We start from the raw sequence: 54,229 nt of genomic DNA, 5'->3' as shown, positions 1-54,229 counted from the left end.
AGCGGCCCACCGGCTGCTCGGGGCCACCTCAGATCGGTGGTTTCTCGGCGATCACGTCCACCGGTTCGATGCTGGGCTGGGCGAACAGGGTGCCGGTGTTGTCGTCGAGGGCTTGCGCGACCTGGCCCGAGAGGTGGACCTGGCGACCGGAGTCGTCGGGAAAGGCGTCGTAGATGCCGAACGACGAGGGCCCGAAGCGGAGGGCGAACCACCGCACCGTGCCCGGCTCCTGCTCCACGATGCCGAGCCCCTGCTGCAGGAAGTTCTCGACGTCGCTTTCTCGGCCCGGTAGCGCCTCGATCCGGACGAGGAGCCCGACGGTCACCGGTTCAGCCATTTTCTGGCCTCCTACTCAAACGGGTGCTGTTTTAGAGGCGCGGCTCTCCACGCCTGGGCCCCTTGCCCCGCCGGCGACGAGAGCCGCGCGAGGGATACGTCAGGCGGCCTGGGCGGGGTTGAGCACGACCTTGGTCCAGCCGTCTTCGCGGGCGTCGAAGTGCTTGTAGGCGTCTGGGGCTTTCTCCAGCGGCAGGTTGTGGGACACGATCCAGGAGGGGGTGGCCTTGTCGGCGGCGATGAGGTCGCGCAGGTGGCGGTTGTAGCGCTTGACTGGGGCCTGCCCGCAGCCCATCTGCTGGCCCTTGAACCAGAAGTTGCCGAAGTCGAAGCGGGCCTTGCCCTGCTGGGACAGCTCATCCGGGCCACCGGGGTCCTGCGGGATGAACACCCCGACGGTGCCGATCCCGCCGGTGAACCGCACGGAGGCGACCAGCTTGTTCAGGGTGTCGGCGTTGTCCTCGTTGCCTTGCGGGTCGTGGGCCTGATAACCGACGCATTCGGCGCCGCGGTCGGCGCCGACCCCCTTGGTGTGCTCGGTGACCTGCTCGACCGGGTCGACCTTCGAGTCGTCGATCGCGATCGCCCCGATCTGCTCGGCCAGGCGCAGCCGGTCGGGGTGGCGGTCGACGATCATCACCTTCGCGGCGCCCTTGACGCTCGCGGAGAGGGCGGCCATCAGCCCGACCGGGCCGCCGCCGTAGATCACGATGGTCTCGCCCGGCTTCAGCCCCGACATCTCCACGGCGTGCCAGCCGGTCGGGAAGATGTCCGAGAGCATCACGTAGTCGTTCTGCTTCTCGGCCGCATCCTCGGGCAGGCGCAGACACTGGAAGTCACCCCACGGGATGCGCAGCAGCTCAGCCTGGCCGCCTACCCAGCCGCCCATGTCGGCGAACCCGTAGGCCCCGCCGGCCATGCCCGCCACGTTGGCGGCCAGGCAGTAGTTGGTCAGCCCGTGCTCACAGTTCTGGCAGTGCCCGCAGGAGACGTTGAACGGCGCCGAGACCATGTCCCCGACCGCGACCTTGTCGACCCCGTCACCGACCTCGACGACCTTGCCGACGTTTTCGTGACCGAAGACGCGGCCCTGCTCGAAGTCGGTGCGCCCTTCGTACATGTGCAGGTCCGACCCGCAGATGTTCGTCGCCGTGATCCGCACCAGGACGTCGTTGGGCCGCTCGATACGCGCGTCGGGAACGTCGGAGACGGAGACGTCGTGGGGTCCGTTATAGACCAGTGCCTTCATGTTCTTCTCCTCTGGCGGATGGGTTCGATTCAGGCCTGGGTGGGGGCCCGGTGGCGGCCTTCGGCGAACTCCTCGACGATCTTGGAGCAGAACGCGGGCAGGTCGTTGGGGTCGCGGCTGGTGACCAGACCCTGGTCGGTGACGACTTCCTGGTCGACGACGTTCCCGCCGGCGTTGCGAATGTCGGTGCGGATACTGGGAAACGACGTCAACGTGCGGCCCCGGACCACGCCGGCCTCGACCAACGTCCACGGCCCGTGACACAGCGACCCGACCGGCTTACCGGCGCCCACGAACTCCCGCACGAAACCCACCGCGTCGGAGTTGACCCGCAGCCCGTCAGGGTTGACCGTGCCGCCGGGCAGGATCAGGGCGTCGAAGTCGTCGCCGGAAACGTCGGAGACCAACCGGTCGACGGTGAAGGTGTCGCCCTTGTCGATGTCGGCGTTCATCGACTGAATCTGCCCGGTATGGATCGACAGCAGCGTCACCTGCGCCCCAGCCTGCTCCACCGCCTGGCGGGGTTGTTCGTACTCGACCTGCTCGACACCGTCGGTGGCCAGGATCGCGACCCGCCGACCGCGCAGCTCATCTGCCATGGGAATCACGCCTCCTCATAGTGTGGCGAGAACCACAGGATTGCCCCGGGTCAGGCCGGGTCAAACCAGCCGCCGAGCGGCGGTCAGCGCGGATCGGCGGGCGGTGCCGGCGGTGGCCGCACCGGGCCACGGTGCTCACCCGGCAGCGCCGAGCAACTCGTCGACCACCCCGCGACCACCCGGCAGTCTCCGCGGGCCGGCGGGACCGCGGTCACGGACCCAGGCCACGAACGCGGCGGCGACCTCGGCGAGCTTGGTGTTGGGTGTGCTGCCGCATGGCGCTGGAATCCGTACACGGGTTCGGTCGATGCCCCTCTCCGCACTGCCCTGGCCCGCACAGTGCACGGAGCCCACGCCGCCGCCTGCCTGCCCCGCGCCGGTGGGCAGATCCACGCGGGCGTGTAACTACCACCAGGCCGACTGGCCCAGCCTGATCCGCCTGCTGGACGAGACCTTGGCCGCGGCCCTGGCCCGGTTCTTCCCGCCGGTCTGGCGCGCCCGGCTGATCGAGGCCAATCCTCCTCGCCGCCGGAGGCACCGCGTACGCATACCGATGGTTTGCGGAGATGGTGCGGGCTCGAGCTACGTGGGTCGTTGGATAGGGCTGTGGTGGGTAGTCGTGGGGCGTCACCGACGGTGGGGAGTGCTGCGATGACGATGCCGGAAGATGCGAGGAACGGTTCGATCGAGACGGTGACTGTGGGGGTGGTGGCTGATCCGGTGGCCGCGCCTGCGCAGATTGCTGAGCAGCTCGCCCATGATTTGCCGGGGCTGCTGTCCGAGCAGCTGGAGGACAACTGCGTGTGGCGCGTGGATGTGCACCGCGAGCGGTTACCGCCCAGTGACGACCGCCATACCGAGATGATGGACGTCGCTGGCGAGCGGATGCGGCAGCACGGGTGGGATCTTGCTGCGTGCATCACGGATCTTCCGCTGCGTAGTGGCCGGCAGCCAATCGTGGCCGATATGAGCAACGAGCGCAGGGTTCTGGTGGTGTCGCTACCGGCATTCGGAGGCATGGCGTTGCGCCGCCGGGTGCGAGGTGTGGTGACCCAGCTCGTCGTCGACATGCGCAGCCGGGGTACTCCCTCGGAGGGGACCGAGGGGCACCGGCGTCGCCGACTGCCCTGGCTGGCCAACCGCTTCCAGTGGGTCACCCCGGAGCAACGCGACGTCGACGTGCGCGTGCTGGCCTCGCGAGGCATGGTGCGGCTGTTGATCGGCATGGTTCGGGACAACCGTCCGTGGCGGCTGGTGTTCGGGTTGACCGGGCCGCTGGTGGGGGCGTTCGCGTTCAGCGCGTTCTACTTGATCAGTACGTCGGTCTGGCGACTGGCCAGCACGATGGGGCCACTGCGCCTGTTGGCCGCGGTGCTCGGGTCGGTGGTTGTCATGGTCGCTTGGCTCATCGCCTATCACCGGCTGTGGGAGCAGACCAGGGGCCGGCCCGTGCACGAACGCGAGCAGGCGGTGTTGTTCAACGCTTCCACGGTGCTGACCCTGGTCATCGGAGTGGGGTGCATGTACGGGGCGCTCTACGTCGTCAACCTGATCGCGGCCGGTGTTGTCCTCACTCCTGAGGTGTTCGGCCAGTACATCGGGCCCGGACTCGGATTCGGTGACTATGCCGTCGTCATGCTGCTGGTCACCGCGGCGGCCACTGTTGCCGGCGCCGTCGGTTCCGGCTTCGAAAGTGAAAACTCGATCCGCGAAGCCGCCTTCAGCTACCGCGAACGCGAACGCCGCCAGGTCCTGCACGACACACAGACCCGACGTGAACAGCAAGAAGGCCGTGGCGGTTCCGCAGAAACATAACCGGTTACTCCACCGATGGTTCCCTCCAGCAGCAAGCGTCCGCTTATGGTAATGGGGCCGTAGTGCTCGCCGAAACCCGGGCGGATATGCCTGCGGGGGAATTCCTGCCTTACTGGTTTGCAAGGGGATCCGCTTGCGTACGGGTGTCTTGGCGGTCTGGCGCTTAGAAGAGGGTGTCGCCGATGCGCAGTGGCCGGTAGCCGGTGGGGCCGAGCTGGGCGAGTTCGCCGTCGATGTCGCCGTCGATGTCGACGTCGATGGAGCCGAAGAAGTTGATGTTCTCGCTGTGCGCTGGGGAGATGTGGGCCAGGACCTCGTCGTCGATGCGGCGTCCGGAGCGGCGCATCGATGCCACGGCCAGGCCGTAGTACTCGGTCGTCCAGGTCACCACCGCGTTGGTCACCAACGTCAGACACCACGCCTGCTCGGTCTGGGCTTCCAGGTGCCGGGCGCGGATGGTGCCCTCGTGGGCGTAGAGCAGGTCGCGCTTCAAGGCGTGCAGCGACTCGCCCTTGTTGAGCTGCCGGGAGATCTTGCGCCGGTACGCCGGGTCCGACAGGTAACGGGCGGTGTAGATCGTTCTGCGCAGTGCTCCGTACTCCTTGAGCGCTGCGGCCAGCGAGTTTTGCCGGCTCGACGCCGAGAGCTTGCCGACCAGCAGCGAAGCGGTAGCGTGCCCGAACTTCAGCGACCCGGCAAGCCGCAGCAGATCATCCCAGTGCGCGGCGATGAGATCGAGGTTGGCCCGCCGCGTCAACAGCGGCCCCGCGTGCGAGAACGCCGAAGTCATCTGTGATTTCGGCCCGGTCCGGTGCAGCGTGATCTTGCCGAGGTCGCGGATGCGCGGTGACAGTTGCAAACCCAGCAGGTCGAACAGCCCGAAGTTGACCAAGGTGACCCCGTGGGTGTCGGTGGCATGCTCGGTGATGGGGATGTCGGTGGCGTTGCCGAGGATGTCGTCGAGCACGTAGTGGGCTTCGCGCTTGGTCGCCACGATGACCTTCGTACCGTAGGTGGTGTGCTGGTCGGTCACGTGCGTGTAGGTCGACAGGCCCTCGTTCGCGAAGTACCTGCTCAGCGCCCTGGCGGTGACCGATTTGCCGCGGGTGGGGAACCGCTGCCCGTCACTGGAGGACAGGGTGCCGGAGCCGAAGATCGCCGTCAGCGGCAGCTGCTGGTGATAGCCGATCAGCGCCAGGTTCGCCGCGCGCAGGGTCTCTTCCCGTACGTACCACTCGGCGGTGAAGGCCAGGATGTCGTAGGAGATGCCGCAGGCATCGGCCATGCGTGTAAGTCCGAGGTTGGTCGAGTGGGCGAGCAGCACCGCGATGAGGTTGCGCTTGAGCTCCGGGCTGCGGGTCTGCTTGCCGCCGGCGTGGGTGAAGCAGTCCAGGAACCCGGTGCGCTGGTCCATCTCGATGAGCAGGGACACGATCGGCGCGAACGGCAGCATCTCGGTCAGCTCGGCCTTCAACGCCGTAGCCTCGGCCGGGATGTCTTCGGCCGACAGCGGAGAGATCACCAGCTCGCCGTCGTCGTCCAGGCGCGCCGGGCCGTCGCCGTCGGCGAGCGTGGTTTCCAGGTCGCCCAGCGCCGTGTGCAGCTCATCTTCGACCTCGGCCAGCGCCTTGGAGGCATCCGCGGGTTTGCCGACCAGAGAGCAGAACTGGCCCCGCTGCGCCGCCCACGTGTCCGGCGTGAGCAGGTAGGCGGCCGGATCGGAGTAGCGACGCGAGCCGGGCACGAATACATCCCCGGTGCGCAGCCCGTCCCGCAGGGCCAGCAACGTGGCAAGCTCCCAATAGTGCCGGTAGGCGGTGCTGCTGCCCGTCTTGGCGGCCTCGTCGAGGTAACCACGCCAGCGGGTCGGGACGAACCCCGTCGGCGCGTGCGCCGGGACCTTGCGGGCGCCGGTCGCATTGAGCTCGGCCAGGATCTCCACCGCCCGCAGTAGCTCGGCCGCGGCGGTGCCGCCGGAAAACCCGACGGCCTCCAGCACCTGCGGGGTGAACTGCCGCAGATAGCTGTACGAGCCGTCCAGCGCGGCCAGATGCCCGTGATCCCGCGGCAGCGGAGGCAACGCAGTCGACTGGGCGTCGCGTAGCCGTTGCCACCCGATCCGTTCGCCTCGGATCAACCCGCCGACCTGGTCATCACTGATCCCCACATCGAAGATGACCTCGAGTAGGTCGTCCAACAGCTCTTGGCGGTCTTCCCCGGAGCGGGCGCGCTCGGCCAGCGCGTCCCGCATGGTGTGTCCGGCCTTGCTCTCCCGCGCCGACAGCGCCTGGTCGAACAGTTGCACCACCTCGTCGAGCACCTCCGTGGCCGACTGCGCCAACACCGTGGCCAGGACCGGATACCGACGCTCCGGCTCGCGACGTTGTAATGCCTGGGCAGTCAGTCGACGGCCCATCGTGGCCAGGAACCGCCGCCGTTCCGCCGGCAGCACCGACAGATCCAGGGTTTCCGCGCCCATGGCGCGTAGGAACTCCAGTTTGGAGATCTCGGTCTTCACCGCCGCGGGCGAGGCCTCCACCGGCCCGGTGCACAGCCACCGCAGCCGCGTCATCCCGATCGTCGAGTCCACCACCAGCAGACCGTCCAGCGCGGCACGGCGCTCGTCGGTGAACTCGCGGGCCAGCCGGTCGAACGTCTCCTGCCGCGCCACCTCGCGGGCGTGCGCGACTCGCTCCACCACCGTCACCGGGCCCGGGCGGATCACCCGCGCCGAGCTCAGGTACTCGCAGGACAGCCGGAACAGCAACGTCGGCGAATCGTGCTCCATCGCCCGCGCCAGCAGGAACTCATCCAACTCTTTGAGCTCCAGCGCACCCGCCGGCCGCCACCCCAGATACCGCGCCGCCTGCCGCAGATGCTCCGTCCGGGTCTTCGCCCGCCGCCCGTACGAGCGGATCGCATCCGGATCCACGCCCAGCTGCTCCGCCAGCCGTGCCACCGCCGCCCGAGGCGCCGAGCCCACGTCATCCGGCACGAACCCGAGCCAGGGCAACGAGCACAGGGCCACGGCAAGACCCAACCGATCCGTCGGCCCCCGGCCTCGCCCGGGATCGACGAACGCCACGTCCGCCGGGGTCAACGTGAAGAATCGGAACAGCTCCTCCCGGCCGATCTCCGGGAACCTCCGCAGGGCCTCCAGGTCCGCATCGGTGAACACCTGCGTGGCCAACCAGCACCTCCCGCCAGAACCCGACAATCACCAGCTCAGCAGCCTAGCGAGGCATATCCGCCCGAATTTCGGCGAGTACTACGGCGACCCCTGCTTGGCGTCGAGCCGCACCTCGCGTGATGTGTGGGGTTCGGTCATGACCCCCACCGATAGAACCGCAAAGACACTTTGCAAAGACTCTTTGGGGTGCGTGGGCGGCTGCCCACGCACCCCAGGTGGTCAGTTGAGGGTGAGGACTACTTTGCCGAGGTTGGTTCTGGTTTCGAGGGTGGTGTGGGCTCGGGCCGCTTCGGTCAGGGGGATCTGGTCGTGGACGCGGGTGCGCAGGTGGCCTTGGCGGTGGCGGTCCCAGAGCTCGTCGCGCCAGTAGGCGTGCAGCAACGGTTTCGGGGGTGCGCCCATGCGGAAGCCGGTGGCCGAGGCGCCGCGCAGCATCAGCTCGCGGGAGCAGATCGGGCCCGGCAGGCCGGCGAAGGTCACCAGCCTGCCGCCCGGGCCCAGAGTGCGGACGGCGCGGGCAAGGAGGTCGCCGCCGACGGCGTCGAGGACCACCTCCACCGGTGCGCCCCGGTCGAGGGCGTCGTAGTCGAGGACGCGGTCGGCGCCCAGGTTGGTGAGGTAGCGGCGCTTGTCGGTGGTGTTGCCGACCGCGGCGATCACCCGGGCGCCGTGGGCGCGGGCGAGCTGGACGGCCATCGTGCCCACCGCGCCGGCCGCGGCGGTGATCAGCACCGTTTCGCCCTGGCCGAGCATGCCCGTGGTGCAGGCCTGGCGGGCCACCAGGCCGCTGCGCACCAGGGCCACGGCGGTGACCGCGTCGGCGTGGTCGGGGATGGGGGAGGCCAGGGGTTCGGCCAGCAGGGCCAGTTCGGCGTAGGCGTGCTCGAAGCACAGGCCGGTGACCCGGTCGCCGAGCTGGAAGTCGCGCACGCCGGGGCCGATGGCCTGCACGGTGCCGGCGATCTCGCCCGCCAGCGGGGCGGGTTCGGGGCCTTCGCGGACCCGGCGCACGGTGGGCAGGGTGACGCCGATGGCTTCGCAGGCCACCAGCAGCTGGCCCGGGCCGGGCTCGGGGACGGGGACGTTCTCGACGAACAGGACCTCGGGTCCGCCGGGGATGACGTGGTTGACGCGGCGCATGACGCTCACTCCTCGAATTCGATGGGTTGACCAACGAATTCGAGGTTAGAAGCACGACCGTTGGGTCGTCCAACGATTTTTCGCTAGGGTGCTCGCGTGACCGACCACGCGCTGCAGCACATCCACTCCCTGCCCAGCTGGCTGACCGGACGCGTCGCCGCCCGCGGCCGCGAACTGCTCGCCCGCTCCCTGGCCGCCGAAGGCCTGCGGCTGAGCCAGTACGCGGTGCTGGCCGCCGTCGCCGAACACGGCCCCGCCGCCCAAGCCGACCTCGTGCGACGCCTGCACATCGACCGCAAGGACGTCGTCGGCCTGCTCAACGACCTCGAACGCGACGACCTCGTGCGACGCAGACCCGACCCCGCCGACGGCCGCAAGAACGCCGTGTCGGTCACCGACCGCGGCAAGGACACCCTGCGGCGCTGCGCCGCGTTGGCCGAGCAGGCCAACCAGCAACTGCTGGAACCCCTGAGCGCCACCGAACGCGAGCTGCTGATCACCCTGCTGGCCCGGCTCCAGAACGCCCACACCACCGGCGAGCCGGCCGAGGGGGATCAGTCCCAGTAGGTGTGCAGCCGCTGCGGGGTGAACGCGCCCTCGTCGGTGACCACCGTGGTCACCAGGTGCGGATCGGTGACGTCGAAGGCCGGGTACAGGCCGGTGACCTTGTCGCTGGCGCTGCGCCGCCCCAGGGTGTGCAGCACCTCGTCGCCGTCGCGGAACTCGATGGGCACCTGCGCGCCGGTCGCGGTCTGCGGGTCGGGGGCGTGGCACAGGGCGTGGAAGGGCACGCCGAAGGCCTGCGCGGCCACCGCCAGGCCCAGCGTGCCCACCTTGTTGATCACCGAGCCGTCAAGGGCCACCCGGTCCGAGGCCGTCACCAGCGCGTCCACCCGGCCCTCGCGCATCAGCGACGCCGGCATGCCGTCGGTGACCAGCGTGACCGGCACCCCCATCTCGGCCAGCGATTCGGCGGTCAGCCGCGCGCCCTGCAGGTAGGGGCGGGTCTCGGTGCAGACGAACTCCGGGCGCTTGCCCTGCTCCAGCAGCGCCTCCACCAGCCCCAGCAGGTACAGATCACCCCAGCAGTGGGTGAGCACCCGCGCGCCCTCGCCGATCAGCTCGGCTCCCGCCCGGCCCATCCGCCGGCACCGGTCCCGGTAGTCGCGCTCACCGGCGCGCGCTCCCTCCACGGCCGCGGCCGCCACGTCGTCGCGACCGTCGACGGCGGCGAGCACGAACGCGGCGGCCTTGCTCGGCTGATCATTGGTCGGGCGGGTGGCGATCAATCGGCGCGCCGCGGCCGCCACCCGCTCCCGCGCCACCACCGGATCCAGCTCCCCGGTGTCGCGGGCGGCCAGCGCCAGGCCCCACAGCACCGCGAAGTACGGGCCCGAGGACTGGGTCACCATCTCCTCGATCGCCCGCGCCACCTCCTCGACGGTGCGCGCGTGCACCCAGCGGTGCTCGAACGGGAACACCCGGCGATCCAGGATGTGCACGCCGTCGTCATCGAAGCGGACGCTGTCGGCGAGAACGGGGGTGACTGGAGACGACATCGCATCCTTCATCGAGCGCGAACCGGCACGGGCGCCCGCGAGCCTAACCAGCCGACTCGCGCACCCCGGACCCCACCAACTGGTTTGCTAGGCTCACGACACCGCGCTGATCGCCGCACACGCAGGCTTGATCACCCGAGGTCCCGCGACACCCGCGCCCCTCACCCAGGCACCACCCGGCGCACCCGAAGGACACCGCAGTTGAACCACCCCCGCCCCGCCGACACCGGACCCGTGCTGCGCGCCACCGACGTCGACGTCGTCCGCGACGGCACCCACCTGCTCGACTCGGTGTCGATCGAAGTCCACCCCGGCCAGCACTGGGCGCTGCTCGGCGCCAACGGCGCGGGCAAATCCACCCTGCTCAACCTCCTCGGCGCGCACGGCCACCCCACCCGAGGCAGCGTGGAAGTCCTCGGACACCGCCTCGGTGCGGTCGACATGCGCGCCCTGCGCAGCCTCGTCGGCCACATCAACCCCCGCCACCCGCTGCAAAGCCCCCTGACCGTGCGTCAGGTCGTGCTCACCGGGCTGACCAACACCACCGAACTCGTCCCGCGCTGGCAGCCCGGCGACGACGACCTCGCCCGCGCCGAAGCGCTCATCAGCGTGCTGGGCATCGCCGAACGCGCCCAGGCCCGCTGGAACACCCTGTCCCAAGGTGAACGCGGCCGGGCCCTCATCGCCCGCGCCCTCATGCCCCGGCCCCGGCTGCTGCTGCTCGACGAACCCGCCACCGGCCTGGACCTGGCCGCCCGCGAACAACTGCTCACCAGCCTCGACGAACTCCGCCGCGAACACCCCGACCTGGCCACCGTGCTGGTGACCCACCACCTCGAAGAACTGCCCACCGGCACCACCCACGCCCTGCTGCTGCGCGAAGGACAGCCCCTCGCACAAGGCCCGGTCGAGGAGGTGCTCACCAGCGACCACATCAGCAAGTGCTTCAACCACCCCGTGCACCTGGCCCGCGACCACGGCCGCTGGCACGTCCGCGCCCGCACCTGAGCACGAAAAAACGGTGGTCCTGGCACGGGCGCAGGATGCAGGTCTGCGCCCGTGCCAGGACCACCGCCGAACCGGGGTGAAGAAGGGCTCTAGCGGCGCTTCTTCGGCGGGTCCTTGCGCAGCAGGTCCGGGCCGATGATCCGGCGCACCACGCGCCGCATCAGGCTGCGCTTGCGCGGCGGCGTGGCCGCCGGCTTGCCGCCGACCGCGGGCTGCGGGCCGGTCAGCGCCGCCGGCGAGGCCGCCGCCCCCTCGGGGTTGAGGCGCTTGGCGAACTCCGGCTGCTCATCGCGGATCGCGGGAATGTAGGGCTGGGTGACCTCGACGTGCTCGGGCACCGGCGGCGGAGCCATCGGCGGTCCCGCCACCTCCGGGCCCGCGCCCATCGGGGGCTGCGCCGGCATCTGCGGCGCCGCGGACGGCAACGGGGGGATCGAGGGCATCGACACCGGTTCGTCGGCGTAGAAGGCCTGGAAGGCCGTGTCGCCGGCGATCGCCTCCTGACCCGCCTCGGGGGAGCGGGCCGGGTGGGAACCCGGGTCCAGGGCTTCGGCGAAGGTCGTGCCCTGCGACATCGCCGTGCTCGGGCGGGGCGGCAACGACCCCTGCGACGGCTGATCGAAGGGCGGCTGCGGTGCTGCGGTGCGGAACTCACCCGGCTGCGGCGCGGCCGGGTGCTCCTGCGCGGGGGCCACCTGACCCACCGGGGTCACGGGGTTGACGGGCTCGGCGGCGGGAGCGGGCTGCTGCGCGGCCGGGTCGAACCGGTCCGCGGCGCCGTGCTCGTCCGCCGGGTCCACGGGCAGCTGGCCCATGATGCGTGTCGTCGGGGATCCCGGGTCCGGTTGCTGCTGTTGCGCTTCCGAGGGGACCACGGGCTGGAACCACGGTCGAGCAAGATCGTCTTGAATAGTCATCCGTATCGACTCTGCGTCAGCAAACGGCCAATGTCACCGGATCGGGGACTTCCCTTCCGGCGGAGCAGACCCTACCGGTCACGGACCGGTAAAGGACACCCCCGTGTTTCCTAACCCACGACCACTCACCCGCACCGGCATTCGTCATCGGCCATGACCGCCTGCCTGAGCTGCCCGAACTCCGCCGCCAGCGTCGCGGCCGACCAGTGCGCGTTCAGGCCGCTGGGATTGGGCAACACCCACACCCCGGCCTCACCGATCGTCCGATCCTGCTTACCGAACGTGGCGCGCTTGGCGCCGAAGGCCGCCCGGTAGGCGGTGATGCCCACGACCGCCACCCACTGCGGCCGGTACCGCGCCACCTTCTGCGCCAGCACCTCGGCGCCGGCGGCGAGCTCGTCGTCGGAGAGCTCGGCGGCCTTCGCGCTGGCCCGCGACACCAGGTTCGTGATGCCCAGCCCCAGTCCCAGCAGCTCCGACTGCTCCGAGGGGGCCAGCTCGCGCGGGGTGAAACCGCTGGCGTGCAGCACCGGCCAGAACCGGTTGCCCGGACGCGCGAAGTGAAAACCCGTGGCACCCGACCACAAACCCGGGTTGATCCCGCAGAACAGCACCTTCAGATCCGGTGCCAGCACATCACCGATCGTGGCCCCGCTGGCGGCTTCCAGTTCCTGCGCACTCGGCCGGTCACCCGACAACTGACCTACCTCCCCGTCCCCGGTTGTTCCACGGACCCTAACCACACCGCCCCGGCGTCCCGAACGCAGCGCCCCCGCCCGCACCCGCACCGGGCACCAATGCGATCATGGCCGCCCGCGCGGAGCGACCCGCACGAACGGCCATGACACGACATCCCTGGTCAGTCGGTGCCCGACTCCATCGCCGCGCGGTCCAGCGCCTGCGACTCGGACTCCTCGGCACCCACCGAGGCGATCGCCTCCGCGCCACCGGCCTGCAGCGAGCCCACCAGCTCGGTCTGGGCCTTGCCGACCAGACCCAGCTGCGCGTAGCCCTCCAGCTTCGCCCGCGAGTCGGCGATGTCGAGGTTGCGCATCGTCAGCTGGCCGATGCGGTCGGTCGGGCCGAACGCGGCGTCCTCGGTGCGCTCCATCGACAGCTTGTCCGGGTGGTAGGAGAACGCCGGGCCGCGGGTGTCGAGGATCGAGTAGTCCTCACCCCGGCGCAGCCGCAACGTCACCTCACCGGTGATCGCCGAGCCCACCCAGCGCTGCAACGACTCCCGCAGCATCAGCGCCTGCGGGTCGAACCACCGGCCCTCGTACATCAACCGGCCCAGCTTGCGGCCCTCGTTGTGGTAGGAGGCCACGGTGTCCTCGTTGTGGATGGCGTTGACCAGCCGCTCGTAGGCGGTGAACAGCAGCGCCATGCCCGGGGCCTCGTAGATGCCGCGGCTCTTGGCCTCGATGATGCGGTTCTCGATCTGGTCGCTCATGCCCAGACCGTGCCGGCCGCCGATCGTGTTGGCCTCGTGCACCAGGTCGACCGGCGAGGAGAACTCCTTGCCGTTGATGGCCACCGGGCGGCCCTGCACGAACGAGATCGTCACGTCCTCGGGCGCGATGGCCACCGACTCGTCCCAGAACCGCACACCCATGATCGGGTCCACGATCTCGATGCCGGTGTCGAGGTGCTCCAGCGACTTCGCCTCGTGCGTGGCACCCCAGATGTTGGCGTCGGTGGAGTAGGCCTTCTCCGCGGAGTCCCGGTAGGGCAGGCCGTGCTCGACCAGCCACTCCGACATCTCCTGCCGGCCGCCCAGCTCCTGGACGAAGTCCTCGTCCAGCCACGGCTTGTAGATCCGCAGCCGCGGGTTGGCCATCAGCCCGTAGCGGTAGAACCGCTCGATGTCGTTGCCCTTGAACGTCGACCCGTCGCCCCAGATCTGCACGTCGTCGGCCAGCATCGCCCGCACCAGCAGGGTCGCGGTCACCGCCCGGCCCAGGGGAGTGGTGTTGAAGTAGGTGCGCCCGCCCGAGCGGATGTGGAAGGCACCGCAGGCCAGCGCGGTGAAGCCCTCCTCGACCAGCGGCTCGCGGCAGTCGACCATGCGCGCGATCTCGGCGCCGTAGTCCTTGGCCCGGCCCGGGATCGAGGCGATGTCGGACTCGTCGTATTGCCCGATGTCGGCGGTGTAGGCGCACGGCACCGCGCCCTTGTCGCGCATCCAGGCCACGGCGACGGAGGTGTCGAGACCCCCGGAGAAGGCGATGCCGACCCGCTGGCCGACCGGCAGAGACGTCAGAACCTTGGACATGCGAGAAAGTTTATGCGATGGACTGTATGGTTATCCACCCGGGGTGGCCGAGCGTGCCCCGACTCACTGCCCGCACCCCCACCAACCGGCCGATCACGGCGCCGGGCGGCGCGTGCGCACCCGGGATCCGACACCACCGGTGGCCGAACTCACCGGCCCCTGACCTGCCACGGGAATGCCGGTTGGGCAGAATCGCCGGTGAGGGATCCGGACGAGGCGCACCGTACCTGGACGTGCAAAGACGGTGCAGGCGCGGAGGAGCGCGCGATGTCATGGCATGGATCGTCCTGATCGTCTCCGGCATGTTCGAAGCCGTGTGGGCCGTGGCCCTGAGCAAGTCCGAAGGCTTCACCCGCCTGATGCCCTCGCTGATCTTCGTCGCCGGTCTGGCGGTGAGCATGGGCGGACTGGCCCTGGCGATGCGCACCCTGCCCGCCGGCACCTCCTACGCGGTGTGGGTCGCCATCGGCGCGGTGCTCACGATCGGCTACTCGATGGCCACCGGCGACGAATCCATCTCACCGCTCAAGATCGCCCTGCTGCTCGGGTTGATCACCTGCGTCGTCGGCCTCAAACTCGCCCACTGAACCATCCCGGGGCGTGCCGTGCCAGCGCCATCGGTCCAGCCGCGCACGCCCCGGCACGTCGGCGCGGCCGGTGCACCACAACAACCCCGTCCACGGATCGGTGTCGGTGGGGGCATCGGGGAAGAGCCGGTCGAGCACCTTCGCGCACAGCCCGGCGGGAGGATCCCACGCCAGGCCGAGTCCGTCGGTGACGTCGTGGGTGTGCACGAGGGTTTCCACGACGCCCATCGCCGCGAAACCTTCCGGATCCGAGACGCCGAAGACGTGATACGAGCGCAGGCCGGGCGAGGCGGTGCGCACCATCGCCACCAGCAACGCGCCCGCGGCCTCCAGCGTCAGCAGCAGCCCGTCCGGCCCGGCGTCGGGATCGGCGTGCACCGCGTTGAACGGGCCACCCTCGCGGCGCGGCCACCACAGGAACGGCATCTCGCGGTCCCGTGGCGGGGCGGACGGTCCCAGTTGCACGGCGTAGGAGAACAGGTCATCGCCCAGGTGCTCGACGGTCTCCCACCGATCCCACTGCAACGACCCGGCCCTGTCCCGCCACGCCCCGGCGGGAACCTGCCGCAACACCCCCAGCGACAACCGCACCGCCGCGTCCAGGTCGTCGGCGCTCACCTTGGTTCGAGACATCCCCGGACCCTAGCTCCACCGCCTGAGGCCGAGCCTGCGAATTTTCGCGGTCGTCGTTGTGCCGCGCGGAGTTTTATGGCCTGCGCGGCCTGTCTCTAGCGTCGGGTGCATGTTCCGCTCAGCTGCCGAGTGCCTGTCGGCGATGCGCACCGGTGAGGTGTCCTCGCTGGAGTTGACCGAGGAGTCCATCGCCCGCATCGAAGCGCACGACCGAGAGATCAACGCGCTCTGCGTGCGCGACTTCGACCGCGCCCGCCACGCCGCGCACCAAGCCGACCGCGCCCGCCGCGAAGGCCGGGAGGCGCCGCTGCTGGGTGTTCCGGTCACGGTCAAGGAGTGCTTCGACATCACCGGCCTGCCCACCACCTGGGGTATGCCGCAGCACCGCCACCACTACCCGGCCGCCGATGCCGTGCAGGTGGAGCGGATCAAGGCGGCCGGGGCGGTCGTGCTCGGCAAAACCAACGTGCCGCTCGGATTGCAGGACCTGCAGAGCTTCAACGACATCCACGGCACCACCCGCAACCCCTGGTGCCACGACCGCACGCCGGGCGGGTCCTCGGGTGGGTCGGCGGCGGCCTTGGCGTGCGGATTCGGGGCGCTGTCGCTCGGGTCGGACCTGGCCGGGTCGCTGCGCACTCCCGCGCACTTCTGCGGGATCTACGCCCACAAACCCACCCTCGGCCTGGCCGCCACCCGCGGCATGGTCGCCCCGGGCGAACCGGCGCTGCCCGTGGAGCAGGATCTCGCCGTGGTCGGCCCGATGGCACGCACCGCCGGTGACCTCGCCCTGCTGCTGGAGGTCATGGCCGGGCCCGACCCGCTCACCCACGGCAAGGCGCACCGGCTGCGGCTACCGCCCGCACGTCACCCACGGCTGGAGGACTTCCGGGTTCTGGTGCTCGACGAGCATCCGCTGATCGCGACCAGTGCAGCCGTGCGCGCAGGGGTGGAGCGGGTGGCCGCGGCACTCGGCGACGGCGGCGCCCGGGTCGACCGGGGCAGTGCGTTGCTGCCGGACCTGGCCGAGGCCGCCCGGATCTACACCCAGCTGCTGTTCTCCGGCTCCACCGCGCACTTCCCCCTCGACGCCTACGACGATCTCCGGGACCGCGCCGCGCACTTCGATGCGGGGGACCGGAGCCTGGAAGCCACGCGGTGGCGGGCGATGGTGTGCAGCCACCGCGACTGGATGCACGCGCACCGGCTCCGCGAACTGCACCGCCACCGATGGCGACGCGTGTTCACCGAGTTCGACGTCGTGGCCTGCCCGATCACACCCACCCCCGCCTTCGGGCACGACCACGACCCGGACCTGCTGGGCCGTCGCATCGACGTCGACGGCGTCGGCTACCCGTTCTTCGACCAGCTCGTGTGGGCGGGCCTGGCCACCATGCCCGGCCTGCCGGCCACCGCCATCCCCACCGGACCCGACGAGGACGGGCTGCCGGTCGGGATCCAGCTCATCGGCCCGGCCTTCGAAGACCGCACCCCGCTGCACCTGGCCGCACTGCTCGACCAGCGACTCGGCGGATTCCGCGCTCCGGGTACCTCCTGCGGGCCTCGGGTGCGGTGATCGGCGGCTCGGTGGGGATGCGGCGGGGGCGATCGCGTCGCGCAGCGCGGTTGTGGCGCTTCCCCTCACACCCGGCGCGGAACCGTCACTGACGAATCCACGCGCGGCCCAGAGGGTGGGGAAGGGGAGCTCCTCCGAGGGTCCGCCCGGGGTCCGGTCCTCTCACGCAGGCGTGCGCATCCCGCCGGTCGGCGAACGAACCCCCACCCAGTTCTCGCGTCGTGTCAACACCCCTCCAACCAATTACGTTATTAACGTTATGACACAAACGAAACGGAACACTGACGAGGGAAAACGGACAGAAGGGAGGCGCGCATAATCGCGCTTATGTGCGGTAAGATGGGATCATGGAGATTCAGGCCGCGGGTGGCGGCAGTGCGGTGGGCAACCGGGCGCAAACGGAACTGCTGGCCGCGACCACGCGCACGGGCCACACCCTCACCGCGCTGATCGCCTCCTGGCTGGGCTCGTTCACCGACTCCGCCGACACCCGCGCCGCCTACACCCGGGACCTGCGCGAGTACCTGGACTGGTGCACCCGCCGCGACCTGGACCCGCTGGGCGTGCGGCTGCCCGAGGTGCAGATGTACGCCGCCGAACTGGCCGCCACCCCGAACCCGCGCACCGGCAAGCCCCCGGCGGCCTCCACCCGCGCCCGCAAGATCGCCGCGATCTCCAGCTTCTACACCCACCTCGTGCGCGCCGGAGCGATCGACGCCAACCCGGCGCGCGATGCCTCCCGGCCCCGCTACGACCGCCGGCACTCGCCGACCGCCAGCGTCTCGGCCGAGCAGGCCTCGGTGATGCTCACCGAGAGCCGCACCTACCGGCACCGCACCCTCGGCCCGCAGGCCGCCGCGCTGGTGATGGCGCTGCTGATCGACCTGGGGGTGCGGGTCTCGGAGCTGTGCCAGGCCGATCTCGCCGACCTCGGGCACCGGGAGGGCATGCGGGTGCTCACGGTGCGGATGAAGGGCGGCAAGGTCCGCACCCGGCCCATCCCGCACGGACTGCACGGGGTGCTCGACGCCTACCTGCAGCAACGCCCCGACGCCGACACCGACGCACTGGTGATCACCCGCGACGGGCGGCGCATCAACCGCCACCAGGTCTACCGGCTGGTGCAGGCCATGGCCGCCCAGGCCGGGGTGCCGATGCCGCAGCGCATCACCCCGCACTCGATGCGCCACACCTTCAACACCATCGCCCGCCAGTACGGAGCGGCCCTGGAAGACCGCCGCGACGCGCTCGGGCACTCCTCGGCGGCCATCACCCAGCTCTACGACCACGTGGCCCTGTCGCTGACCCGCGACCCGGCCCACCTGGTCGCCGAAGCGACCCGATCCCAGCCGGATTCGGACGAGCAATCCCCTTGATCATTTAGGTCACGGTGACGAAAAGAATCTTGGGTGTGCGGCGATGAGTTTCGGCCGCCGGGGTAGTCCCCAGTACATGACGACACACACGCCCACTTCCACGACCGTCACCAACATCGGCGTCACCATGTTCACCGTCGCCGACCAGGACACCGCCCTGGACTTCTACACCGGCAAGCTCGGCTGGGAGGTCCGCGGCGACACCCGCTTCGGCCCGAACGACGAGTACCGGTGGCTCGAAGTCGCCCCACCCGGATCGACCGCGCGCCTGGCCCTGAACCCACCCATGGGCGGCGGCCAGCCGGGCGGCAGCGGCATCGGCGTCGAAACCGCCGACGTGCACGGCGAGTACGAGCGGCTGCGCGCCCTCGGCGGGGTCCAGATCGACTCCGAACCCGAATCCGGCCCGGGCTCACCGCTGCTGTTCATGATCAGCGACCCGGACGGCAACCACATCGCCGTCGTCGAAGCCTGACCATCCATTCTCAGGAGGCGCCGAACAGCGAGACCACGCTGTCCGGCGCCTCCTGGCCGAAGAATGTCTCCAGGTTGCGCGCCGAGCGGGCGGCGGCCTCCCGGCTGCGGGAGAAAAGCCGCTTCTCGTAGGCGGCGAGCGCGGCCTCCACAGACGCGTGCCCGGCCAGCTCGTGCGCCAGCTCGGCGCCGTCGAGCAGGGCGAGGTTGGCGCCTTCACCGGCGAACGGCGACATCAGGTGCGCGGCGTCGCCGAGCAGCGTCACCCCGGGCACCCGGCCCCAGCTGAGCCCGACGGGCAGCGCGTGGATCGGCCGCAGCCGCGGCGGCACGTCGCTACCGCTCACGAACGCGGTGAGCGAGGGCGACCAGCCGTCGAACTCCCGGGCCAGGAGGCGCAGACCGGCGGCCGGGTCAGCGAAGTCGACCTGGCGCATCCACTGCTCGGGCCTGGTCAACGCCACGTACCCGCGCACACCGCCCTGCGCGTCGCGGTGGACGATGATGCCCTGGCCCGGCGCGACCGCCATCAACGTGCCGCTGCCGATCCCGGCCACGCTGTCCCGATGCCCTGGGGAGAGGGCGATGTCGACGAAGCAGGTGCCGCTGTAGCGCGGCTCGGCGTCGGTGAGCAGCGGCCGGACCCTCGACCACGCGCCGTCCGCGCCGACGACGACCTCGGCGCGGACCGTGGAGCCGTTGGTGAACGTGAGGTCGGCGCCGCCGGCCGGGTGGGGCCGGAGCGCGGTGAGCCTGTGCCCCCAGCGGATCGTTCCGGGCACGAGTGAGTCGATGAGCAGGCGCCGCAGTTCGCCGCGATCCACCTCGGGCCGGGATGAGCCGGGGTCGGCGGGCCGGTCGAGCAGGATCGTGCCGTGGCGGTCGACGACGCGTTTGGCGTCCTCTCCCGGCCGCACCAGGGCGTGGAACTCGTCGGATAGGCCCGCCGCGTGGATCGCGGCCTGCCCGGATGGTTCGTGGATGTCGAGCAGGGCGCCCTGGGTGCGGGCGGTCGCCGAGTCCTCGGCCTCGTAGATCGTGGCGGTGATGCCGCGGGTGTGCAGGACCCGGGCGAGCATCAGCCCGCCCAGTCCCGCGCCGATGATGGTGACGCTGGTGTGCATGCAGGGTTCCTCGGTTGCGGTCGTCCTGGTGGGGAGCCGCTTCACCGATCGGAACCGTCGGTGTGCGCGCGATGTCCGGCGACCAAGCACAGCGGGACATCGTTTTTCGCGACACCGCGAATCTAGTGCGGCCGGGCGCGGGCGAGCAAATCCCGAACGGCCCGGTTCACCGTGCGGAGTTGAGGCGGGCGGCTTGGCGCAGGAGGTGGTCGCGTTCGGCGAGGCTGCCCGCTGCACGTGCCGCCTCGGCGTACAAGTCCGCGGCCCTGGCCGGGTTTCCGGCGTGTTCGGTCAGGTAGGCGTGGGTGGCGGTGTAGCGGGGCACCGATGGGTCGCAGTCGGCCAGCGCGGCCAGGCCCGCTTGCGGACCGCGGGCTTGGCCCACGGCGACGGCCCGGTTCAACCGCACCACGGGTGAGCCGGTGATCTCCAGCAGTTCGTCGTACCACTCGACGATCTGCGGCCAGTCGGTGTCGGCCGCGCTCGGGGCGTCGGCGTGCAGGGCCGCGATCGCCGCCTGCGCCTGGTACTCGCCCAGCCGGTCGGCGGCCAGCGCGTGCTGCAGGATCGCCACGCCTTCGCTGATCAGGCTGGTGTCCCAGAGGTTTCGGTTCTGCTCGGCCAGCGGCACCAGGCGTCCTCGGGGGTCGGTGCGTGCCGGGCGGCGCGCGTGGTGCAGCAGCATCAGCGCCAGCAGGCCCCGCACCTCCGGGTCGTCGGTGATGCCCGCCAACCGGCGGGTCAGGCGGATGGCCTCGGCGGCCAGGTCCACCTCGCCGGTGTAGCCCTCGTTGAACACCAGGTACAGCACCCGCAGCACCGTGCCCACCTCGCCGGGCCGGGTGAAGCGGGCGCCGGTGACGGTGCGCTTGGCGCGGCTGATGCGCTGGGCCATCGTGGGCTCGGGAACCAGGTAGGCCTGGGCGATCTGGCGGGTGGTGAGCCCACCGACCGCGCGCAGCGTCAACGCCACCGCCGAGGCCGGGCTCAGGCTCGGGTGGGCGCACAGGAAGTACAGCTCGAGCGTGTCGTCGGTGCCCGGGACGGTGTCGGGTTCGGGTTCGGCGGTGGCCTGGGTCTCGCGGCGTCGGCGGGCGGTGTCGCTGCGTACCGCGTCGAGGAACTTGCGCCAGGCGGTGGTGATCAGCCAGCCCTGCGGGTCCGTCGGTGGGGTGTGCGGCCAGGTGCGCACCGCTTCGAGCAGGGCTTCCTGCACGGCGTCCTCCGCCGCGGCGAAGTCGGCTCCGCGGCGGCGCAGGACGCCGATGACCGCCGGGCTCCACGCCCGGATGTCGGTGTCGTCCACCGGTTCACTCGGTGATGGTGGGCGGTGCGGTCAGGAACGGGCGCAGTTCGAGCCACTCGTGGATGGGGTTTCCGCCGGCGCCGGGGGCGGCCGAGAGTTCCCCGGCCAGTTCCAGGGCGCGGTCGTAGGAGTCGACGTCGATGATCATCCACCCGGCGATGAGGTCTTTGGTCTCGGCGAAGGGTCCGTCGGTGACCGGCGGGCGGCCCGGGCCGTCGTGGCGCACCCACGTTCCTTCCGGGGCCAGTGCTTGGGCGTCGACGAACTCGCCGGTGGTCTTGAGGCGGTCGGCGAAGTCGTTCATGTAGCGCATGTGCGCGTCGACCTCCTCGGGCGCCCACTGCTCCATCGGCACGTCGTTGACGGCTTCCGGAGCGCCTCGGTAGTGCTTGAGCAGCAGGTACTTGGCCATGATCATCGTCTCCCTCGGAGGGTGTGCGGCCATTGTGGCCGTCTTTCACCCCGGGGACGGTGCCGAAACCCGATTCTCGACATCGGCTCCGATGTTTTTCCCGGACGTGTGCGGCTCAGGAGGTTCGCAGGTGTTGCTGAGCCCACTGTTCGAAGCTGGTCAGGTCGATGCCCCAGCGCACACTCCGGGCGGGCCGGTTCCCAGGGCGCGGCCCGTGGCGCCGGTGACCAGAACCGGTGTTGCGGCAGTGTTCATGTGCGCCTCTCCTCGGTTTCGCCCGCGCCCGGCGCGAGGCTCGTCGTGGTGTGCGGGGTCAGCGGGCGCGCAGGCAGAAGGGATGTCCCGCGGGGCTGGCGTAGACGCGGCTGCCGGCGCCGGTCTCGCCGGTGGGGTGCAGTCGGGTGGCGCCGGCGTCGGTGGCGGTGCGGTCGGCGGTGGCGAGGTCGTCGACGGCGAAGTCGAGGTGCATCTGCTGCGGGGTCCCGTCGGGCCACTGGGGGCTGGGCTGGTTCGGGGCCGACTGGATGACGATGACGGGGATGCCGGGTGCCTGGATGAAGTGGTGGGTGGGGGTGCGGTGGATCGAGCCGCCGAGCATCCGGTGCCAGAAGGTGCTCTCGCTGTCGATCTCGGCGGCGTCGATGATCACCGAGGTCAGGGTGAAGGCCATGCCGGTGGTCCTGTTCTCGTCGTTGGGGCGCGCGCCCGGGAAGGTGCCGGGCGCGCAGGGGGCTCCTCCGTAAGATGAACCCGACTCCGGAAACGGTACTCCTAAACGGAACCAGACTCACCTTAGGAGGTGGCGTGAGCTCCCCACGGCCGCTGCGCGCCGACGCGCGCCGCAATCGCCAGGCCCTGCTCTCGGCGGCCCGCGAGGCGTTCCTGGAGGCCGACACCGACGTGCACGTCGAGGAGATCGCCCGCCGCGCCGGCGTGGCCGTGGGCACCCTCTACCGCCACTTCGACACCCGCGAGGCGCTGATCGCCGAGGTCTACCGGCAGGAGGTCGACGACCTGTGCGCGCAGGCCGACGACCTCCTGCACCGGCACGCCCCCGAGGAGGCGCTGCGGCGGTTCCTGCTGCTGCTGGTCGACCACGCCGCGATCGGCAAGGGGATGTCGGTCGCGCTGGAGAGCATCATGGCCACCGACTCACCGGTCTTCGACGAAGCCCGCGAGAGCATGGCTCAGGCCCTGTCCCGGCTGATCGAGGCCGCGAGCTCGGCCGGTGCGGTGCGCGAGGACATCACCGGCGCCACCCTGCTGCGGGCGCTGGGCGGCGTGTGCTCGATGCGGGTGCGCGAGGGGTGGCTGCGCGAGGCCCAGCAGATCACCGAGCTCCTCTTCGACGGCCTGCGCCGAGGGGGCTGAACGGTCAGCGTCGGGTGAGGATGGTGGTGGTGTTGGCGGCCACGATGGCGGTGATGGCGGCCCACTGGGTGGTGTCGAGGTGCTGGTCGAGGATGAGCAGGCCGGTGGTGGCCGCCAGGACCGGGTTGAGGCTCATGACGATCGCGAACAGCGGGGCGGTGACGTGGCGCAGGGCCAGCGCGTCGCACAGGAACGGCACCGCTGAGGACAGCACTCCGGCGGTGATCGCGCAGCCGAGCGCGGGCCCGGTCGGTGGGTGGGTGGCCAGCACGCCGATACCGATGGGGACGAACACCAGCCCGGACAGTCCGCAGGCGGTGGCGGTGCCCTGCGCGCCGGGCAGGCTGCGCCCCAGGGCGCGGTTGAGCAGGATGTAGCAGGCCCAGCAGACCGCGGCCAGCAGCGCCAGGCCCATGCCGAGGTAGTCGGTGCTGGGTTGCGGGCGCATCAGCACCGCCACCCCGGCCCCGGCCAGCAGGGCGCAGGCGAGATCGATGCGACGCCGGGATCCGGCCAGGGCCACGGTGAGCGGCCCGAGGAATTCCAGGGTGACGGCCAGGCCCAGGCCGATGCGGTCGACGGCGCTGTAGAGGGCGAGGTTGATGATCGCGAACACCCCCGCCAGGGCGAGGACCAGGCGCCACTGGGCGCGGGTGAACTCCCGCCAGCGCGGGCGGGTGGTGGCCAGCAGGGCCACGGCGGCGATCCACTGGCGGATCGCGACGACACCGGCGGGGGTGAGGGTGTCGAAGGCCAGCGCCCCGATCGCGGCCCCGGTCTGATTGGACAGGGCGCTGCCGCTCATCAGCACCACCCCAGTCCCGCGAGAAGTGGTGGTGGCCGGGGCGGTGGGGGTGTGCGCGGTGGTCATGGTGGCCAGCCTGCCCCGGCGGGTTCGTTGCGCATAATGCATCCGCCACGCCGCCGATACGCTTGAGGTATGGATGTGGAGCTGCGGCAGCTGAGATGCCTGGTCGCGATCGTGGAGGCGGGCAGTTTCACCGATGCCGCCGTCGAACTCGGCCTGTCCCAGGCTCAGGTGTCGCGCACCCTGGCCGGGCTGGAGAACGCACTCGGGGTGCGGTTGCTGCGGCGCACCAGCCGCCGGATCGCCCCGACCGCCGCCGGCACCCGGGTGCTGGCCCGTGCCCGGCGGGTGCTGGCCGAGACCGACGAGCTGGTGCGCGAGGCCACCAGCGGGGAGGCCACCAGCGGGGAGGCCGGGGTGCGGGTGGGGCACGCGTGGTCGGCCCTGGGCCGCCACACCGTGGACTTCCAGCGGCGGTGGGCGCGCACCTTCCCGGAGGTGCGGTTGCAGCTGGTGCGCACCAACTCGGCCACCGCCGGGCTGGCCGAAGGAGCCTGCGACGTGGCGGTGGTGCGCTCCGAACCCGACCGCAAGCGCTTCTCCGACGTCGTGGTGGGGTTGGAACGCCGCTACTGCGCGATGGCCACCGACGACGCCTGGGCGCGGCGGCGTTTCGTGCGGCTGCACGACCTGGCCGAGCGCACCGTGCTGCTCGACCGCCGCGCCGGTTCCACGACGCCGCAGCTGTGGCCGCCGGAACACCGCCCGGCCTTCGAGCACACCTCCGACGTCGACGACTGGCTCACCGCGGTCTCCAGCGGCCGGGTCGTGGGCATCACCTCCGAGGCCACCCTGACCCAGTACCGGCGCAGCGGCGTGGTGTTCCGGCGGGTGCGCGACGCCCCGCCGATCCCGGTGCGCGTGCTGTGGTGGCGCGACGAACGCCACCCGCACACCGGCAAGGTCGTCGACCTGCTCACCGAGCTCTACCGCGGGTGAGGGCCCTTTGTGGTGGGGGTGGGGGAAGTTTTCATGAAAACCGTCACCCACCGGGTGGGTGCGGCCGCACCCCCTGATGGTTCCGGCCGCCGGAATCGGTGCGGTTGCGGACATCGATGAGCGCGACGTTGTGAGAGGCCCACGCGTGCGCGGTCTTCAGGAAGTAGCGGTCGTTTCCCCACTCACTCGGGTTGGCGGGGATGGTGGCCAGCCACGTGTGGTGATCGTGGTGGGGGTCGAGGCCGGGCACGTCGGTGATCTCGAACGGCGGCCGGGCGATGACGAAGAAGGCGTGCCCTTCGCACACGTAACCGCGTTTGACCACGATGCGCGGCTCGCCGTGGATCCAGCGGAAGGTCACGCCGAAGTTGAAGTAGCGGGAAATGGGTTTCTTGGGCATGTTTCGGACCGTAGGACGATCTTGATCTCGCGGTCTCGCGTGCGCGATCGTTTCCCCTCGTCATTCGGCGAGCGGCACGACGACGCCCGTTCGCCGAACCCACCACGGCGTTTCCCGCCCGGCGTGTCCCGGCATCACCGAACGACGACGGCCCGCCCGGGTTTTCAGCCGACGACGGCCCGCCACAGGACTTCCCCGTCGGCCACGACGTCGGTGGGGCGCAGTCCCAGGGCGCGGGCCACGGCCTGGGAGGCGTCGTGGCAGGGGTGGATGTGGGCCCGCAGTTCCACGATCCCCCGAGCCCGCAGCCACGCGACGACGCCGGTGGCGGCTTCGCGGGCGTAGCCGTGGCGCTGGTGGTCGGTGGCGATCACCCAGGCCAGTTCGGCGACGGTCGCCGAAGGGCCGGTCCGGGACAGGGTGGCTTGGACCGTGCCGAGGAGCCGCTGGTCGGATCGGCGTCGCAGCATCCAGTTCAGCCATCCCCGCCGGCCGTCGGGGGAACAGCCCACCGACCGCCTGCGGTAGGTGGCCTCCAGTTCCTCGCGGGTGCGGGGACGACCACCGGTCCAGCGGTGCAGGCGCACGTCGTCGAAGACCGCGGCGGCCTCGCCGGCGTGTGAGACCCGCAGCGGCTCGAGGTACAGCCGCGCGGTGGCCAGGGGCGCGGCCTGCGGCCACGGGCGGGTGGTGGACACGTGATCGAGCCTAGTGCGGGGATGCCGGGTTACCGGGGTGGTCGGTGTCGTTGCGGTTGGGTGAACCGGGGCGGTGCGGGTGGTGCTGGCGCTTACGATCACGCGATTCGCGGCTGTTCGAGATCGCTGGGAGCGCACATGTCCGACGAGGCCAGACCCGACACGCCAACCCGCAGCACCCGACCGGTGGGGGTGCTGGATCGCTACTTCGAGATCACCGCGCGGGGTTCGACGCTGTCGCGGGAGATCCGGGGCGGGTTGGCGACGTTCTTCGCGATGTCCTACATCGTGGTGCTCAACCCGCTGATCGTGGGCACCGCGCCCGATGCGACGGGGGCGACGCTGGGGGTCGGGCCGGTGGCCTCGGCGACGGCGCTGGCCGCCGGGGTGCTGACGATCCTGATGGGCGTGATCGGCCGGTATCCGTTCGCGATCGCGGCCGGGCTGGGCCTCAACGCGTTCCTGGCCTCGGCCGTGGCCACCCGCATGACCTGGGCCGATGCGATGGGTCTCATCGTCATCGAGGGCGTGATCATCACCATCCTGGTGCTGACCGGGCTGCGCACCGCGGTGTTCAACGCCGTGCCCGCGCAGCTCAAGACCGCCATCAGCGTCGGCATCGGGTTGTTCATCGCGCTGATCGGGTTCGTCGACTCCGGTTTCATCCGCCGGATGCCCGACGAGGCCGGCACCACCACACCGGTGCAGCTGGGCATCAACGGAAACCTCGCCGGGTGGCCGGTGTTCGTCTTCGCCGTCGGGCTGCTGATCACCGCCGCGCTGGTGGCCCGCCGCGTCAAGGGCGCGATCCTGCTGGGCATCGTCTCCACCACGGTGCTGGCCGTCATCGTCGAAGCCCTCACCCACACCGGGCCGGCCACCGGCGAGGACGGGTCGAGCAACCCGCGCGGCTGGAGCCTGGTGGTGCCCGCGCTGCCCGACCGGCTCCTCGACACCCCGGATCTCGGGCTTCTGGGGCGGTTCAGCCTGCTCGGATCCGTGCAGAACGTGGGTCTGGTGGCGGTGCTGCTGCTGGTGTTCACGCTGCTGCTGGTCGACTTCTTCGACACCATGGGCACCGTCGTGGGCCTGGGCGCCGAAGGCGATCTGCTCGACCGCGACGGCACGCTGCCGGGCATCGGGCGGGTGTTTCTCATCGACTCGCTGGCCGCCATCGGCGGTGGCGCCGCCTCGACCTCGTCGAACACCACCTACGTCGAATCCGCCGCCGGCATCGGCGAAGGCGCCCGCACCGGCCTGGCCAGCGTGGTCACCGGGGTGCTGTTCCTGCTGGCGATGCTGTTCACCCCGCTGATCTCCACCGTGCCGTTCGAAGCCGCCAGCCCCGCGCTGGTGGTGATCGGGTTCCTGATGCTCACCCAGATCCGGGCGATCGACTTCAGCGACCACGGGCTGGCGATCCCGGCGTTCCTGACGATCGTGGTCATGCCCTTCAGCTACTCCATCTCCGCGGGCATCGGCGTCGGGTTCATCGCCTACGTGGTGATCCGCAGCGTGCAGAAGCGGGCCCGGGAGATCCACCCGCTGATGTGGGTGGTCTCGGCGCTGTTCGTGCTCTACTTCTGCGTCGAACCCCTCACGGAGCTCCTCGGGGCGTGAGGGCCGGTCACGGTGCGAGCAGCATCAGCGCGCCGGCGTGCATCGCGATCACCGGGAACGTGGTGGCCACCGCCGCGGTGAACAGCACCGACTGCACGATCACCCCGACCCCGCGCAGCCGGACCACCGCGGCCGCCAGCAGGGCGAGCGCGCCGAGACCGGCCTGGCCCCACCAGTAACGCGGGTCGCTGGTGGTGGCCAGCACCGTCAGACCGTAGCCGGCCTCGCCCAGCAGCACCCCGGCCAGGATCGAGACCCCCAGGGCCGCGCGGGTTCCCGGCGCGCGCGGCAGCCAGTGCGCACCTACCCCCAGCAGCGGCCCGGCCAGCAGCGCGGCACCGGCCCACAGCACCAGCAGCCCACTCGAGGACGGATAGCCGCGCAGCAGATCGGTGAGCCCGTAGCCGGTGAGCATGCCCGCCAGGGCCCCGGCCCCGGCAACCCCGCCCGAGAGCACCGAGGGGGCGGGCAGGGCCAGCACGAACGCGACCAGGCACCAGGCTCCGCTGGAGGTCGCCAGCGGAGCCAACTCCGAAGGCAACCGGCCCTGCGCCAGCGCCGTGGCGGCACCGACCGCGAGTCCCGCCGCCACGGCCGCACCGGCCACGGCGGTGGCGCTGCGCCTGCGGTGACGTCCGGCGGGCGGGGGCATGTCGTGCAGTCTGGCACCCGGCGGGCCCAGCACCAGGCCGGTTCGGTGCAATCCCGGCGCGGCTGGATGGCGGATCCTCCACCACACCGGGGCGCGGGCAAGGCCGTGCCGGACGAGCAGGTGGCCGTTTCGGTCGACGTCGCCGAGTGGCTGGAGGTCAAAACCCGCGCGGTGCTGGCCCATCGCAGCGAGGCGCGGCGCCCTGCCCGCGCAGTTGAGTGCGCTGGACCCGCACGCGCGGCGCGCACTGTTCGGGACCGATGACTCGCAGCGTGGGTGGTGTTCCTAGGTCCAGTGCGCCGGGCGTTCCATACCGGTTGGCAGCAGGGTGGTTTCGTCGCCTCGGGCGGCCGCGACCTGTGGTGGGGTGAGGAACAGGGCGTCGGTGAGGTCGGCGCCGCGCACGTCGGTGTCGCGCAGATCCGTGCCCAGCAGGTCCGCCCACCGCAGGTCGGCGTGGCGGGCGTCGGCGGCGATGAGCAGCGCGCCCCGCAGGTTCGCCGCGCGCAGATCGGCCCGGCGCAGCCGTGCGCCCATCAGGTCGGCCCCGCGGTGCTCGGGACCCGAGTGGGGGCCGCGCACCAGCTGACTGGCCTCGCCCAGCAGGTCCCCGGTGCGGGCGCGTTCGACGGCCAGGTCGACACGGCGCAGCGTTGCGGCGGGGGAGTCGGTGAGTTCCTCGACCTCGCGGCGGCGTTGCTCCAGCCGCGCGTGCAGCGGCGCGGTCTCCTCCCGGTCCAGGGCATCGCGCAGGTACCACAGGAGTTCGTGCAGGCCGCGCATCACCGGCAGCGCCGCGAACATCGCCCCGGCGGACTCCGGGGCCTCACGCCAGGACACGCCGCCGAAGGTGTGCTGCGAGAGGTGCTGGCCGGCGCCGAAGCAGTCGAAGACCGTGCACCCGGCGAAACCCTCCTCGCGCAGCCGCGAGTGGATGCCGCAGGAGAAGTCGCCGGCCAGGTGGTGGCACGGGGTTCCGGCGGGTTTGTCGACGGCGAAGTCCCGCGAGGCCGAGAACGGCAGCGCCACGCAGCACAACCCGAAGCACCGCGCGCAGTCGGCTTGCAGCTCCACACCCGGGATTGTCCCCTCACCAGCGGTGATCACACGCGGCGGGGCCGTTGGTACGGTCACCCATCGTGAGTGAGCAGCCGCAGCGGGCCGAGGACAACGCCGAGGGGATCTGCCGGTTCCCCGGATGCGACCGGGAGGTGGAGCGCCCCAGCGGGCCGGGGCGCCCGCCGGAGTACTGCGACCTGCCCGAGCACACCCGCTGGCGCGCGTGGAAGCAGCGCCAGCGGCTGCAGGCCGTCGCCGAGCAGACCCCCGCCACGGTGGCGGAGGGTTCCAGCGAGTTCGACGGGGCGCGGATGCGGGCCGAGGAACTGCTGCGCCAGTACCGGCTGCTGTCCGAGCAGCTGGGCCGCAACCTGCGCGCCGGTCTGGACGAGCTGGCCACCCTCGCCGACCCGTCGGCCGCCGAGGCCCAGATCCAGGCCGCCCAGGCCGAGGCCGCGCACCGCATCGCCCAGGCCGAGCAGGCCCTGGCCACCGCCCAGCAGCAGCGCCGCGACGCCGAGCAGGCCCGCCAGGCCGCCGAGGCCGCGGCCGAAGACGCCGTGGCCACCGCCGAGAACGCCACCCGCGACGCCGAAACCGCACGCGCCGAAGCCGAACAGGCCCGCCAGGACGCCGAGCAGGCCCGCAGGCAGGCCGAGCAGGAGGTGGAATCGGCCCGCAACGAGGCCGAGGTCGCCGCGGCCGCGGCCCGCCGGGAAGCCGACGGCCTGGTCGCCCGGGCCCGCGACGACGCCGAGGAGCAGATCGCCGCGGCCCACAGCGATCTCGAAAAGGCCCGCGCCGAGGCCGCGGCGCAGGTGCAGGCGGCTCAGCAGCAGGCGCGCCGCGAGGTCGCCGAGGCCGACTCGCGCCGCTCGGAAGCCGCCGAACGCGCCGCCCGCGCCGAGGCCGCCGCCGAGACCGCCCGCGATCAGCTCACCGAACTGCGCCAGGCGCAGCAGGACTCCCGCGCCGAGATCGAGCGCCAGCGCACCGAACTCGCCCAGCTGCGCGAGCAGCAGGCCACCGAGCTCCAGCGGGTCCGCGACGAGGCGGCCGAGCGCCTGGCGGCCGAACGACGTGCCGCCGCCGACCGGCTCGCGGCCGCCGAGCGCGACCGCGACCAGGCCCAGGCCCGCGCCGAACGCGCCGAAAACCAGATCGACGCCCTCACCGCACGCTTGCGCCCCGACACCGACACCGACTGACCACCCCGCACAACGAAACCGGGGGCGTGATCGTGATGATCACGCCCCCGGTTTCGCGTCGATCAGGTCGATCAGACCAGGCCGAGCTTGCGGACGGTGTCGCGCTCCTCGACCAGCTCGTTGACCGAGGCGTCGATGCGGGCGCGGGAGAACTCGTCGATGTCCAGGCCCTGCACGATCTCGAACTTGCCGTCGCGGGCGGTGACCGGGAACGACGAGATCAGGCCCTCCGGCACGCCGTAGGAGCCGTCGGAGACCACACCGGCCGAGGTCCAGTCACCGGCCGGGGTGCCGTTGACCCAGGTGTGGACGTGGTCGATGGCGGCGTTGGCGGCCGAGGCCGCCGAGGAGGCGCCGCGGGCGTCGATGATGGCCGCACCGCGCTTGGCCACGGTCGGGATGAACTCGTCGGCCAGCCAGGACTGCTCGACCTGCTCGGCGGCGATCTTGCCGCCGACCTCGGTGTGGAACAGGTCCGGGTACTGGGTGGCCGAGTGGTTGCCCCAGATCGTCATCTTCTTGATGTCGGTGACCGACACGCCCAGCTTCTGCGCCAGCTGGGTCAGGGCCCGGTTGTGGTCCAGGCGGGTCATGGCGGTGAAGCGCTCGGCAGGCACGTCCGGGGCGTGGGCCTGGGCGATCAGCGCGTTGGTGTTGGCCGGGTTGCCGACCACCAGCACGCGCACGTCGTCGGCCGCACCGGCGTTGATGGCCTCGCCCTGGGGCTTGAAGATGCCGCCGTTGGCCTCGAGCAGGTCACCGCGCTCCATGCCCTTGGCACGCGGGCGGGCACCGACCAGCAGCGCGACGTTGGTGCCGTCGAAGGCGGTGCGCGCGTCGTCGGTGATGTCGATGCTCTCCAGCAGCGGGAAGGCGCAGTCGTCGAGCTCCATCGCGGTGCCCTCGGCAGCCTTGACCGCCTGCGGGATCTCCAGCAGCCGCAGCTTGATCGGGGTCTCGGCGTCGATGAGCTGACCGGAGGCGATCCGGAACAGCAACGCGTAGCCGATCTGACCGGCGGCACCGGTGACGGTCACGGTGACGGGAGCTTTGGTCATTTGGTCTCGTTCTCCTGCTCGACGGGTGGGTGTTGGATCTGTCCCGGGATGCTATCCCCAGCGCGGCCGGGCAGTGGGACACCGGTCGCGGATCACAGCCCCGGCGCGGCGGGACCGATTCAGCCGCGGGTAACCCGCACCACAACCCGGGGGTACGCGGCGGGTCACGGTGTGCGGCCTCCGCTGGCGCGCAGGGTCTGCCCGGTCAGCCAGCGCGCTTGGTGGGAGGCCAGGAACACCGCGACGTCGGCGATGTCGTCGGGGTGACCGAGCCGGCCCAGCGGGCTGGCGGAGGCCAGCCGCTCGGCGTCGTCGCGGCTGAGCCACCCGGTCCGCACCGGGCCGCAGGCGATGACGTTGACGGTGATGCCCTCGGGCCCGCACTCCCGGGCCGCCGACCGCGACAACGACTCCAGCGCCGCCCCGGCCGCCGCAGCCGGGACCTCCCCGGGCGGGCCGCCCGCGCTGTCGGGGATCAGGGTGATGATGCGGCCCCACTCGCCGCGGCGAGCGCGATGACGCCGGTGGTGCTCGGCCATCAGCAGCGCCGGCGCCCGGGTACCGCGGGCGTGGTGCTCGTCGAGACCCGCGCCGGTCACCACCTCACCACCCCAGGCGCGCGTGCCGGTCCGGGCGTGACCGGTGTTGACCACCAGGATCTCCACCGGTCCCAGCCGCGTCTCGGCGGTGTCGTAGACCAGGCCGGGGGCGTGCGGGTCGGCCAGATCCACCGCCAGCGCCTCGGCGAGGTGACCGTCGGCCCGCAACGCCGGGGTGAGGTGATCCTCGGCCCCGGGTTCGGTGCACAGCAGCAGCCGCACCTGCTGGCGGGCCAGGGCGCGGGCGAGAGCGGCCCCCACACCCAGGGCGGTGTCGCATCCGGTGATGACGGCGACGCGGTCGCGCAGTCGCGGATCGATCATGACGATGATCATCCCGCGCCGCCGCCACCGCCGGGGCGCGGGTCGCTGTCGGCCGGTGGCGGCAGGGCTCTAGGCTCTGCGGGCATGGCGCACGGTGAGGACGGGGTCGACCGCATCCAGGCGGCCTGGCGGCGGGAACGCCCGGGCATGCCGGTGGCCTCGATCGGGATCATCACCCGGATCTGGCGCATCGCGAAACTCCTCGAGGACGAACGCCGCCGCACCGACGCGCGCATCGGCCTGGACGCCGCCACCCGCGACCTGCTGTCCACGCTGCGCCGCGCCGGACCCCCGTACCGGCTCGGCGCCGGGGAGATCGCACGCCAATCGCTGGTCAGCGCCGGGGCCATCTCGCAGCGCGTGGCGCGCGCCGAGCAGCGGGGCCTGGTGCGGCGCCGCCGCGACGACGCCGATGGCCGCAGCGTGCAGGTCGAGCTCACCGAGGCCGGTCACCGGCTCATCGAGGACCGCGTCGACGACCTGCTGCGCCACGAGGAAACCCTGCTGGAATCCCTCGACGCCGACCAGCGCGAGCAGCTCACCGCACTGCTGCGGGACCTGCTGGGTGATCTCACCGACCGCTTCGGCGCCGAAGACCGCCCCTGACAGCACCCTCCCGCGGCGGAAAAACCGGTTGTGCCGGGCATTCCCGAGGTGTAGAGGTCGATGAATGCTGCACGAGAGCGGGACCGGTGAGGTCGTGGCGCTGCGCGGCAAGACGGCGACCGCCCGCTGCGCGCCGCTGGCCGGTGTCCCGCGCATGGCACGACTGCTCAGCGCCGAGGCCACCTCCGACCGGGATCTGTGGGCGTTGCTGCGGGCACGGCTGCCGGGCTGGAACGTGGTCTGCGACCTCGATGCGGCACAGCGGCTGATCCGCGCGGGCGCCCGGCCCCGCCGCCACGCCCACACCCTGCACCGCGACCTGCGCGCCGACCCGCCACCACCGCAGTGGGCCGGCCTGGCGCCGCGGGAACCGCTGCGGATCGGCCCGTGCGATCGGGCCGCCGAGGCGCTGGTGCCGGCGTGGCGGGCCGCCTACCCGCCGGGACATCCCGATCACGTCACCGCCGACGACGAGGCCGTGCGCACCTCACTGCTGCAGCCGCTGCTGTCGGGCCGGGTGCTGGGCCCGCTGCTGCCGCACAGCGCCGTGATCACCGACGCCGGGAACGCGGTGGTGGCCGGGCTGATCGTCAACGACCGCGCCGGCACCGCCTGGGTCAGCGACCTGTTCCGCCGCCCCGGCCCCGACACCACCGGTCTGGGTGGGCTGCTGCTGCGGCGTGCCCTGGCGGGGCTGGCCGGTGAGTTCGAGCGGGTGGGGCTGGCGGTGACGGTGGGCAACCCGGCCGAGCGGCTCTACCGGCGGTCGGGGTTCGCGCTGACCGAGACCACCATGACCTTCACCATCACCTGAGGCCCCCGGGCGCGCCGGGAGGTTATGCTGCGGGGGTGATCCGTAGCAGTCGTCTGTCCTGGTGGCGCTCCAGCTAAGGAGCGGCCACCCCACTGCGGTACTTCCCCTCATTCCCAGGGCCGTTCGATCAACGGCCCTTCCTCTCGTGGTGCGCCCGGTCGCGGGCGCGGGTCGTGGATCGGCGCCCCGAGCCACGAAAGGAACTCCTGCGATGACCAGCACCCTCGAGGTCTCTCCCGCGGCGCGGCGCAGCGCCGAACTCGACGCCGAGATCACCGCCGATGCCTCCCGGTTCCGGATCCTCACCGGCGACCGCCCGACCGGCCCGCTGCACCTGGGCCACTACTTCGGCACCCTGCACAACCGCGTCCGGCTGCAGCGGCGCGGCGTGGAGCTGGGCCTGGTGATCGCCGACTACCAGGTGCTCACCGACCGCGACGTGGCCGACGACCTCGATGCCCATGTGCTGGGTCTGGTCGCCGACTACCTGGCCGCCGGCATCGACCCGCAGGAGGCGATGATCTTCACCCACAGCGCGGTGGCGGCCCTCAACCAGCTGATGCTGCCGTTCCTGAGCCTGGTCACCGTCGCCGAGCTGCAGCGCAACCCCACCGTCAAGGACGAGATCGCCCACTCCCGCCAGGCCGGTGTGTCGGGGCTGATGTTCACCTATCCCGCGCACCAGGCCGCCGACATCCTGTTCTGCAAGGCCAACCTGGTGCCGGTGGGCGCCGACCAGCTGCCGCACCTGGAGGTGACCCGCACGATCGCGCGCCGCTTCAATGACCGCTACGGGCCGGTGTTCCCGGAACCGGAGGCGTTGCTGAGCCGGGCGCCGCTGCTGCTGGGCACCGACGGCACGAAGATGAGCAAGTCCCGCGGCAACGCGATCACCCTGGGTGCCACCGCCGCCGACACCGCGCGGTTGATCCGCTCGGCCAAGACCGACGCGCAGCGCCACATCACCTACGAGCCCGGCACCCGCCCGGAGGTGGCGAGCCTGGTGCTGCTGGCCGCGCTGTGCGAGGACCGCGAACCGGGGGAGGTCGCCGCCGAGATCGGTGGGGGTGGTGCGGCGGCGCTCAAGGCGCGGGTGACCGAGGCGGTCAACGCGCGCATGGCGCCGATGCGGGCGTTGCGGGCGGAGCTGGCCGCCGATCCGGGGTATCTGCGGTCGGTGGTGCGGGAGGGCAACGCGCGTGCCACCGAGCGGGCGGAGGTGACCTTGGGGCAGGTGCGCGAGGCGATGGGCACCCGCTACTGATCGGCCGGTCGCCGCAGGTAGGCGCGGGCGAGCCCGGTCAGCCGGGCCACTCCGTCGGTGAGGGTCACCAGGCCTTCTTCGCGCAGCCGCCACAGGTCGGTCTTGACGCGCGCCACGGGCCGGGCCTGGGCGGTGGCGATCTCGGCCGGGCCGGCGGGCTGGTGGGCGAGGGCCTCGAGCAGCGCGCGGGTCCAGGGCCCGCGCGGGGTGCCGGCGTCGAGCCGGGCCAGGCGGGTCTGGATCCGCGCGCGCCGGTCCTCGGTGAGCTCGACCTCGTCGGGCGGGGCCGGGGTGTGGCCGAGGTGGGTGAGGGTCAGGCGCCAGGTGCGGCCGCGGTGCCGTGACAGGGAGGTGCGCAGGCCCTGGGCGGAGCGGAACCCGGCGCGGGCGGCGTCGGTGTCGGTGAGCCGCTCGGGGTCGACCTCGGTGAGCTCGGTGATCTCGATGTCACCGACGCTGGTGGCCACGCGCGCACCGGGGCGGGCGTGCGGGCTGGCCCACCGGAAGTAGGTCTCGGTGATGTGCCCGGCGGCCACGCCGCGCGCGATCCTGTCGCTCAACACGCCCTCCACGATAGAGACTCACCCGAACGGCCCTGCTCGGCCGCGTGTTGATCACGAAACGAGTTCATCAACTACCGGTGTCCCACCGGATGGGGCGACAATCGGGGCATGCTGCAGGTTTGCCTCAACGGCGCCCGGTCACCGCGCGAGCACTTCCACCTGCCGGTGCGGCCGGAGGAGCTGGCCAAGGCCGCCGCCGACGCCGTGGCCGCCGGCGCCACCGACGTGCACCTGCACCCCAAGGGCCCCGACGGCGCCGACACCCTCGACCCGCACGCGGTGGCCGCGACCCTGCGCGCGGTGCGCGCCGCCGCACCGGGCGTCGGTGTGGGGGTGACCACCGGGGCGTGGACGGCCCCGGACACCGACATGCGGGTCCGGTCGATCCGGGCGTGGACGCTGCTGCCCGATCACGCCTCGGTGAACTGGCACGAACCCGGCGCCGACGCGGTCGCCGAGGCCCTGCTGGAACGCGGGGTGGGGGTGGAGGCCGGGATCTTCTCCGGCACCGACGGCGACCACCACTTCAAGCTCTCCCCGCACCGCGGCAAGGTGCTGCGGGTGCTGGCCGAGGTCACCGACCCCACCGCCGGGGGCGCGGCGTCCACCGCCGAGTCCCTGCTGGCCCGCCTGCACCCGGCCTCGGCACCGATCCTGCTGCACGGCGAGGCCGCCGGGGCGTGGCCGGTGCTGCGCGTGGCGGCCCGCCGCGGCCTGTCGACCCGCATCGGCCTGGAGGACACCCTCGTGCTGCCCGACGGCCAGATCGCCACCGACAACGCCGAACTGGTCGCCGCCGCCCGCGACATCCTGACCACCGAGGCCCGCTGACCCCTGCGGCGCGATCGGGGTCACCTCGGCGGTTGGCCCGTCCGGACCAGCGCGATCAGCCACTTAGGATGGTCATCGTCCGACATCGGCCCCGCGCCAACAGGAGCGACGCATGATCTTCATTACCGCCAAGTTCCGCATCAAGCCGGAATACGCCGACCAGTGGCCGCAGATCGCCTCGGCGTTCACCAACGCCACCCGCAGCGAGCCCGGCTGCCTGTGGTTCGACTGGTCGCGCAGCCTGGAGGACCCCAACGAGTACGTGCTCGTGGAGGCCTTCCGCGACGGCGAGGCCGGTGCGGCGCACGTCAACAGCGAGCACTTCAAGCACGCCCAGCAGACCCTGCCGCCGCACCTGGCCGAGACCCCGCGGGTCATCAACACCTCCCTGGAGCAGGACGACTGGTCCCTGCTCGGCGAGATGTCGGTGGACTGAAAACCCACCCCGGGTGCGGGGAAGACCCCGTCGGCTTCCCCGCACCTCAGCTCGCCACGGTCAACCACAACGACGCCACCGCCAAGGCCAGGAACACCCCGGGCGCCGGCAGCGTCGAGACCGTCCCGGCCCGCAGGTGCACGATCACCGCGCCGACGAAGAACACCACCAGTCCCGCCGCCGCGGCCGCACCCACCACCGGCACACCCAGCAACCCGGCCACCAGCCCCAGCGCGGCAGCGCCTTTGAGCCCGCCGAGCACCGGCAACCAGCCGCGCGGCACCCCGTTGGCCTCGGCGTTGGCCAGCACGACGCGGTGCCCGGCGAAGTCGACGGCCGCGCTGAAGGCGTTGAACACGGCGGTCACCGCCACCACGATCACCAACGCCACCACCATCGTCATCCCTCCTTCCACCCGGTATGACGCCCACGCGCCCGCGACTGTGACCGCACTGCTGCGTGGTGGCCCGCAAGCGGCGAGCAACCAGGGCCTGCCGCGGTTGACGTTGGGGCGGATGCGGTTCTAGAGGCCCAGCGGAGCGGCCAGGGCGCGGGCGAGCTCGATCGTGCCGGGCTGCCGACCGTCGGTCTGGGCGGCGAGCACGACGTGGTCGGCTCCGGCCTCGAGGTGCGCGCGGACGTCGGCGGCAACGGTGCCCGGGTCGCCGCCGCTGGCCACGGCGTCGACGAGCCGGTCGCTGAGACCGGAGATGTCGGCGTCGCCGAAACCCATGCGGCGCATGTTGGCCGCGTATCCGCTGCCGGGCATGCCGAGCAGGTTCCGCAGCGGGCCGCGCAGCGTCTCCCGCGCGCGGGAGCGGTCGTCGTCGAGGGCGATCCGCTGGCAGACCACCAGCGTCGCGTCAGCACCGAGCCGACGGCGCGCCGCCGCGGTGAACTCGGGGCTGGTGAACATGGTGATGGCCCCGGCCGAGACCTCGCGGGCCGCGTCGAGCTTGCGGGGACCGAGCGCGGCCAGCAGCCGCCGGGAGGCGGGGATGCGCCCGTCGAAACCCTCGAGGCGCTCGCGGGTGGCGGCGACCGGCTGGGCCTGCAGCCCGCCGAAACCGGCCAGCAACCGTCCCGGCGCCTCGGCTTCGACCTCGTCGAACAGCGCCGTGATCTGCTCGGGGGAGAAGCGGTCGAGCTGGATGATCGCCGGGGCCACCACGGCCGCACGGGTGGCGCGCACCAGATCGGCCAGGATCCGCAGGGTGCGCAGCTGTCCGCTCATCACCCACAGCCCGGTGTAGCCGAGGCCGAAGACCTCGGCGGCGTGCTGTGCCGCGCGGGTGTCGTCGGCCTCGATGCCCAGGCCGATCCGTCCCAGTGCCGCTGTGGTCATCGCTCGCCATCCCCTTCGGCGTTCGCCGGTCGCGCCGGGACGTTCCCGCGCGACCGGAATCAACGCCTCCGCAACCCCTTGTGTTCCCTCAATCGCGCTGGGTGAGGGAACACAAGGGGGAGTGCGGGGTCAGTCGGTGGTGGGGGTCCAGCCGGGCGGGCCGAAGAGGTAGCCGAGCTTGTCGCGCCAGCGCGGGGTGGTGCGGACCTGGCGCAGGATGTCGGCGAAGGGCCCGTATTGCAGGGTCAGGACGTTGTAGGTCTCCACGGGGTGGGTGAGCCCGTAGGTGGGGCGGTGCAGTTCGGGCTGGAAGGTGCCGAACATGCGGTCCCAGATGATGAGGATCCCGGCGTAGTTCTTGTCCAGGTACTCGGGGTCGGAACCGTGGTGCACGCGGTGGTGGGAGGGCGTGTTGAACACGAACTCGATGGGCCGGGGCAGCTTGTCGATGGCCTCGGTGTGGACGAAGAACTGGTAGATGAGGTTGAAGGAGAAAGCGACGTAGAGCGCCCAGGGCGCGAAGCCCAGCAACGGCAGCGGCAGCCAGAAGAAGAACTCGAACCAGGGGTTCCACTTCTGCCGCAGCGCGGTGCCGAAGTTCATGTACTCGCTGGAGTGGTGGGCCTGGTGGGCGGCCCAGCCGATGTTGACCCGGTGCACGAAGCGGTGGTTGCAGTAGTAGGCCAGGTCGAGGCCGAGGGTGAGCACGACCCAGAACCACCAGGTGTCGGTGGGCAGCTGCCAGAGCGCCAGGTGGGTGTAGAGGGCGTTGTAGACGAAGAACGTGCCGACCTTGAACACGGTGAGGAACACCAGCGATCCCACGCCCATGCTCAGGCTGGTGCGGGTGTCCTTGAAGGCGTAGCCGGTGGTGTTGTCGTCGTGATCGAGCCATTTCAGGGCCGCCAGTTCGACGGCGATGCTGAGCAGGAAGAACGGCACCGCGTAGGTGACGGGGTTCTTCATCGGGTCCAGCAAATCGGACATACGCACCTCCCAGGGCAATTGACGGCCGGGTAAGTTACCACTGGGTCACCCGATTCGGTAGACTCCACCGGTGGCCAAAGCAGGAACCAAGGGCGTCGCCCGCGCACAACGCGAACGCCAGATCCTCGACATCGCCGGACGCACCTTCGCCGAACACGGCTACGCCGGCACCTCACTGGCGACCATCGCCGCCGACGCCGGCATCTCCAAACCCCTCATCTACAACTACTTCGGCTCCAAACAAGGCCTGTTCTCCGCCTGCCTGACCCGCGCAGGCGAAACCATCGCCGGCGTCATCGAAAACACCGCCGAACTCGGCCACGTCGGCCCCGAACAAGCCATCCTCAGCCTCGACCGCATCTTCGCCGCCCTGCACGGCCACACCTGGATGTGGCGCATCTTGCGCGACCCCACCATGCCCCCCGAACTCACCGCCCAACACGCCCATTACCAGAACCGCATGCACACCGTCGGCGCCCAAGGCGTCGCCGACATGCTCCGCAAAGCCGACAACCACGACCCCCTCGACGCCTCCGCGCTCACCGCCGCCTGGATCAACGTCTTCGACGCCCTCGTCACCTGGTGGACCGACCACCCCACCGAAACACCCCACGCCATGACCCAACGCGCCGCACGACTGTTCACCACCGTCTTCGGCCCCCTCGACCTCGACGAACTACCGCTGAACAACCGCTGAGGCAACGCCCCGAAGAGGTCATTGACCACCCCCGAACGGCCCCGCGAAGGTGTGATCACCACACACCGCGACCGATGGGGGAAACACCATGCCGCTGGCCAACTACGGCGTGCTCAGCGCCCACGTCCTCGACGCCCGCCGCGAAACCGGCGACACACCGCACTACCAAATCCACCTCGCCGACAACGACAACCGCCACTACCGCGCCGCCGTCAACGTCGAATCCAGCCAACAACCCGACGAACTGCTCTACCTCGCCATCGAGCACTTCCAGCACCCGCTCACCGACGCCCTGCCACCCGCGGGCACCGGCTGGACCGACCTGGCCACCCAACCCGGCGGCGCCGCCCTCGACTACGTCCGCGCCGACCTGCTCACCCGCGAGCAGATGCGCCCCGTCCCACCCGAGGCCGACGGCCCCGACAACGACCTCGCCGACTTCCTCGACCGCCACATCCGCCGCGCCCAGCAAGACCCCACCGCCACCGCCCACCTCTTCGGCGAACCCTGGGGCCCCGAAGACACCCCCGACAAGATCTTCGGCTTCACCCCCGGAGCAGGCGTCCACAACATCCACATGAACCAGGGCAACAGCCGGCAGTTCCAGGACGACGACGGCACCTGGCAGGACGGCGGCCTCCTGCTGCACTTCCCCGACCAGAACCAGTGGATCGCCGTGTTCCTCGCCTTCCAAACCCAGTCCTGGCACACCGACGACAACGGCCACGCACTCCCCGCCGTCGCCACCCAGCACTGACCCCCACCACAGGGGGGGCGGCCGGTCACGCCTCCACCCGCCCGGCCACCCCCAAACCCCGCACGAGCTCCGCCACCTGCTCACCCGAGAGCTCCACCGTCACCGCCCGGCCACTGACCAGCGTGAACGTCAACGCACCCGCATCAACCTCCACCGAACCCGCCACCGGCTCCCGCACCAACGACTCCGCCGAGCTCTCCCGCTCACCCTCGAACAACGGCAAATTCGCCGCCATCTCCACCACGCACCACGCCGCCGTCCACAACGACTCCCGGTCCCGGAAATCCGCGCGAGAACACGTCAACTCCCGCCCCAGACCCGACGAACCCACCCGCGCCTTCACCCGCCCCACCCCGGCGACCGACTCCCAGATCACCAGCACCGTCACGTTGTTGGCCAACCGCCTGCGATAGGTCTCCCGCCCCGGCGACCGAGCCAACTCCCAGCCCTGCACCACCTCAGGCCACCCGTCATCCACCACAACCCACTCCTCTCGAACCGGCGCACACGCCGATCCGACGCACCCCACCCCGAAGTCGTTCCCCACCCGAACAACCCGCTCACACAGGCGATCCCGCACCCCAGTAGAACGGCCACACCGTCTCCCGCACCCGCACCGACCAGCCCACACCGGCCAACCGCGCCTCCAACTCCGCAGGCCGATACCCCACCTTCACCACACGATGCGCGGCCTCACCCGCCCGCCGCCGCACCACCACCGACTCCGCCCCCTCCACCAACTCCTCCGCAGGCCGCAACGCATCATCGACGAACAACACCCGCCCACCCGGCACCAAGCACTCCGCCACCCCCGACCAGAACGCCGCGAACCGCTCCGGCGGCACATGCGACAACCAGAACCCGAAGAACACCACGTCAAACCGCCCAGTCGGACGCCACCCGAACACATCCGCCTGAACGAACCGCACCCCATCACCCACCCGCGCAGCGGCCCGCTCCAGCATCTCCGCCGAGGCATCCACCGCCGTCACCTCATCGGCGTGCCGCGCCAGCAGGGGAGTCCACACCCCAGGCCCGCACGCCAACTCCAACACCCGCCCCGACGGCCCGAACGCCTCCACCACCTCACCGAGCTCCGACACCCCCGGCAACGCCCCGTAATCCCCGTACTCACCCGCGACCGCCCGGTAATACGCGGCCTGCTCACCCAACACACCCTCCAACTCATCCATCCCCGGATCGTAGGCAGCCCAACCCCGCCACCCACCCGACTTCACCCGAACCGCCCACGACCAAGCGCGCCACCGCGCTGAGCCACGCCCCACCGTGGTAGGACGGACACACCGTCCGAGATCACCAGGGAGCGCACATGGCCACCATCACCATCATCGGCGGCACCGGATTCACCGGCAGCAACATCGCCCGCCACGCCGTCCACCGCGGCCACCAGGTCCGCTCCCTGAGCCGCTCGCAGCCGAGCGAGCCCATCGACGGCGTCGACTACCAGACCGGATCCGTCGAAGACCGCGCACCCGAACTCCTGCGCGGCGCCGACGTCCTGGTCACCGCCCTGGCACCCCGAGGCGACATGGCCGGCCACCTCGTGCGCATCTACGGACACCTCGCCGAACGCGCCCGCACCACCGGCGCCCGCCTCATCGTCGTCGGCGGCTACAGCTCACTGCGCCCCGACGTCGACCAGCCCCGCTTCGTCGAAGACCCCGACCTCCCGGCCGCCTTCGCCGGCGAAGCCCGCGAGATGGAACAGGTCCGCCAACTCCTGGTCACCACACCCACCGACCTCGACTGGCTGTTCATCAGCCCCGCGGCCGGATACGGCGGCTGGGCCGACGGCGCCCACACCGCCCGCAACACCTACCGCCTCGGCGGGGAAGTGGCCCTCACCGACGAGCAGGGCGAATCCCGCATCTCCGGACCCGACTTCGCCCTGGCCATCCTCGACGAGATCGACACCCCCGTGCACCACCGAGCCCACCTCTCGGTCGCCTACTGACCAGCGGCGCGGTGGCGCACCAACCCGACCGCCCACGCCACCCACCCCACCGCGGCACCCCACACCGCGTTGGTCACCAGCACCGCCACCACACCGACCCCGCCCGGGCTCGCCAACGGCCCCATCAGCTCACCCCGCAGAACGGGGGAGAGCACCCCGCTGAGCACGATCGCCAGCACCCCGTAGACCAGACCGGCGAAGGTCAGCGTGAGCACCCGCCGCCGCTCATCCCGCCACACCACCACGCCCAGCCACAGCAGCGAGATCAGCGCGGTCACCACCACCGGCGCCCACGGCCTGCCGAGCACGTCCATCCCACCGGTCATGCTCAGCACCGGGCGCACCAGGGCGACCACCCCGAGCACCACGATCAACGGCCACGACAACCCGGCCCAACGCCAACTCATACCGCCAAACTAGGCCCACCCCGCCCGTCGGCGACTCGGGCAGAGCCCCGAACCCACCCGGAATCACCCGCTCAGGGCCCACCCGCCTCGGCAGCGGGAAGACCTCGCCACAGAAAATGAAACATGTTCTACTTGGGTGCATGGTGAACACCCCGGACGACGAATGCGACGTGCTCGTCATCGGCTCCGGCGGCGGCGCACTCACCGGCGCCTACACCGCCGCCCGCGAAGGCCTCTCCGTCATCGTGGCCGAAGCCTCCAGCCACTTCGGCGGCACCACCGCCTACTCCGGCGGCGGCATGTGGTTCCCCTGCAACGCCGCCCTCCAACGCGAAGGCCACCACGACACCCTCGACGACGCCCGCACCTACTTCCACGCCGTCGTCGGCGACCGCACACCCACCGCACTCCAAAACGCCTTCCTCGAAGGCGGCGCACCCCTCATCGACTACCTCGAAGCCGACACCGACTTCAAGTTCATGGCCTTCCCCTGGCCGGACTACTTCGGCTCCGCACCCCGAGCCCACGCCACCGGCCGCCACATCATGGCCAAACCCCTCAAAGCCGAAAAACTCGGAGCACTCCGCGAAACCCTCCGCCCACCCCTGGGCACCGAACGCGCCGACGAACCCTTACCCGACGGTCTCTTCGGCGGCCAAGCACTCCTCGGGCGCCTGCTCATCGCCCTGTCCCGACAACCCCGCGCCGACCTGCGCCGCAACGCCGTCTGCGACGAACTCATCCGCACCGACGGCACCATCACCGACGGCACCATCACCGGCGCCGTCATCACCCAGAACGGCACACCACACCGCATCCACGCCCACCGAGGCGTCCTCATCGCCGCAGGCGGATTCGAACACAACCAGCAGATGCGCCACGCCCACGGCGTTCCCGGCTCCACCCGCGACGCCATGGGCCCACCCAGCAACCAGGGCCTGGCCACCCTCGCCGCCATCACCGCCGGAGCCGACACCGACCTCATGAACGAAGCCTGGTGGTCACCCGGCATCACCCACCCCGACGGAACCTCCACCTTCTCCCTCTGGTTCACCGGCGGCATCTTCGTCGACGACCACGGCGAGCGCTTCGTCAACGAATCCGCCGCCTACGACCGCATCGGCCGCCGCATCCTCGCCCGCCTCGCCGACGAGGCGATGACCCTGCCGTACTGGATGATCTACGACGACAGGGCAGGGGAGAGGCCACCCGTGCAATCCACCAGCGTCCCCATGGGCGAGACCCGGGACTACGTCAAAGCCGGCCTCTGGCACACCGCCGACACCCTCGACGAACTCGCCACCCAGATCGGCGTCCCCGCAGGCAACCTGGCCCGCACCGTCGCCCGCTTCAACACCTTCGCCGAATCCGGCACCGACGAGGACTTCCGGCGCGGCGACGAACCCTTCGACCGCGCCTTCACCGGCGGGGCCTCACCCCTGGTCCCCATCACCCAGGGCCCCTTCCACGCCGCCGCCTTCGGCGTCTCCGACCTCGGTACCAAAGGCGGCCTGCGCACCGACGAACGCGCCCGCGTCCTCAACACCGAAGGCGAGGTCATCCCCGGCCTCTACGCCGCGGGCAACTCCATGGCCGCCGTCTCCGGCACCACCTACCCGGGAGGCGGCAACCCCATCGGCGCCTGCATGGTCTTCAGCCACCTCGCCGCCCTCCACATGGCCAAGCACAGGGGAGGGGAGTGACCGCTCATCGACGAAAATGATCACTGTAGGTGACAGGCCGAGCTGATACACGCCTTCCGTTCACCGACCCGAGCTACTTGTGCAGCGAGATGCCACCCAGGTGGCCCACCAGTGAACACGTCTCGTAGCTAGTCTCGTTTCCACGACGAACAAGTCGACACCTGGAAACGAGAGGTTGCCATGTTCAAGCTCAGGGCCGAGGCCGTCTACAAGGGCGTCACGCACAAGGGGTTCTGGCACTTCGCAAACGGCCGTATGGAGACCGCCTGCGGCAAGAAGCTTCCCGAGGGGACTTACAAGGACACCAACCGCTGGGTCTTCCGTGGGCCCGACTGCGGGGACTGCCAGAAGGGCTGACAGGTAAGCGGTCTGGTTGGCGCGCCGTTCACCCCACGGGCACGGCACACCAACCGTCGGGGAAGGCCGCCGAACACTTTACTTAACATAATGTGCATTATCGGCTTTACGGAGTGCTGGGCCGATGGAGCCGAGAGGGGCTGCTAGGCGCCGTTTCTCGGGGTTGGCGACCGACGCCTCAGGGGTCGCAGTCGTGCCGCCGTGGGCTCGTGAGCACTGCGCGCTTGGCGGGCTGGGTGATGACGCGGTGATGCGTCCCAACGGTTGATGGGTATGCGGGCTTCGACGCCTACGCGTCTCCGTTCTGCCGCGCGCGTGGGTGTTCGGGTTCCGGGTATGCGGGCTTCGGCGGCGGGACGGGCCTGGGCGGGCGTTGGTCCCCTTGCTCAAGCGACCCCTTATCAACCACTATTTGCGTCACTGTGACGTAATGGGGTTGGTCTGGCTGGACCTCGAAACAGTGCGCCGCACAGGGCATTCGCACGTTGATGATCACCGGAGAAGACGTCCCGACATCCTGCAGCGGGACGAGGTGCTCGGGAGCCGGTCGGATGGGCGCTGTGGAGATTCGCCGGGGGTCGACGGCGTGGCGTGAAGGGTTCAAGAGGCGGCCCGTGGTCTGCTGGGAGAAGCCTCGATCCCCCGAGGGTGCGGCCCGCTCGCCCGCCGATCCATCACCGTGATTGATGGATAACGTAGATTATCCACGATTTACAAGATCAACTTATGAATGCCGGTGCAGCGCAACGCATTCCGCTCGCCCCACCGCTCCACCCCGCCTCCGCGGAGACTCCTTCGGCGGCTGCCTCCCCTCGCCCGCGGCGGCGATCCTGCTACCGCTCCCCTCCGCCCGACGCCCGACCCCCTACCCCGGTCGTACGCCCGTTCGATCCCCGAGTGCGGGCCTAAAGACACTCCCCTTCTCCGGCGCATCCGTGGATGCTGGGGGGTATCACTCCTTCTTCGGAGGAGGTCGTCATGAACGGCCAGGAAGCTCTGCGGGAACTGATCGAGCGCCTGGAGGCGCGGGCGCGCCAATCGCTGTGCACCAACGACGAGCAGAACCGCCGTTTCATCCGCACTGGGCTGCACGTGGCCGCCGATGAGGCGCGGATGCTCATGCGGGAGCTCGACGAGGAGAACCTGCACCCCCAGTGGAACCGGATGCCGCTGCGGTAGTCAGGGGCGCCAGCGGTGGGCGTAGCCGGGCCGGTCGGTGTAGGGCAGGCCGAGCAGGGCCAGGGTGGGGCATCCGCGTTCGTCCTCGGGCGGGTAGCTGGTGCCGAGGACGTCGCAGGGTCCTTGGCCGGTGCCGCAGTGGTGGTGCTGGGTGAGCAGGCGGGTTTTGAGCTCGCATTCGCGGAAGCCGCGCAGGGGTCCGATGAGGCAGCGGTGGGTGGCGTTGCCGGTTTCCTCGTCCTGGCGGGCTTGGCTGTGGAGTTCGAGGTCGGCGTCGATCTGCCGGCGCAGGAAGTGGATGAAGCGGCTCATGGGTCTCCCCCGGGTCGTCCCTCGGTGATCTCGGTCCATGGCGGGGACGCGCGGGGCGCCGGGTGATGACGTGTTGCCGGGCGATTGTCGGTTGGTGACTTCTTTGCGAACTCATGGCGGCTTGTCGCCAGGAATTCCCGAATCCGTGGTCGGCTGCGTAGCGTGTCGAATCCCCAGGGCTCGGGCCCTGTTTCGTGTTCGCTGACCGGTTTTCAGGGAGTGGAAATGGTGCAACGGCAAGTGCGAGTGGCTCGGCGCGTGGTGCTGGCCGGTGGTCTGGCGGTCTCGGCGGTGGGGTTCGCCGGGTTGCCGGCGGGCGCTGCGGTGGGCCGTCGGGCGGCGGCTCCGTCGATCTCGTCGACGTCGGATTGGGGTGCGCGGGACGCCTCGGGTGAGATCGAGGTGCTGGACTCCAAGCCCACGAAGATCATCGTGCATCACACGGCGACGCCCAACAGCGATGACACGTCGCAGTCGCACGCCTTCGAGTTATCGAGGCAGATCCAGGACTACCACATGGACACCAACGGCTGGTCGGACACGGGCCAGAACTTCACCAACTCGCGCGGTGGTCATCTGATGGAGGGCCGGCACAAGAGCCTGGCGGCGTTGCAGGGCGGGACGCAGCACGTCAAGGGCGCGCACGCCGGTGAGCAGAACTCGGTGTCGTTGGGGATCGAGAACGAGGGGACCTACACCGAGGCGTCGGTGCCGGGTTCGTTGTGGGAGTCGTTGGTGTCGTTGTGCTCGTACATGGTGTCGCAGTACGGGATCGAGCCGGGGGCGATCTACGGGCATCGGGATTTCATGTCGACGGCGTGCCCGGGTGATGTGCTCTACGCGCGGTTGCCGGAGTTGCGGGAGTCGGTGGGTGCGGCGACGGGTCTGGCGGTGGTGCAGCCGGTGACGTGGCCGTTGGTGCGGCCGGGTGCGCAGGGGCCGGTCGTGTCGGCGTTGCAGCTGCTGTTGGGTGCGCGGGGTGCGTCGGTGCCGGTGGACGGGGTGTTCGGGGTTTCGACGCAGCGGGCGGCCTCGGGTGTGGTGGCGGAGCGGGCGGCCGGGGTGCCGTCGTGCTTCGGGTCGCGGGTGGTCGAGCCGGGGTTGTTCGGTGGTGTGGCGTGGGAGTCGGTGACGCCGGTGTTGGGTGCGGGTGCGCGCGGTGAGGCGGTGCGTGCGGCGCAGGTGTTGTTGACGTGGCGGGGTCGGTCGGTGCCGGTGGATGGGGTGTTCGGGGATCGGATGGTGGCGGTGGTGCGGGAGGTGCAGGCGTCGTGGGGTCTTGCGGCCACGGGTGTGGTGGATCGGGTGGTGTGGCAGCGGTTGCTGGGGTGAGTTCTCCCCTGCCGCACGGGCCCCTGGGCTTGTTGCCCAGGGGCCCGTGCGGTCATGCGCGGGTGATGCGGAGGGTGCGGATTTCGAAGGGGCGCAGTTGCAGGGGTGTGTCGGGTGGTTGGGGGTCGTGGGTGGGGCGTTCGAGCAGGTCGGTTCGGGTGATGGTGGTGGCGGGGAAGCTGGTGGTGAGGTGGGCGCGGGCTTGGGCGCCGCGCGCTTCGTAGAGGCGGACGATGAGGTCGCCGCTGCGGTCGTCGGCGAGTTTGAGGGCTTCGACGATGACGGCTGGGTTGTCGAGGGTGATCAGGGGTGTGACGGGGTTGGTGCCGTGGTGGGTGCGGGTGGGCAGGTTGATGCGGTAGCCCTGGCGGGCGGCTTCGGTGATGTCGGCGCCGATGCAGAGGGCGTAGCGGAGGGTGTGGTGTCCGTGGTCGGTGTCGGGGTCGGGGAATCGGGGTGCGCGCAGGAGGGTGAGGCGGATGGTTGTGGTGGTGCCGTCGTCGTCGCGGGTGTGGCGGGTGACGTCGTGGCCGTAGGTGGCGTCGTTGACCAGCGCGTGGCCGTAGTCGGGTTCGCTGACGTGGATGTAGCGGTGGGCGCAGATTTCGAAGCGGGCGTTGTCCCAGGAGGTGTTGGTGTGAGTGGGGCGTTTGACGTGGCCGAATTGGGTTTCGGAGGCGGAGTGGTCGGCGTGGATGTCGAGGGGGAAGGCGGCTTTGAGGAGTTTTTCGGATTCGTGCCAGTCGATGTCGGTGGTGATGTCGACGCGCTTCTCCCCTGCTGGGACGGAGAGGGTTTGGGTGATGGTGGAGTGTCCGTGGGTGCGTTGGATGACGACGGTGTTGTCGATGATGTCGAGTGAATCGAGGTCGGTGAGGTCGGTGACGGTGTGGCGGTAGAAGCCGTCGATGTCCCAGGCGTCCCAGTGGTTGGGGTGGTCGGGGTGGATTTGGAGGAGGTTGGCGGGGGCGGCGAGGGCTTCGCGGTCGGTGGTGTGGTCGTGGACGGCGTTGATGAGGCCGTGGGTGTCGAGGGTGGCGCGGATGAGGCCGTTGTCGAGGGTGATGGTGCCGTCGGGGTGGCGTTGGGGTGTGGTGGGTTCGGGGATGTGGGTGGTGGTGGCGCCGAGGGCGGGGATGTCGTGGTGGGTGTGGGGTGTGGCGTTGAAGGTGATGGGTTGGTCGCCGTCGCCGGTGAGGGTTTTCTGGGCGTGGGTGATGAGGGTGTTGAGGCGTTGTGCGAGGTGGGTGTAGGTGGTTTCGGCTTCGCGGTGGACCCAGGCGATGGAGGATCCGGGGAGGATGTCGTGGAATTGGTGGAGGAGGACTTGTTTCCAGATGTCGTCGAGTTCGTCGTAGGGGTAGGGCTCGCCGGTGGTGAGGGTGGCGGTGGTGGCCCAGAGTTCGGCTTCGCGCAGGAGGTGTTCGCTGCGTCGGTTGCCTTGTTTGGTGCGGGCTTGGGAGGTGTAGGTGCCGCGGTGGCCTTCGAGGTAGAGCTCGCCTGAGTAGACGGCGGGGTGGGTGTGGTCGTGTTGGGCGGTGGTGAAGAACTGGGTTGGGGTGTGGAGGTGGACTTGGGGTGAGCCTTCGAGGTCGTGGGTGCGGTGGGCGCGTTCGAGCATGTCGCGGGTGGGTCCTCCCCCGCCGTCGCCGTGGCCGAAGGGCAGGAGTGAGTGGTGTGCGTAGCCGTGTTCGGCGAAGTTGTTCTGGGCGCGGGCGAGTTCGGTGCCGGTGATTTCGGCGTTGTAGGTGTCGGCGGGTGGGAAGTGGGTGAAGATGCGGGTGCCGTCGATGCCTTCCCAGTGGAAGGTGTGGTGGGGGAAGCGGTTGGTTTGGTTCCAGGAGAGTTTTTGGGTGAGGAACCAGTGGTTGCCGGCTTGTTTGATGAGTTGTGGGAGTGCGGCGCTGTAGCCGAAGGAGTCGGGGAGCCAGACTTCGCGGGTTTCGATGTTGTATTCGTCGAGGTAGAAGCGTTTGCCGTGGATGAGTTGGCGGGCTAGGGCTTCTCCTCCGGGCATGTTGGTGTCGGATTCGACCCACATGCCGCCGACGGGGACGATGCCGCCGTGGGTGATGTGGTGGCGGACGCGGTCGTGGAGTTGGGGGTGGTGGGTTTTGATCCAGGCGAGTTGTTGGGCCTGGGACATGGCGAAGTGGAAGTGGTGGGTGTCGAGGAGGGTGGTGACGTTGGCGAGGGTGCGGGCGACTTTGCGGATGGTTTCGCGGATGGGCCACAGCCAGGCGGAGTCGATGTGGGCGTGGCCGACGGCGGAGATCTGGTGGGCGCTGGGGTGTGCGGGTGAGGCGAGTGCGGGGGCGAGTTGGGCTCGGGCGGTGGTGGCGGTGGCGGGGATGTCGTGCAGGTCGAGGGTGTCGAGCATGCGTTCGAGGGCGCGGAGGATCTGGTGGCGTCGGGGTGAGTTCTCGGGCAGCTGGCGCATGAGCTGGTCGAGGACTTCGGCGTCGTGGAACAGGGCTGCTGTTTCGGTGTGGCGGAGGGCGATTTCGGCTTGGCGGAGTTGGTAGAGGGGTGGTCCGTCGGGTGTGGGGTGGTTGCCGAGGTGGGTGGGTTGGAAGCCGCGGGGGCCGAGGATGTCGGGGTTGGCGGCGGCTTCGACGTAGATGGTGTGGGTGCCGGGGGTGGCGGGCAGGGGCAGGTAGGTGTTGAGGGGGTTGATGGCTTTGAGGGGTGTGCCGTCGGGGGTGTAGCAGAGGCCTTCGCATTGGAAGCCGGGTCGTTCGTCGAGGGAGCCGAGGTTGATGAGTGCTTCGACGGTGTGGCCGGCCCAGTGTTCGGGGATGGTGGCGGTGAGTTGGAACCAGGCGGTGCCCCAGGCGGGTCCCCAGGGTTGGCCGAGGTGGGTGGGTTGGTAGGTGGCGTGGAGGGCTTCGGTGATGGGGACGGGTTCGCCGGGGGTGTGCCAGATGGCGATGTCCATGGGCCGGTGGTCGGTGTGCTGGGCGGGTTTGATGCGTTGGTGCAGGACGCGGTCGAGTCGTTGTTCGACGATGTGGCGGTCGTCGTGCATGTGCGGCTCCTGGGGTTGGTGCGTGGTGCTGGGTGGTGATCATGCTGGCACAGGTGGGGGGTGTGCTGGGGGTGTGTGAGTTGCCGGTGGTGGGGGTTGGCCGCATGCTCGCGATGTTGGTTCGTCGTCGTGTTGTGGGAGGCGTTGGGTCATGGGCACTTGCGAGGTGTGCGGGAACGAGTACTGGATGAGTTTTGAGGTGCGCACGGTTGGGGGTGGGGTGCACACGTTCGATTCGTTCGAGTGCGCGGCGCATCGGTTGGCGCCGCGGTGCGAGCACTGTGGGTGCCGGATTTTGGGGCATGGTGTGGAGGCCAGCGGGCGGTTCTTCTGCTGTGCGCATTGTGCGCGTCAGTCGGATGTGTCGGTGGCCGGTGAGTTGCGGGATGCGGTGGGGGCGCATCCGGGCTGATCGCTACGGGGCGTGGTGTGGGGGGTCGTTCGGTGGTGTGTGACCGCCCGCTCATTGTTGTGACCGTTCTGTTATGTCACGGTTGAAACACGCGGACGACCTGCGACGACATCCCGGTTGACGGGTACGAACTCGGCCGGAGAAGTGGGTGTCCGCGTATCCGGGTGTTGACAACGAGCGGGAAACCGTCAACTCCACATGAAGTCCCTACAGAGCAGTATGGAGGACGCCCCTATGACAAGTATGGTTCGCTGGCTGGGCGGCATCACGCGGGAACTCGAGCGTGCCCGCGCGCAGATGCGGCACCCCCGCTCGCAGGCCTACACGCGCTTTCCGCGTGACTGAGGTCTGAGCACAACCGAAAACGTGACTTCGAGGTCTGCCGCGTTCCCGTGCCCCGGGAGCGCGGCAGATTTCGTTGCGCGGGGTGGGTGGGAGGATGGGCGGGTGTCTGGGGTGGTGATGTCGCGGGACGCGGTGGTGTCGCGGTTGCGGGCGGCGGGGTGCGTGTTCGCCGAGGACGAGGCCGAGTTGCTGGTCGGTGAGGCCGGTGGTGATGGTGCGCGGTTGCAGCGGTGGGTGGCGGCGCGGGTGTCGGGGTTGCCGTTGGAGCAGGTGCTGGGGTGGGCGTGGTTCCGGGGTTTGCGGATCGTGGTGGCGCCGGGGGTGTTCGTGCCGCGGCGGCGCAGCGAGCACCTGGTCGAACTCGCTGTCGAGCAGGTGGTTTCGGGTTCGGTGGTCGTGGACGTGTGCTGCGGGTCGGGTGCGGTGGCCGCGGCCGTGCAGGCGGAGTGCCCGGGGACGGTGGTGTGGGCGTGCGATGTCGATGAGCGCGCGACGGCGTGCGCGCGGGTGAACGTCGCGGAGGGTGAGGTGCTGACGGGGGATCTGCTGTCGCCTCTCCCCCGCGATCTGGCCGGGCGGGTGCGGGTGATGACGGCCAACGCCCCTTACGTGCCCAGTGACGCGGTGGCGCTGATGCCGCCGGAGGCTCGCGATCACGAACCCCGCGCGGCGTTGGACGGTGGTGCCGATGGCCTGGCAGTCCAGGCGCGGGTGATCGCCGAGGCCCCGCGCTGGCTGGCCCCCGGCGGGGTGCTGCTGGTGGAGACCTCCCTGCAGCAGGCGGAGGGCACGGCGGGTCTCATGCGCGCGGCGGGTTTGAGCGTCCAGCTCTCCCGGAACGAGGACCTCGACGCGACGGTGGCCTGCGGCCGGCGGGTCTAGGTGGCGGTTCGCCACCGCTGGCGCAGGTCTGCTTCGAAGGATCGCAGGTGGGTGCTGATCTCGGTGGCGAGTGCGGGTCGTTGTGCGGGGTGGTCTTCGTAGCGGGTGCGCAGTGCGCGCATCGAGGGCATGGGTGCGTGGTCGGGTTCGTAGTGGCCTGCGGCGCAGACGAAGGTGAGCGCTTCGTAGGCGGTGATGGCGTGCTGGGCGAGTGCTCCCGCGGCGTTGAGGAGGGCCAGCGGGAAGTGGGTGTCCGGGCCGGTGCGGCCGAGGACGACGGTGGCCGGGACTCGCAGCAGCACTGGTGTGGCGATCTGGTCGTCGCGTGCGGCGTGGCGTTGTGGCTGGGCGGCCACCTCGTGCAGGGGTTGGTGCAACTGCCGCATGATTTCCAGGGCGTGGCGGGGCCAGGTGCCGCTGCCCCGCTGTTGTCCGGGCCGGTCGGCGGCCAGGACCCGCTGGTAGGCCTGCACGAGGCTGGTGGCGCCGACGTCGCCGTAGCCGAGCAGTGCGCATCCGTGCAGGAACCGCGCCGCGGTGCGCAGCCACTCCCGTTCGGGGTGAGCTGCGGCGTGGCGTTGTTGTTCTCGCCGCAGCTCGTCGATGCGCCTCCGCAGTCCTGGCGGTCTCATCGGTCTCAGGATAGGAGCGATGGGGGCCGGGAGGGTCTTGGCCGCGCCGATGAAGGGGTGCGGCCAAGACGGCCGGTGTCAGAGGTGGTGCTGGAGGTCTTTTTTGATGTCGTCGGGGGTGACCGGGGGTTCGTAGCGGGTGAGGACCGTGCCTTGGTCGTCGAGGAGGAACTTGGTGAAGTTCCAGACGATGTCGCCGGGTTCGGTGGCCGGGGTGATGGTGTTGAGCTTGTCGTAGAACTCGCCGTGGTGCGGGCCCCAGTCGCCGGGGGCTTCGGCGCGCAGGTGCGCGTACAGGGGTGCCGCGTCGGGGCCGTTGACGTCGATCTTGCCGAGGACGGGGAAGGTGACGTCGTAGGTGAGGCGGCAGAACTCCTGGATCTCGTCGTCGGTTCCGGGTTCCTGGCCGAGGAATTGGTTGCAGGGGAATCCGACGATGCGCAGGCCTTTGTCGGCGTAGTCGCGGTGGAGGGCTTCCAGGCCCTCGTACTGCGGGGTGAGGCCGCATTTGCTGGCGACGTTGACGATGAGGGTCAGTGTTCCGGCGTAGTCGCGCAGCGGGACGCTGGTGCCCTCGGCGGTGGTGACGGGGATGTCGTAGGCGCTGGTCACGGTGCTCTCCCGGGGTGGGTCAGAGGGCTTTGCGGTGCTTGGCGGCGAGGTTGAGGTATTGCTCGACGGAGAGCTTGAGGGCGGCTTGTTCGTCGTCGGTGAGTTCGCGGCGGACCTTGCCGGGGGTGCCGGCGACCAGGGAGCCGGGCGGGATCTGGGTGCCTTCCAGGACGACGGCGCCGGCGGCGACGAGGGATCCGGCGCCGATGCGGGCGCCGTTGAGCACGACCGAGCCCATGCCGATGAGGCTGCCGGTTTCGACGGTGCAGCCGTGCAGGACGGCGCGGTGGCCGACGGTGACCTCGGGGTGGATGTCGGCGGGGAATCCGGGGTCGGCGTGGATGACGGTGCCGTCCTGGATGTTGGTGGCCTCGCCGATGG

At 70.6% G+C, this 54,229-nt stretch carries 58 protein-coding genes and 1 riboswitch (1 of these 59 cut by a window edge); of the genes, 25 read left to right on the top strand and 33 right to left on the bottom strand.

Going from position 1 to position 54,229, the window contains the following annotated elements:
• Positions 1-28: 28 nt before the first annotated feature.
• The 3 genes from BM424_RS17380 to BM424_RS17370 all read right to left on the bottom strand — a co-directional run bounded on the left by BM424_RS17380 (position 29) and on the right by BM424_RS17370 (position 2,184).
• Positions 29-337 carry a putative quinol monooxygenase gene (locus tag BM424_RS17380; RefSeq protein ID WP_093419048.1) on the bottom strand — a complete coding sequence of 103 codons (309 nt, stop codon included), beginning with the start codon at positions 335-337 and terminating at the stop codon, positions 29-31.
• Positions 338-436: 99 nt separating this feature from the next.
• A complete protein-coding gene (locus BM424_RS17375) occupies positions 437-1,585 on the bottom strand; it encodes a glutathione-independent formaldehyde dehydrogenase (RefSeq protein WP_093419047.1) in 1,149 nt (382 codons plus the stop codon).
• A gap of 29 nt (positions 1,586-1,614) precedes the next feature.
• Positions 1,615-2,184, bottom strand: a complete 570-nt coding sequence (locus BM424_RS17370) for a type 1 glutamine amidotransferase domain-containing protein (RefSeq protein ID WP_093419046.1) — start codon at positions 2,182-2,184, stop codon at positions 1,615-1,617.
• 651 nt (positions 2,185-2,835) lie between these two features.
• Between BM424_RS17370 and BM424_RS17365 the strand changes: the two genes are divergently transcribed.
• The gene (locus BM424_RS17365; protein ID WP_175548138.1) at positions 2,836-3,999 is read left to right on the top strand and encodes a GtrA domain-containing protein; all 1,164 of its coding nucleotides are present in this window, start codon (positions 2,836-2,838) and stop codon (positions 3,997-3,999) included.
• Positions 4,000-4,162: 163 nt separating this feature from the next.
• On the opposite strand, the gene BM424_RS17360 is transcribed toward BM424_RS17365, so the two are convergent.
• Together BM424_RS17360 and BM424_RS17355 are read right to left on the bottom strand one after the other, a co-directional pair.
• Positions 4,163-7,177: a Tn3 family transposase gene (locus BM424_RS17360; RefSeq protein ID WP_217649748.1), complete on the bottom strand. Its 3,015-nt coding sequence runs from the start codon at positions 7,175-7,177 to the stop codon at positions 4,163-4,165.
• A 231-nt stretch (positions 7,178-7,408) separates the two neighbouring features.
• Positions 7,409-8,329 carry a quinone oxidoreductase family protein gene (locus BM424_RS17355; RefSeq protein WP_093419043.1) on the bottom strand — a complete coding sequence of 307 codons (921 nt, stop codon included), beginning with the start codon at positions 8,327-8,329 and terminating at the stop codon, positions 7,409-7,411.
• Positions 8,330-8,425: 96 nt separating this feature from the next.
• Between BM424_RS17355 and BM424_RS17350 the strand changes: the two genes are divergently transcribed.
• Complete coding sequence (locus BM424_RS17350; protein WP_093419041.1) at positions 8,426-8,896, top strand: MarR family winged helix-turn-helix transcriptional regulator; 471 nt, start codon at positions 8,426-8,428, stop codon at positions 8,894-8,896.
• Here BM424_RS17350 and BM424_RS17345 read toward each other — a convergent pair.
• Positions 8,884-9,888: a translation initiation factor eIF-2B alpha/beta/delta subunit family protein gene (locus BM424_RS17345; protein WP_093419039.1), complete on the bottom strand. Its 1,005-nt coding sequence runs from the start codon at positions 9,886-9,888 to the stop codon at positions 8,884-8,886. The two genes, BM424_RS17350 and BM424_RS17345, sit on opposite strands and share 13 nt — an antisense overlap.
• A gap of 201 nt (positions 9,889-10,089) precedes the next feature.
• On the opposite strand from BM424_RS17345, the gene BM424_RS17340 reads away from it, so the two are divergent.
• Positions 10,090-10,896, top strand: a complete 807-nt coding sequence (locus BM424_RS17340) for an ABC transporter ATP-binding protein (protein ID WP_093419037.1) — start codon at positions 10,090-10,092, stop codon at positions 10,894-10,896.
• 89 nt (positions 10,897-10,985) lie between these two features.
• On the opposite strand, the gene BM424_RS29505 is transcribed toward BM424_RS17340, so the two are convergent.
• The 3 genes from BM424_RS29505 to argG form a co-directional block, all read right to left on the bottom strand.
• A complete protein-coding gene (locus BM424_RS29505) occupies positions 10,986-11,711 on the bottom strand; it encodes a hypothetical protein (RefSeq protein WP_245775911.1) in 726 nt (241 codons plus the stop codon).
• Between the two features lie 227 nt (positions 11,712-11,938).
• The gene (gene mug, locus BM424_RS17330; protein ID WP_245775910.1) at positions 11,939-12,448 is read right to left on the bottom strand and encodes a G/U mismatch-specific DNA glycosylase; all 510 of its coding nucleotides are present in this window, start codon (positions 12,446-12,448) and stop codon (positions 11,939-11,941) included.
• Between the two features lie 224 nt (positions 12,449-12,672).
• The gene (argG, locus tag BM424_RS17325; RefSeq protein ID WP_093419033.1) at positions 12,673-14,088 is read right to left on the bottom strand and encodes an argininosuccinate synthase; all 1,416 of its coding nucleotides are present in this window, start codon (positions 14,086-14,088) and stop codon (positions 12,673-12,675) included.
• A gap of 186 nt (positions 14,089-14,274) precedes the next feature.
• A riboswitch (guanidine-III (ykkC-III) riboswitch) is annotated at positions 14,275-14,339 on the top strand.
• A 21-nt stretch (positions 14,340-14,360) separates the two neighbouring features.
• On the opposite strand from argG, the gene BM424_RS17320 reads away from it, so the two are divergent.
• Positions 14,361-14,675: a DMT family transporter gene (locus tag BM424_RS17320; RefSeq protein WP_093419031.1), complete on the top strand. Its 315-nt coding sequence runs from the start codon at positions 14,361-14,363 to the stop codon at positions 14,673-14,675.
• On the opposite strand, the gene BM424_RS17315 is transcribed toward BM424_RS17320, so the two are convergent.
• Positions 14,607-15,308: a hypothetical protein gene (locus BM424_RS17315; RefSeq protein WP_245775909.1), complete on the bottom strand. Its 702-nt coding sequence runs from the start codon at positions 15,306-15,308 to the stop codon at positions 14,607-14,609. The genes BM424_RS17320 and BM424_RS17315 overlap by 69 nt on opposite strands.
• A gap of 109 nt (positions 15,309-15,417) precedes the next feature.
• Here BM424_RS17315 and BM424_RS17310 point away from each other — a divergent pair, with 109 nt between their 5' ends.
• The 3 genes from BM424_RS17310 to BM424_RS17300 all read left to right on the top strand — a co-directional run bounded on the left by BM424_RS17310 (position 15,418) and on the right by BM424_RS17300 (position 18,735).
• On the top strand, positions 15,418-16,884 hold the full coding sequence (locus tag BM424_RS17310; RefSeq protein WP_093419029.1) for an amidase: 1,467 nt from the start codon (positions 15,418-15,420) through the stop codon (positions 16,882-16,884).
• Between the two features lie 347 nt (positions 16,885-17,231).
• Positions 17,232-18,260, top strand: coding sequence for a tyrosine-type recombinase/integrase (locus BM424_RS17305; protein WP_093419026.1), 1,029 nt, complete (start codon positions 17,232-17,234; stop codon positions 18,258-18,260).
• A 76-nt stretch (positions 18,261-18,336) separates the two neighbouring features.
• Positions 18,337-18,735: a VOC family protein gene (locus tag BM424_RS17300; RefSeq protein ID WP_093419024.1), complete on the top strand. Its 399-nt coding sequence runs from the start codon at positions 18,337-18,339 to the stop codon at positions 18,733-18,735.
• Between the two features lie 10 nt (positions 18,736-18,745).
• On the opposite strand, the gene BM424_RS17295 is transcribed toward BM424_RS17300, so the two are convergent.
• From BM424_RS17295 to BM424_RS17280, 4 genes are all read right to left on the bottom strand, one after another.
• Entirely contained in the window at positions 18,746-19,858 is a 1,113-nt protein-coding gene (locus tag BM424_RS17295) for an FAD-dependent oxidoreductase (RefSeq protein ID WP_093419021.1), read from the bottom strand.
• 166 nt (positions 19,859-20,024) lie between these two features.
• Positions 20,025-21,164 (bottom strand): RNA polymerase sigma factor, encoded by a 1,140-nt coding sequence (locus BM424_RS17290; protein WP_093419019.1) that lies wholly within the window; start codon positions 21,162-21,164, stop codon positions 20,025-20,027.
• Positions 21,165-21,168: 4 nt separating this feature from the next.
• Positions 21,169-21,576: a YciI family protein gene (locus tag BM424_RS17285; protein ID WP_093419331.1), complete on the bottom strand. Its 408-nt coding sequence runs from the start codon at positions 21,574-21,576 to the stop codon at positions 21,169-21,171.
• Between the two features lie 313 nt (positions 21,577-21,889).
• A complete protein-coding gene (locus tag BM424_RS17280; RefSeq protein WP_093419016.1) occupies positions 21,890-22,246 on the bottom strand; it encodes a VOC family protein in 357 nt (118 codons plus the stop codon).
• Between the two features lie 134 nt (positions 22,247-22,380).
• On the opposite strand from BM424_RS17280, the gene BM424_RS17275 reads away from it, so the two are divergent.
• On the top strand, positions 22,381-22,947 hold the full coding sequence (locus tag BM424_RS17275; protein WP_093419013.1) for a TetR/AcrR family transcriptional regulator: 567 nt from the start codon (positions 22,381-22,383) through the stop codon (positions 22,945-22,947).
• Between the two features lie 4 nt (positions 22,948-22,951).
• Here BM424_RS17275 and BM424_RS17270 read toward each other — a convergent pair whose 3' ends face one another.
• Positions 22,952-23,818 (bottom strand): EamA family transporter, encoded by an 867-nt coding sequence (locus BM424_RS17270; RefSeq protein WP_175548136.1) that lies wholly within the window; start codon positions 23,816-23,818, stop codon positions 22,952-22,954.
• A 69-nt stretch (positions 23,819-23,887) separates the two neighbouring features.
• Here BM424_RS17270 and BM424_RS17265 point away from each other — a divergent pair, with 69 nt between their 5' ends.
• Positions 23,888-24,754, top strand: a complete 867-nt coding sequence (locus BM424_RS17265) for a LysR family transcriptional regulator (RefSeq protein WP_093419007.1) — start codon at positions 23,888-23,890, stop codon at positions 24,752-24,754.
• Between the two features lie 43 nt (positions 24,755-24,797).
• Here BM424_RS17265 and BM424_RS17260 read toward each other — a convergent pair whose 3' ends face one another.
• Positions 24,798-25,154, bottom strand: coding sequence for a hypothetical protein (locus BM424_RS17260; RefSeq protein ID WP_093419004.1), 357 nt, complete (start codon positions 25,152-25,154; stop codon positions 24,798-24,800).
• 164 nt (positions 25,155-25,318) lie between these two features.
• Positions 25,319-25,852 (bottom strand): GNAT family N-acetyltransferase, encoded by a 534-nt coding sequence (locus BM424_RS17255; protein WP_093419001.1) that lies wholly within the window; start codon positions 25,850-25,852, stop codon positions 25,319-25,321.
• A gap of 138 nt (positions 25,853-25,990) precedes the next feature.
• On the opposite strand from BM424_RS17255, the gene BM424_RS17250 reads away from it, so the two are divergent.
• A complete protein-coding gene (locus BM424_RS17250; RefSeq protein ID WP_093418999.1) occupies positions 25,991-27,472 on the top strand; it encodes an NCS2 family permease in 1,482 nt (493 codons plus the stop codon).
• A 7-nt stretch (positions 27,473-27,479) separates the two neighbouring features.
• On the opposite strand, the gene BM424_RS17245 is transcribed toward BM424_RS17250, so the two are convergent.
• Both BM424_RS17245 and BM424_RS17240 read right to left on the bottom strand, forming a co-directional pair.
• Positions 27,480-28,124 (bottom strand): DUF6518 family protein, encoded by a 645-nt coding sequence (locus tag BM424_RS17245; protein WP_139274091.1) that lies wholly within the window; start codon positions 28,122-28,124, stop codon positions 27,480-27,482.
• Between the two features lie 285 nt (positions 28,125-28,409).
• On the bottom strand, positions 28,410-29,207 hold the full coding sequence (locus BM424_RS17240; RefSeq protein WP_217649746.1) for a pentapeptide repeat-containing protein: 798 nt from the start codon (positions 29,205-29,207) through the stop codon (positions 28,410-28,412).
• A 56-nt stretch (positions 29,208-29,263) separates the two neighbouring features.
• On the opposite strand from BM424_RS17240, the gene BM424_RS28890 reads away from it, so the two are divergent.
• Positions 29,264-30,391 (top strand): coiled-coil domain-containing protein, encoded by a 1,128-nt coding sequence (locus tag BM424_RS28890; RefSeq protein WP_175548135.1) that lies wholly within the window; start codon positions 29,264-29,266, stop codon positions 30,389-30,391.
• Positions 30,392-30,462: 71 nt separating this feature from the next.
• On the opposite strand, the gene BM424_RS17230 is transcribed toward BM424_RS28890, so the two are convergent.
• Positions 30,463-31,449: a malate dehydrogenase gene (locus tag BM424_RS17230; protein WP_093418994.1), complete on the bottom strand. Its 987-nt coding sequence runs from the start codon at positions 31,447-31,449 to the stop codon at positions 30,463-30,465.
• Between the two features lie 164 nt (positions 31,450-31,613).
• A complete protein-coding gene (locus BM424_RS17225) occupies positions 31,614-32,372 on the bottom strand; it encodes an SDR family oxidoreductase (RefSeq protein WP_093419323.1) in 759 nt (252 codons plus the stop codon).
• An 84-nt stretch (positions 32,373-32,456) separates the two neighbouring features.
• On the opposite strand from BM424_RS17225, the gene BM424_RS17220 reads away from it, so the two are divergent.
• The 3 genes from BM424_RS17220 to trpS all read left to right on the top strand — a co-directional run bounded on the left by BM424_RS17220 (position 32,457) and on the right by trpS (position 35,056).
• The gene (locus tag BM424_RS17220) at positions 32,457-32,978 is read left to right on the top strand and encodes a MarR family winged helix-turn-helix transcriptional regulator (RefSeq protein ID WP_093418991.1); all 522 of its coding nucleotides are present in this window, start codon (positions 32,457-32,459) and stop codon (positions 32,976-32,978) included.
• A gap of 64 nt (positions 32,979-33,042) precedes the next feature.
• Positions 33,043-33,792 (top strand): hypothetical protein, encoded by a 750-nt coding sequence (locus tag BM424_RS17215; protein WP_093418988.1) that lies wholly within the window; start codon positions 33,043-33,045, stop codon positions 33,790-33,792.
• A gap of 211 nt (positions 33,793-34,003) precedes the next feature.
• Complete coding sequence (gene trpS, locus BM424_RS17210; protein ID WP_093418985.1) at positions 34,004-35,056, top strand: tryptophan--tRNA ligase; 1,053 nt, start codon at positions 34,004-34,006, stop codon at positions 35,054-35,056.
• Here the strand turns inward: trpS and BM424_RS17205 are convergent.
• Positions 35,050-35,619, bottom strand: coding sequence for a hypothetical protein (locus tag BM424_RS17205; protein WP_425442025.1), 570 nt, complete (start codon positions 35,617-35,619; stop codon positions 35,050-35,052). The genes trpS and BM424_RS17205 overlap by 7 nt on opposite strands.
• A gap of 108 nt (positions 35,620-35,727) precedes the next feature.
• Here BM424_RS17205 and BM424_RS17200 point away from each other — a divergent pair, with 108 nt between their 5' ends.
• The gene (locus BM424_RS17200; protein ID WP_093418980.1) at positions 35,728-36,450 is read left to right on the top strand and encodes a 3-keto-5-aminohexanoate cleavage protein; all 723 of its coding nucleotides are present in this window, start codon (positions 35,728-35,730) and stop codon (positions 36,448-36,450) included.
• A gap of 112 nt (positions 36,451-36,562) precedes the next feature.
• The gene (locus tag BM424_RS17195; RefSeq protein ID WP_093418977.1) at positions 36,563-36,886 is read left to right on the top strand and encodes a putative quinol monooxygenase; all 324 of its coding nucleotides are present in this window, start codon (positions 36,563-36,565) and stop codon (positions 36,884-36,886) included.
• A 46-nt stretch (positions 36,887-36,932) separates the two neighbouring features.
• On the opposite strand, the gene BM424_RS17190 is transcribed toward BM424_RS17195, so the two are convergent.
• From BM424_RS17190 to BM424_RS17180, 3 genes are all read right to left on the bottom strand, one after another.
• Positions 36,933-37,289, bottom strand: a complete 357-nt coding sequence (locus BM424_RS17190; protein ID WP_342742626.1) for a DoxX family protein — start codon at positions 37,287-37,289, stop codon at positions 36,933-36,935.
• Between the two features lie 120 nt (positions 37,290-37,409).
• Complete coding sequence (locus tag BM424_RS17185) at positions 37,410-38,231, bottom strand: TIGR03620 family F420-dependent LLM class oxidoreductase (protein ID WP_093418974.1); 822 nt, start codon at positions 38,229-38,231, stop codon at positions 37,410-37,412.
• A gap of 129 nt (positions 38,232-38,360) precedes the next feature.
• Positions 38,361-39,218: a sterol desaturase family protein gene (locus BM424_RS17180; protein ID WP_093418971.1), complete on the bottom strand. Its 858-nt coding sequence runs from the start codon at positions 39,216-39,218 to the stop codon at positions 38,361-38,363.
• A gap of 70 nt (positions 39,219-39,288) precedes the next feature.
• Between BM424_RS17180 and BM424_RS17175 the strand changes: the two genes are divergently transcribed.
• Both BM424_RS17175 and BM424_RS17170 read left to right on the top strand, forming a co-directional pair.
• Positions 39,289-39,915 carry a TetR/AcrR family transcriptional regulator gene (locus BM424_RS17175; protein WP_093418968.1) on the top strand — a complete coding sequence of 209 codons (627 nt, stop codon included), beginning with the start codon at positions 39,289-39,291 and terminating at the stop codon, positions 39,913-39,915.
• A gap of 88 nt (positions 39,916-40,003) precedes the next feature.
• The gene (locus BM424_RS17170) at positions 40,004-40,672 is read left to right on the top strand and encodes a YukJ family protein (protein ID WP_093418965.1); all 669 of its coding nucleotides are present in this window, start codon (positions 40,004-40,006) and stop codon (positions 40,670-40,672) included.
• 25 nt (positions 40,673-40,697) lie between these two features.
• On the opposite strand, the gene BM424_RS29750 is transcribed toward BM424_RS17170, so the two are convergent.
• Positions 40,698-41,153, bottom strand: a complete 456-nt coding sequence (locus BM424_RS29750; protein ID WP_093418963.1) for a hypothetical protein — start codon at positions 41,151-41,153, stop codon at positions 40,698-40,700.
• 79 nt (positions 41,154-41,232) lie between these two features.
• Positions 41,233-41,865: a class I SAM-dependent methyltransferase gene (locus tag BM424_RS17160; RefSeq protein WP_093418960.1), complete on the bottom strand. Its 633-nt coding sequence runs from the start codon at positions 41,863-41,865 to the stop codon at positions 41,233-41,235.
• A 137-nt stretch (positions 41,866-42,002) separates the two neighbouring features.
• Between BM424_RS17160 and BM424_RS17155 the strand changes: the two genes are divergently transcribed.
• Positions 42,003-42,647: an NAD(P)-dependent oxidoreductase gene (locus tag BM424_RS17155; protein ID WP_093418958.1), complete on the top strand. Its 645-nt coding sequence runs from the start codon at positions 42,003-42,005 to the stop codon at positions 42,645-42,647.
• Here BM424_RS17155 and BM424_RS17150 read toward each other — a convergent pair.
• The gene (locus BM424_RS17150; protein WP_093418955.1) at positions 42,641-43,054 is read right to left on the bottom strand and encodes a hypothetical protein; all 414 of its coding nucleotides are present in this window, start codon (positions 43,052-43,054) and stop codon (positions 42,641-42,643) included. The two genes, BM424_RS17155 and BM424_RS17150, sit on opposite strands and share 7 nt — an antisense overlap.
• Before the next feature lie 140 nt (positions 43,055-43,194).
• On the opposite strand from BM424_RS17150, the gene BM424_RS17145 reads away from it, so the two are divergent.
• The 3 genes from BM424_RS17145 (at position 43,195) to BM424_RS17140 (ending at position 46,293) form a co-directional block, all read left to right on the top strand.
• Positions 43,195-44,757, top strand: coding sequence for an FAD-binding protein (locus tag BM424_RS17145; protein WP_093418952.1), 1,563 nt, complete (start codon positions 43,195-43,197; stop codon positions 44,755-44,757).
• A 180-nt stretch (positions 44,758-44,937) separates the two neighbouring features.
• Entirely contained in the window at positions 44,938-45,114 is a 177-nt protein-coding gene (locus BM424_RS28885; protein WP_175548134.1) for a hypothetical protein, read from the top strand.
• Between the two features lie 978 nt (positions 45,115-46,092).
• Entirely contained in the window at positions 46,093-46,293 is a 201-nt protein-coding gene (locus BM424_RS17140) for a hypothetical protein (protein WP_093418950.1), read from the top strand.
• On the opposite strand, the gene BM424_RS17135 is transcribed toward BM424_RS17140, so the two are convergent.
• Entirely contained in the window at positions 46,294-46,605 is a 312-nt protein-coding gene (locus BM424_RS17135) for a DUF6221 family protein (RefSeq protein ID WP_093418947.1), read from the bottom strand.
• 225 nt (positions 46,606-46,830) lie between these two features.
• On the opposite strand from BM424_RS17135, the gene BM424_RS17130 reads away from it, so the two are divergent.
• Complete coding sequence (locus BM424_RS17130; RefSeq protein WP_093418944.1) at positions 46,831-47,937, top strand: peptidoglycan recognition protein family protein; 1,107 nt, start codon at positions 46,831-46,833, stop codon at positions 47,935-47,937.
• Between the two features lie 52 nt (positions 47,938-47,989).
• Here the strand turns inward: BM424_RS17130 and BM424_RS17125 are convergent, their stop codons facing one another.
• The gene (locus BM424_RS17125) at positions 47,990-50,965 is read right to left on the bottom strand and encodes an alpha-mannosidase (protein WP_093418942.1); all 2,976 of its coding nucleotides are present in this window, start codon (positions 50,963-50,965) and stop codon (positions 47,990-47,992) included.
• Positions 50,966-51,116: 151 nt separating this feature from the next.
• Here BM424_RS17125 and BM424_RS29495 point away from each other — a divergent pair, with 151 nt between their 5' ends.
• Positions 51,117-51,377: a Prokaryotic metallothionein gene (locus BM424_RS29495; protein WP_093418939.1), complete on the top strand. Its 261-nt coding sequence runs from the start codon at positions 51,117-51,119 to the stop codon at positions 51,375-51,377.
• Between the two features lie 447 nt (positions 51,378-51,824).
• A complete protein-coding gene (locus BM424_RS17115; RefSeq protein ID WP_342742625.1) occupies positions 51,825-52,604 on the top strand; it encodes a putative protein N(5)-glutamine methyltransferase in 780 nt (259 codons plus the stop codon).
• Here BM424_RS17115 and BM424_RS17110 read toward each other — a convergent pair.
• From BM424_RS17110 to BM424_RS17100, 3 genes are all read right to left on the bottom strand, one after another.
• On the bottom strand, positions 52,601-53,236 hold the full coding sequence (locus BM424_RS17110) for a hypothetical protein (protein ID WP_093418937.1): 636 nt from the start codon (positions 53,234-53,236) through the stop codon (positions 52,601-52,603). The two genes, BM424_RS17115 and BM424_RS17110, sit on opposite strands and share 4 nt — an antisense overlap.
• Positions 53,237-53,314: 78 nt before the next feature.
• Positions 53,315-53,848, bottom strand: coding sequence for a glutathione peroxidase (locus BM424_RS17105; protein ID WP_093418934.1), 534 nt, complete (start codon positions 53,846-53,848; stop codon positions 53,315-53,317).
• 19 nt (positions 53,849-53,867) lie between these two features.
• Positions 53,868-54,229, bottom strand: partial view of a gamma carbonic anhydrase family protein gene (locus tag BM424_RS17100; protein ID WP_093418931.1) — the 3' portion only. Its footprint extends 160 nt past the window's final position; only the last 362 of its 522 coding nucleotides appear in the window; its start codon lies off the right edge, out of view — the gene reads right to left on this strand; it ends in the stop codon at positions 53,868-53,870.

The organism is Saccharopolyspora flava (assembly GCF_900116135.1).
Classification (GTDB): Bacteria; Actinomycetota; Actinomycetes; order Mycobacteriales; family Pseudonocardiaceae; genus Saccharopolyspora; species Saccharopolyspora flava.
Note: the sequence above shows the minus strand (reverse complement) of the source record. Positions and strands in the feature narration are given on the sequence as shown.

What these genes read in the sequence shown, in the direction of transcription:
- BM424_RS29495 (WP_093418939.1), top strand. Translation starts at nt 51,117, where the DNA reads ATGGGCACTTGCGAGGTGTGCGGGAACGAGTACTGGATGAGTTTTGAG.
- BM424_RS17260 (WP_093419004.1), bottom strand. Translation starts at nt 25,154, where the DNA reads ATGCCCAAGAAACCCATTTCCCGCTACTTCAACTTCGGCGTGACCTTC.
- BM424_RS17155 (WP_093418958.1), top strand. Translation starts at nt 42,003, where the DNA reads ATGGCCACCATCACCATCATCGGCGGCACCGGATTCACCGGCAGCAAC.
- BM424_RS17310 (WP_093419029.1), top strand. Translation starts at nt 15,418, where the DNA reads ATGTTCCGCTCAGCTGCCGAGTGCCTGTCGGCGATGCGCACCGGTGAG.
- BM424_RS17265 (WP_093419007.1), top strand. Translation starts at nt 23,888, where the DNA reads ATGGATGTGGAGCTGCGGCAGCTGAGATGCCTGGTCGCGATCGTGGAG.
- BM424_RS17125 (WP_093418942.1), bottom strand. Translation starts at nt 50,965, where the DNA reads ATGCACGACGACCGCCACATCGTCGAACAACGACTCGACCGCGTCCTG.
- BM424_RS17185 (WP_093418974.1), bottom strand. Translation starts at nt 38,231, where the DNA reads ATGACCACAGCGGCACTGGGACGGATCGGCCTGGGCATCGAGGCCGAC.
- BM424_RS17305 (WP_093419026.1), top strand. Translation starts at nt 17,232, where the DNA reads ATGGAGATTCAGGCCGCGGGTGGCGGCAGTGCGGTGGGCAACCGGGCG.
- BM424_RS17195 (WP_093418977.1), top strand. Translation starts at nt 36,563, where the DNA reads ATGATCTTCATTACCGCCAAGTTCCGCATCAAGCCGGAATACGCCGAC.
- BM424_RS17245 (WP_139274091.1), bottom strand. Translation starts at nt 28,124, where the DNA reads ATGCCCCCGCCCGCCGGACGTCACCGCAGGCGCAGCGCCACCGCCGTG.
- BM424_RS17370 (WP_093419046.1), bottom strand. Translation starts at nt 2,184, where the DNA reads ATGGCAGATGAGCTGCGCGGTCGGCGGGTCGCGATCCTGGCCACCGAC.
- BM424_RS17375 (WP_093419047.1), bottom strand. Translation starts at nt 1,585, where the DNA reads ATGAAGGCACTGGTCTATAACGGACCCCACGACGTCTCCGTCTCCGAC.
- BM424_RS17365 (WP_175548138.1), top strand. Translation starts at nt 2,836, where the DNA reads ATGACGATGCCGGAAGATGCGAGGAACGGTTCGATCGAGACGGTGACT.
- BM424_RS17170 (WP_093418965.1), top strand. Translation starts at nt 40,004, where the DNA reads ATGCCGCTGGCCAACTACGGCGTGCTCAGCGCCCACGTCCTCGACGCC.
- BM424_RS17345 (WP_093419039.1), bottom strand. Translation starts at nt 9,888, where the DNA reads ATGTCGTCTCCAGTCACCCCCGTTCTCGCCGACAGCGTCCGCTTCGAT.
- BM424_RS17190 (WP_342742626.1), bottom strand. Translation starts at nt 37,289, where the DNA reads ATGACGATGGTGGTGGCGTTGGTGATCGTGGTGGCGGTGACCGCCGTG.
- BM424_RS28885 (WP_175548134.1), top strand. Translation starts at nt 44,938, where the DNA reads ATGTTCAAGCTCAGGGCCGAGGCCGTCTACAAGGGCGTCACGCACAAG.
- BM424_RS17225 (WP_093419323.1), bottom strand. Translation starts at nt 32,372, where the DNA reads ATGATCGATCCGCGACTGCGCGACCGCGTCGCCGTCATCACCGGATGC.
- BM424_RS17220 (WP_093418991.1), top strand. Translation starts at nt 32,457, where the DNA reads ATGGCGCACGGTGAGGACGGGGTCGACCGCATCCAGGCGGCCTGGCGG.
- BM424_RS17145 (WP_093418952.1), top strand. Translation starts at nt 43,195, where the DNA reads ATGGTGAACACCCCGGACGACGAATGCGACGTGCTCGTCATCGGCTCC.
- argG (WP_093419033.1), bottom strand. Translation starts at nt 14,088, where the DNA reads ATGTCCAAGGTTCTGACGTCTCTGCCGGTCGGCCAGCGGGTCGGCATC.
- BM424_RS17285 (WP_093419331.1), bottom strand. Translation starts at nt 21,576, where the DNA reads ATGGCCAAGTACCTGCTGCTCAAGCACTACCGAGGCGCTCCGGAAGCC.
- BM424_RS17150 (WP_093418955.1), bottom strand. Translation starts at nt 43,054, where the DNA reads ATGAGTTGGCGTTGGGCCGGGTTGTCGTGGCCGTTGATCGTGGTGCTC.
- BM424_RS17135 (WP_093418947.1), bottom strand. Translation starts at nt 46,605, where the DNA reads ATGAGCCGCTTCATCCACTTCCTGCGCCGGCAGATCGACGCCGACCTC.
- BM424_RS17380 (WP_093419048.1), bottom strand. Translation starts at nt 337, where the DNA reads ATGGCTGAACCGGTGACCGTCGGGCTCCTCGTCCGGATCGAGGCGCTA.
- BM424_RS17215 (WP_093418988.1), top strand. Translation starts at nt 33,043, where the DNA reads ATGCTGCACGAGAGCGGGACCGGTGAGGTCGTGGCGCTGCGCGGCAAG.
- BM424_RS17110 (WP_093418937.1), bottom strand. Translation starts at nt 53,236, where the DNA reads ATGAGACCGCCAGGACTGCGGAGGCGCATCGACGAGCTGCGGCGAGAA.
- BM424_RS17250 (WP_093418999.1), top strand. Translation starts at nt 25,991, where the DNA reads ATGTCCGACGAGGCCAGACCCGACACGCCAACCCGCAGCACCCGACCG.
- BM424_RS17180 (WP_093418971.1), bottom strand. Translation starts at nt 39,218, where the DNA reads ATGTCCGATTTGCTGGACCCGATGAAGAACCCCGTCACCTACGCGGTG.
- BM424_RS17160 (WP_093418960.1), bottom strand. Translation starts at nt 41,865, where the DNA reads ATGGATGAGTTGGAGGGTGTGTTGGGTGAGCAGGCCGCGTATTACCGG.
- BM424_RS17130 (WP_093418944.1), top strand. Translation starts at nt 46,831, where the DNA reads ATGGTGCAACGGCAAGTGCGAGTGGCTCGGCGCGTGGTGCTGGCCGGT.
- BM424_RS17355 (WP_093419043.1), bottom strand. Translation starts at nt 8,329, where the DNA reads ATGCGCCGCGTCAACCACGTCATCCCCGGCGGACCCGAGGTCCTGTTC.
- BM424_RS17200 (WP_093418980.1), top strand. Translation starts at nt 35,728, where the DNA reads ATGCTGCAGGTTTGCCTCAACGGCGCCCGGTCACCGCGCGAGCACTTC.
- trpS (WP_093418985.1), top strand. Translation starts at nt 34,004, where the DNA reads ATGACCAGCACCCTCGAGGTCTCTCCCGCGGCGCGGCGCAGCGCCGAA.
- BM424_RS17140 (WP_093418950.1), top strand. Translation starts at nt 46,093, where the DNA reads ATGAACGGCCAGGAAGCTCTGCGGGAACTGATCGAGCGCCTGGAGGCG.
- BM424_RS17280 (WP_093419016.1), bottom strand. Translation starts at nt 22,246, where the DNA reads ATGGCCTTCACCCTGACCTCGGTGATCATCGACGCCGCCGAGATCGAC.
- BM424_RS29505 (WP_245775911.1), bottom strand. Translation starts at nt 11,711, where the DNA reads ATGGGCCAGCTGCCCGTGGACCCGGCGGACGAGCACGGCGCCGCGGAC.
- BM424_RS17230 (WP_093418994.1), bottom strand. Translation starts at nt 31,449, where the DNA reads ATGACCAAAGCTCCCGTCACCGTGACCGTCACCGGTGCCGCCGGTCAG.
- BM424_RS17320 (WP_093419031.1), top strand. Translation starts at nt 14,361, where the DNA reads ATGGCATGGATCGTCCTGATCGTCTCCGGCATGTTCGAAGCCGTGTGG.
- BM424_RS17270 (WP_175548136.1), bottom strand. Translation starts at nt 23,818, where the DNA reads ATGACCACCGCGCACACCCCCACCGCCCCGGCCACCACCACTTCTCGC.
- BM424_RS17295 (WP_093419021.1), bottom strand. Translation starts at nt 19,858, where the DNA reads ATGCACACCAGCGTCACCATCATCGGCGCGGGACTGGGCGGGCTGATG.
- BM424_RS17300 (WP_093419024.1), top strand. Translation starts at nt 18,337, where the DNA reads ATGACGACACACACGCCCACTTCCACGACCGTCACCAACATCGGCGTC.
- BM424_RS17315 (WP_245775909.1), bottom strand. Translation starts at nt 15,308, where the DNA reads ATGTCTCGAACCAAGGTGAGCGCCGACGACCTGGACGCGGCGGTGCGG.